This is a genomic window from Rhodococcus sp. LB1 (genome assembly GCF_001583455.1).
Classification (GTDB): Bacteria; Actinomycetota; Actinomycetes; order Mycobacteriales; family Mycobacteriaceae; genus Rhodococcus_F; species Rhodococcus_F opacus.
The window spans coordinates 1-57671 of sequence record NZ_LTCZ01000413.1; the positions used below are offsets into that span (position 1 = coordinate 1).

At 68.1% G+C, this 57671-nt stretch carries 52 protein-coding genes and 2 pseudogenes (1 of these 54 running past the window's edge); 27 read left to right on the forward strand and 27 right to left on the reverse strand.

Annotated elements, in window-relative coordinates; genetic code table 11:
- The 3 genes from AZG88_RS41535 to AZG88_RS41545 all read left to right on the forward strand — a co-directional run.
- Positions 1-432, forward strand: a 432-nt coding sequence (locus AZG88_RS41535) for an aldehyde dehydrogenase family protein (RefSeq protein ID WP_156517747.1), incomplete at its 5' end; no start/stop codon positions are given.
- 20 nt (positions 433-452) lie between these two features.
- Entirely contained in the window at positions 453-1841 is a 1389-nt protein-coding gene (locus tag AZG88_RS41540) for an aspartate aminotransferase family protein (RefSeq protein WP_061701012.1), read from the forward strand.
- Positions 1842-1970: 129 nt separating this feature from the next.
- On the forward strand, positions 1971-5252 hold the full coding sequence (locus AZG88_RS41545) for an NAD-glutamate dehydrogenase domain-containing protein (RefSeq protein WP_061701013.1): 3282 nt from the start codon (positions 1971-1973) through the stop codon (positions 5250-5252).
- Positions 5253-5319: 67 nt separating this feature from the next.
- Here AZG88_RS41545 and AZG88_RS41550 read toward each other — a convergent pair whose 3' ends face one another.
- Positions 5320-6813: an APC family permease gene (locus AZG88_RS41550; RefSeq protein ID WP_061701014.1), complete on the reverse strand. Its 1494-nt coding sequence runs from the start codon at positions 6811-6813 to the stop codon at positions 5320-5322.
- Between the two features lie 254 nt (positions 6814-7067).
- On the opposite strand from AZG88_RS41550, the gene AZG88_RS41555 reads away from it, so the two are divergent.
- Positions 7068-7529, forward strand: coding sequence for an Lrp/AsnC family transcriptional regulator (locus AZG88_RS41555; RefSeq protein ID WP_005244886.1), 462 nt, complete (start codon positions 7068-7070; stop codon positions 7527-7529).
- Between the two features lie 2 nt (positions 7530-7531).
- Here the strand turns inward: AZG88_RS41555 and AZG88_RS41560 are convergent.
- Positions 7532-7942, reverse strand: a pseudogene (locus AZG88_RS41560) (aldehyde dehydrogenase family protein); the annotation flags it as partial.
- On the opposite strand from AZG88_RS41560, the pseudogene AZG88_RS41565 reads away from it, so the two are divergent.
- The 6 genes and pseudogenes from AZG88_RS41565 to AZG88_RS41590 form a co-directional block, all read left to right on the forward strand.
- Positions 7943-8233: pseudogene (locus AZG88_RS41565) on the forward strand (aspartate aminotransferase family protein); the annotation flags it as partial. It lies immediately after the preceding pseudogene.
- Positions 8234-8521: 288 nt separating this feature from the next.
- A complete protein-coding gene (locus tag AZG88_RS41570) occupies positions 8522-9358 on the forward strand; it encodes a polysaccharide deacetylase family protein (protein WP_061701017.1) in 837 nt (278 codons plus the stop codon).
- Positions 9355-10860, forward strand: coding sequence for a C45 family autoproteolytic acyltransferase/hydolase (locus AZG88_RS41575; protein ID WP_061701018.1), 1506 nt, complete (start codon positions 9355-9357; stop codon positions 10858-10860). The genes AZG88_RS41570 and AZG88_RS41575 overlap by 4 nt, the downstream gene beginning before the upstream one ends.
- Positions 10857-11627: an SDR family NAD(P)-dependent oxidoreductase gene (locus tag AZG88_RS41580; protein ID WP_061701019.1), complete on the forward strand. Its 771-nt coding sequence runs from the start codon at positions 10857-10859 to the stop codon at positions 11625-11627. Before AZG88_RS41575 ends, AZG88_RS41580 begins: the two co-directional genes overlap by 4 nt.
- Positions 11628-11646: 19 nt before the next feature.
- A complete protein-coding gene (locus AZG88_RS41585; RefSeq protein WP_061701020.1) occupies positions 11647-12672 on the forward strand; it encodes an aromatic ring-hydroxylating oxygenase subunit alpha in 1026 nt (341 codons plus the stop codon).
- A complete protein-coding gene (locus tag AZG88_RS41590) occupies positions 12653-13606 on the forward strand; it encodes a PDR/VanB family oxidoreductase (RefSeq protein WP_061701021.1) in 954 nt (317 codons plus the stop codon). The genes AZG88_RS41585 and AZG88_RS41590 overlap by 20 nt, the downstream gene beginning before the upstream one ends.
- Positions 13607-13627: 21 nt before the next feature.
- Here the strand turns inward: AZG88_RS41590 and pxpB are convergent, their stop codons facing one another.
- Together pxpB and AZG88_RS41600 are read right to left on the reverse strand one after the other, a co-directional pair.
- Positions 13628-14248 (reverse strand): 5-oxoprolinase subunit PxpB, encoded by a 621-nt coding sequence (pxpB, locus tag AZG88_RS41595; protein WP_061701022.1) that lies wholly within the window; start codon positions 14246-14248, stop codon positions 13628-13630.
- Positions 14248-15006 carry a LamB/YcsF family protein gene (locus AZG88_RS41600; protein ID WP_005244877.1) on the reverse strand — a complete coding sequence of 253 codons (759 nt, stop codon included), beginning with the start codon at positions 15004-15006 and terminating at the stop codon, positions 14248-14250. Before AZG88_RS41600 ends, pxpB begins: the two co-directional genes overlap by 1 nt.
- Before the next feature lie 125 nt (positions 15007-15131).
- Here AZG88_RS41600 and AZG88_RS41605 point away from each other — a divergent pair, with 125 nt between their 5' ends.
- The 4 genes from AZG88_RS41605 (at position 15132) to AZG88_RS41620 (ending at position 18057) form a co-directional block, all read left to right on the forward strand.
- On the forward strand, positions 15132-16289 hold the full coding sequence (locus AZG88_RS41605) for a hypothetical protein (protein ID WP_061701048.1): 1158 nt from the start codon (positions 15132-15134) through the stop codon (positions 16287-16289).
- Complete coding sequence (locus AZG88_RS41610; RefSeq protein ID WP_005244875.1) at positions 16286-17047, forward strand: ESX secretion-associated protein EspG; 762 nt, start codon at positions 16286-16288, stop codon at positions 17045-17047. The genes AZG88_RS41605 and AZG88_RS41610 overlap by 4 nt, the downstream gene beginning before the upstream one ends.
- A gap of 63 nt (positions 17048-17110) precedes the next feature.
- Positions 17111-17524, forward strand: coding sequence for a hypothetical protein (locus tag AZG88_RS41615; RefSeq protein ID WP_061701023.1), 414 nt, complete (start codon positions 17111-17113; stop codon positions 17522-17524).
- A gap of 23 nt (positions 17525-17547) precedes the next feature.
- Positions 17548-18057, forward strand: a complete 510-nt coding sequence (locus AZG88_RS41620; RefSeq protein WP_231914382.1) for a DUF3558 family protein — start codon at positions 17548-17550, stop codon at positions 18055-18057.
- A gap of 7 nt (positions 18058-18064) precedes the next feature.
- Here AZG88_RS41620 and AZG88_RS41625 read toward each other — a convergent pair whose 3' ends face one another.
- From AZG88_RS41625 to AZG88_RS41635, 3 genes are read right to left on the reverse strand one after another with little or no spacing between them, the layout of a single operon-like run.
- The gene (locus AZG88_RS41625; RefSeq protein ID WP_005265172.1) at positions 18065-18958 is read right to left on the reverse strand and encodes a metal ABC transporter permease; all 894 of its coding nucleotides are present in this window, start codon (positions 18956-18958) and stop codon (positions 18065-18067) included.
- The gene (locus AZG88_RS41630; RefSeq protein WP_005244871.1) at positions 18955-19833 is read right to left on the reverse strand and encodes a metal ABC transporter ATP-binding protein; all 879 of its coding nucleotides are present in this window, start codon (positions 19831-19833) and stop codon (positions 18955-18957) included. The genes AZG88_RS41625 and AZG88_RS41630 overlap by 4 nt, the downstream gene beginning before the upstream one ends.
- A 13-nt stretch (positions 19834-19846) precedes the next feature.
- Positions 19847-20803, reverse strand: a complete 957-nt coding sequence (locus AZG88_RS41635; RefSeq protein WP_061701025.1) for a metal ABC transporter solute-binding protein, Zn/Mn family — start codon at positions 20801-20803, stop codon at positions 19847-19849.
- A gap of 138 nt (positions 20804-20941) precedes the next feature.
- On the opposite strand from AZG88_RS41635, the gene AZG88_RS41640 reads away from it, so the two are divergent.
- Positions 20942-22030, forward strand: coding sequence for a LacI family DNA-binding transcriptional regulator (locus AZG88_RS41640; protein ID WP_061043583.1), 1089 nt, complete (start codon positions 20942-20944; stop codon positions 22028-22030).
- A 19-nt stretch (positions 22031-22049) separates the two neighbouring features.
- Here AZG88_RS41640 and otsB read toward each other — a convergent pair whose 3' ends face one another.
- Both otsB and kstR read right to left on the reverse strand, forming a co-directional pair.
- On the reverse strand, positions 22050-24590 hold the full coding sequence (gene otsB / locus AZG88_RS41645; RefSeq protein WP_061701026.1) for a trehalose-phosphatase: 2541 nt from the start codon (positions 24588-24590) through the stop codon (positions 22050-22052).
- 68 nt (positions 24591-24658) lie between these two features.
- A complete protein-coding gene (kstR, locus tag AZG88_RS41650; RefSeq protein WP_005566090.1) occupies positions 24659-25297 on the reverse strand; it encodes a cholesterol catabolism transcriptional regulator KstR in 639 nt (212 codons plus the stop codon).
- A gap of 94 nt (positions 25298-25391) precedes the next feature.
- Between kstR and AZG88_RS41655 the strand changes: the two genes are divergently transcribed.
- From AZG88_RS41655 to AZG88_RS41680, 6 genes are all read left to right on the forward strand, one after another.
- On the forward strand, positions 25392-27557 hold the full coding sequence (locus AZG88_RS41655) for an acyl-CoA dehydrogenase (RefSeq protein ID WP_061701027.1): 2166 nt from the start codon (positions 25392-25394) through the stop codon (positions 27555-27557).
- An 82-nt stretch (positions 27558-27639) separates the two neighbouring features.
- Positions 27640-28680 carry an acyl-CoA dehydrogenase family protein gene (locus AZG88_RS41660; RefSeq protein ID WP_061701028.1) on the forward strand — a complete coding sequence of 347 codons (1041 nt, stop codon included), beginning with the start codon at positions 27640-27642 and terminating at the stop codon, positions 28678-28680.
- Positions 28665-29816 carry an acyl-CoA dehydrogenase family protein gene (locus tag AZG88_RS41665; RefSeq protein WP_061701029.1) on the forward strand — a complete coding sequence of 384 codons (1152 nt, stop codon included), beginning with the start codon at positions 28665-28667 and terminating at the stop codon, positions 29814-29816. The genes AZG88_RS41660 and AZG88_RS41665 overlap by 16 nt, the downstream gene beginning before the upstream one ends.
- A gap of 14 nt (positions 29817-29830) precedes the next feature.
- Entirely contained in the window at positions 29831-30841 is a 1011-nt protein-coding gene (locus AZG88_RS41670; RefSeq protein WP_061701030.1) for a bifunctional MaoC family dehydratase N-terminal/OB-fold nucleic acid binding domain-containing protein, read from the forward strand.
- Positions 30838-31260 (forward strand): MaoC family dehydratase, encoded by a 423-nt coding sequence (locus AZG88_RS41675; RefSeq protein ID WP_005265182.1) that lies wholly within the window; start codon positions 30838-30840, stop codon positions 31258-31260. Before AZG88_RS41670 ends, AZG88_RS41675 begins: the two co-directional genes overlap by 4 nt.
- Positions 31257-32426 (forward strand): lipid-transfer protein, encoded by a 1170-nt coding sequence (locus tag AZG88_RS41680; protein WP_061701031.1) that lies wholly within the window; start codon positions 31257-31259, stop codon positions 32424-32426. The genes AZG88_RS41675 and AZG88_RS41680 overlap by 4 nt, the downstream gene beginning before the upstream one ends.
- On the opposite strand, the gene AZG88_RS41685 is transcribed toward AZG88_RS41680, so the two are convergent.
- Together AZG88_RS41685 and AZG88_RS41690 are read right to left on the reverse strand one after the other, a co-directional pair.
- A complete protein-coding gene (locus AZG88_RS41685; protein ID WP_061701032.1) occupies positions 32398-33507 on the reverse strand; it encodes a flavin-containing monooxygenase in 1110 nt (369 codons plus the stop codon). The genes AZG88_RS41680 and AZG88_RS41685 overlap by 29 nt on opposite strands.
- Before the next feature lie 110 nt (positions 33508-33617).
- On the reverse strand, positions 33618-35258 hold the full coding sequence (locus AZG88_RS41690; RefSeq protein WP_061701033.1) for a helix-turn-helix transcriptional regulator: 1641 nt from the start codon (positions 35256-35258) through the stop codon (positions 33618-33620).
- Between the two features lie 151 nt (positions 35259-35409).
- On the opposite strand from AZG88_RS41690, the gene AZG88_RS41695 reads away from it, so the two are divergent.
- Both AZG88_RS41695 and AZG88_RS41700 read left to right on the forward strand, forming a co-directional pair.
- Positions 35410-36366, forward strand: a complete 957-nt coding sequence (locus AZG88_RS41695) for a daunorubicin resistance protein DrrA family ABC transporter ATP-binding protein (RefSeq protein WP_025431767.1) — start codon at positions 35410-35412, stop codon at positions 36364-36366.
- Positions 36363-37181, forward strand: coding sequence for an ABC transporter permease (locus AZG88_RS41700; protein WP_005244857.1), 819 nt, complete (start codon positions 36363-36365; stop codon positions 37179-37181). The genes AZG88_RS41695 and AZG88_RS41700 overlap by 4 nt, the downstream gene beginning before the upstream one ends.
- A 9-nt stretch (positions 37182-37190) precedes the next feature.
- Here AZG88_RS41700 and AZG88_RS41705 read toward each other — a convergent pair whose 3' ends face one another.
- The 3 genes from AZG88_RS41705 to AZG88_RS41715 all read right to left on the reverse strand — a co-directional run bounded on the left by AZG88_RS41705 (position 37191) and on the right by AZG88_RS41715 (position 39333).
- Positions 37191-37619, reverse strand: coding sequence for an ester cyclase (locus tag AZG88_RS41705; protein WP_025431768.1), 429 nt, complete (start codon positions 37617-37619; stop codon positions 37191-37193).
- A 104-nt stretch (positions 37620-37723) separates the two neighbouring features.
- Positions 37724-38305 (reverse strand): nucleotidyltransferase family protein, encoded by a 582-nt coding sequence (locus tag AZG88_RS41710; protein WP_005244855.1) that lies wholly within the window; start codon positions 38303-38305, stop codon positions 37724-37726.
- A 35-nt stretch (positions 38306-38340) separates the two neighbouring features.
- The gene (locus tag AZG88_RS41715; RefSeq protein WP_005244854.1) at positions 38341-39333 is read right to left on the reverse strand and encodes an isopenicillin N synthase family dioxygenase; all 993 of its coding nucleotides are present in this window, start codon (positions 39331-39333) and stop codon (positions 38341-38343) included.
- A gap of 244 nt (positions 39334-39577) precedes the next feature.
- Here AZG88_RS41715 and AZG88_RS41720 point away from each other — a divergent pair, with 244 nt between their 5' ends.
- Positions 39578-40522, forward strand: coding sequence for an alpha/beta fold hydrolase (locus AZG88_RS41720; protein WP_025431769.1), 945 nt, complete (start codon positions 39578-39580; stop codon positions 40520-40522).
- Here the strand turns inward: AZG88_RS41720 and AZG88_RS41725 are convergent.
- A complete protein-coding gene (locus tag AZG88_RS41725; RefSeq protein WP_005244852.1) occupies positions 40519-41418 on the reverse strand; it encodes a LysR family transcriptional regulator in 900 nt (299 codons plus the stop codon). The two genes, AZG88_RS41720 and AZG88_RS41725, sit on opposite strands and share 4 nt — an antisense overlap.
- Positions 41419-41572: 154 nt before the next feature.
- On the opposite strand from AZG88_RS41725, the gene AZG88_RS41730 reads away from it, so the two are divergent.
- A complete protein-coding gene (locus tag AZG88_RS41730) occupies positions 41573-42877 on the forward strand; it encodes an NAD(P)/FAD-dependent oxidoreductase (RefSeq protein WP_005244851.1) in 1305 nt (434 codons plus the stop codon).
- 9 nt (positions 42878-42886) lie between these two features.
- Complete coding sequence (locus tag AZG88_RS41735; RefSeq protein WP_061701034.1) at positions 42887-43351, forward strand: NUDIX domain-containing protein; 465 nt, start codon at positions 42887-42889, stop codon at positions 43349-43351.
- A 32-nt stretch (positions 43352-43383) separates the two neighbouring features.
- On the opposite strand, the gene AZG88_RS41740 is transcribed toward AZG88_RS41735, so the two are convergent.
- The 10 genes from AZG88_RS41740 to AZG88_RS41785 all read right to left on the reverse strand — a co-directional run bounded on the left by AZG88_RS41740 (position 43384) and on the right by AZG88_RS41785 (position 54705).
- Positions 43384-46095: a molybdopterin-dependent oxidoreductase gene (locus AZG88_RS41740; protein WP_061701035.1), complete on the reverse strand. Its 2712-nt coding sequence runs from the start codon at positions 46093-46095 to the stop codon at positions 43384-43386.
- Positions 46092-46901 (reverse strand): FAD binding domain-containing protein, encoded by an 810-nt coding sequence (locus tag AZG88_RS41745; protein WP_005244848.1) that lies wholly within the window; start codon positions 46899-46901, stop codon positions 46092-46094. Before AZG88_RS41745 ends, AZG88_RS41740 begins: the two co-directional genes overlap by 4 nt.
- 4 nt (positions 46902-46905) lie before the next feature.
- Entirely contained in the window at positions 46906-48273 is a 1368-nt protein-coding gene (locus AZG88_RS41750; protein ID WP_061701049.1) for an 8-oxoguanine deaminase, read from the reverse strand.
- Positions 48273-49184 carry a factor-independent urate hydroxylase gene (gene pucL, locus AZG88_RS41755; RefSeq protein WP_061701036.1) on the reverse strand — a complete coding sequence of 304 codons (912 nt, stop codon included), beginning with the start codon at positions 49182-49184 and terminating at the stop codon, positions 48273-48275. The genes AZG88_RS41750 and pucL overlap by 1 nt, the downstream gene beginning before the upstream one ends.
- Positions 49185-49187: 3 nt before the next feature.
- On the reverse strand, positions 49188-49517 hold the full coding sequence (uraH, locus tag AZG88_RS41760; protein WP_005244845.1) for a hydroxyisourate hydrolase: 330 nt from the start codon (positions 49515-49517) through the stop codon (positions 49188-49190).
- Positions 49517-50029, reverse strand: a complete 513-nt coding sequence (uraD, locus tag AZG88_RS41765) for a 2-oxo-4-hydroxy-4-carboxy-5-ureidoimidazoline decarboxylase (protein WP_005244844.1) — start codon at positions 50027-50029, stop codon at positions 49517-49519. The genes uraH and uraD overlap by 1 nt, the downstream gene beginning before the upstream one ends.
- A gap of 44 nt (positions 50030-50073) precedes the next feature.
- On the reverse strand, positions 50074-51393 hold the full coding sequence (locus AZG88_RS41770; RefSeq protein WP_061701037.1) for an amidohydrolase family protein: 1320 nt from the start codon (positions 51391-51393) through the stop codon (positions 50074-50076).
- A 120-nt stretch (positions 51394-51513) separates the two neighbouring features.
- On the reverse strand, positions 51514-52281 hold the full coding sequence (locus tag AZG88_RS41775) for an alpha/beta fold hydrolase (RefSeq protein ID WP_061701038.1): 768 nt from the start codon (positions 52279-52281) through the stop codon (positions 51514-51516).
- Positions 52278-53342, reverse strand: a complete 1065-nt coding sequence (locus AZG88_RS41780; protein ID WP_061701039.1) for an isopenicillin N synthase family dioxygenase — start codon at positions 53340-53342, stop codon at positions 52278-52280. Before AZG88_RS41780 ends, AZG88_RS41775 begins: the two co-directional genes overlap by 4 nt.
- Positions 53323-54705, reverse strand: a complete 1383-nt coding sequence (locus AZG88_RS41785; protein WP_061043599.1) for a uracil-xanthine permease family protein — start codon at positions 54703-54705, stop codon at positions 53323-53325. Before AZG88_RS41785 ends, AZG88_RS41780 begins: the two co-directional genes overlap by 20 nt.
- A gap of 141 nt (positions 54706-54846) precedes the next feature.
- Here AZG88_RS41785 and AZG88_RS41790 point away from each other — a divergent pair, with 141 nt between their 5' ends.
- Complete coding sequence (locus AZG88_RS41790; protein ID WP_025431772.1) at positions 54847-55410, forward strand: helix-turn-helix domain-containing protein; 564 nt, start codon at positions 54847-54849, stop codon at positions 55408-55410.
- Positions 55411-55413: 3 nt separating this feature from the next.
- On the opposite strand, the gene AZG88_RS41795 is transcribed toward AZG88_RS41790, so the two are convergent.
- Positions 55414-56142 carry an aspartate/glutamate racemase family protein gene (locus AZG88_RS41795; protein ID WP_005244838.1) on the reverse strand — a complete coding sequence of 243 codons (729 nt, stop codon included), beginning with the start codon at positions 56140-56142 and terminating at the stop codon, positions 55414-55416.
- A 12-nt stretch (positions 56143-56154) separates the two neighbouring features.
- Positions 56155-57671, reverse strand: the 3' portion of a protein-coding gene (locus tag AZG88_RS41800) for an NCS1 family nucleobase:cation symporter-1 (protein ID WP_061701040.1). Its footprint extends 22 nt past the window's final position; 1517 of the gene's 1539 nt are visible here — the last part of the coding sequence; its start codon lies off the right edge, out of view; it ends in the stop codon at positions 56155-56157.

Sequence of the window (57671 nt, forward strand, 5' to 3'; positions counted from 1 at the left end):
GCCACCATCGTCGTCGACGGGCGCACCGTGCAGGCGAATGGCGGTGCAGACGGGTTCTGGCTCGGACCGACCCTGATCGACCACGTCACCACCGACATGAGTGTGTACACCGACGAAATCTTCGGACCCATCCTCTCCGTGATCCGCGTCGACTCCTACGAGCAGGCGCTCGACCTCATCAACTCGGGCCCGTTCGGCAACGGCACCGCGATCTTCACCAACGACGGCGGNNNNATGGTCGGCATCAACGTCCCGATCCCCGTCCCCACCGCGTACTACAGCTTCGGTGGCTGGAAGAACTCGCTGTTCGGCGACACCCACGCCCACGGCACCGAAGGCGTCCACTTCTTCACCCGCGGCAAGGTCGTCACCACCCGCTGGCTCGACCCCAGCCACGGCGGCCTCAACCTCGGATTCCCCCAGAACAACTGAGCCGGAAAGGACCTACGGTCATGACGACGACAGTCACCCAGGAACTTTTGCCCACCGGCCAGTCTCTCGACGCGGCCCGTGTCGAAGGGGAGCGCGCGTACGCCCTCGACCGCGCGCACGTGTTCCACTCGTGGTCCGCGCAGGAGCAGATCACCCCGATGACGATCCTCGCGTCCGAGGGTTCGTACGTGTGGGACGGTGCCGGGAACCGCATGCTCGACTTCTCGTCCCAGCTCGTCAACACGAACATCGGGCACCAGCACCCCAAAGTCGTTGCCGCCATCCAGGACCAGGCCGCGAAGCTGTGCACCATCGCACCGCAGTACGTGAACGACGCCCGCTCCGAGGCCGCGCGGCTGATCGCCGAGCGGACCCCGGGTGACCTGAACAAGGTGTTCTTCACCAACGGCGGCGCCGACGCCAACGAGCACGCGGTGCGCATGGCTCGGCTGCACACCGGCCGCTACAAGGTGCTGTCGCGGTACCGCTCGTACCACGGCGGCACGGACACCGCGATCAACCTCACCGGCGATCCGCGCCGGTGGCCCAACGACTACGGCAACAGCGGAGTCGTCCACTTCCACGGACCGTTCCTGTACCGGTCGCAGTTCCACTCGGAGAACGAGCAGCAGGAGACCGAGCGCGCGCTCGAGCATCTCGACCAGTTGATCCGCCTCGAGGGGCCGACCTCGATCGCAGCGATCGTACTCGAATCGGTTCCCGGGACCGCGGGGATCATGGTGCCCCCGCCCGGTTACATGGCCGGTGTCCGCGAAATCTGTGACCGCTACGGCATCGTGTTCATCGCCGACGAGGTGATGTCCGGGTTCGGCCGGACCGGAAAATGGTTCGCGATCGACCATTTCGGTGTCGTTCCCGACCTGATCACGTTCGCGAAGGGGGTCAACTCCGGCTACGTCCCGCTCGGTGGTGTCGCGATCAGCGAGAAGATCGCGGCGACGTTCGCCAACCGGCCGTACCCCGGAGGGCTCACCTATTCGGGACATCCGCTCGCCACTGCAGCCGCCGTCGCGACGATCAACGCGATGGAGGACGAGGGGATCGTCGAGAACGCGGCCCGGATCGGCAGCGAGATCCTCGGTCCCGGACTGCGTGGCCTTGCCGACCGGCACCCGTCGATCGGTGAAGTCCGCGGACTCGGCGTGTTCTGGGCGATCGAACTCGTCGCCGACCGTGCCACGAAGGAACCGCTCGCTCCGTACGGCGCCTCCAGTCCGGCGATGAACGAGGTGATCGCGGCGTGCAAGGCAGGAGGATTGCTGCCGTTCGCCAATTTCAATCGCATTCACGCTGTGCCGCCGTGCACCGTCACCGAGGCCGAGGCCCGTGAGGGGCTCGCGATCCTCGACACGGTTCTCGACATCGCGGACGCGCACCGCAACTCCTGACACACCCCGTCTGCCGACACACCCGTGTCCCGACACTCGATCCGTCCCGCGGTCAATGGCGCCCGCGGGGCGGATCTTTCTCATTTCCCACGACAACACACGGCGCCCGGATCTCAACGGAGAGAATCTATGAGCTCGACCACGTCCACGCTCGCACTGTCCCTGCCGGAAGGCTATGTCGAAGAACAGGATCGGCCACCGGCTCCCGACGTCGCCATCCTCGACCGATTGAGTGCCGATGCATTCGACCTGCACGTCGACACCGTCGGACCGAACGAGAACCGGCAATTCCGGGTCACGCTCTACAGCGGAGGCTCGACCGTGTCGCTCGAGCGGGTGCTCCGACTTCTCGGGAGCCTCGACCTCGAGGTCGTCGACCAGCGGACGTCGGTGTTCCGCCGCGCCGACGGACTGGTGTGCCGGCTCTACGACTTCCGGGTGTCCGCGGGACCGCTCGTCACGTCCGCGGTGGCGTCGGGATCCGTCGAACCCGAGGCTGTCCTGGAGACCTTTCGTGCGATGTGGTCGCGTCGCGCGGAGGCGGATCGGTTCAACGTGCTGGTGCTCGCTGCCGGCCTGGACTGGCGGGAGGTCGTGCTCCTGCGCGCGTACGCCCGCTTTCTGCGGCAGAGTGCTCTGCCCTACGACCAGGGCCGGATCGAGGCGGTCCTGCTGTCGCGTCCCGAGTTCGCGTCGGCGCTCGTGGATCTGTTCCATGCGCATTTCGATCCATCCCGTCCCGGTGGCGGCACGTCCCGCGACGACGAGGTCGAACAGCGCGCGCGCCGAGTCGAATCGCTGCTCGCCGACGTGGAGGGCCTCGACGCCGACCGCATCCTGCGCGCCTACTCTGGCCTCGTCGCGGCGACGACCCGCACCAACTTCTATCGGGACGGAGCGCTCGGTCCGGCTCGTCCCCAGTTGTCGCTGAAGTTCCGCTCCGCCGAGATCGACGAGCTTCCGCGGCCGCGGCCGCTCTACGAGGTCTTCGTGTATTCACCGGACATGGAGGGCGTGCACCTGCGGTACGGACCCGTCGCGCGCGGCGGGCTCCGCTGGTCCGACCGCCTCGACGACTATCGCACCGAGATCCTCGGACTCGTCAAGGCGCAGGCAGTGAAGAACGCCGTCATCGTGCCCGCGGGCGCCAAGGGCGGATTCGTCGTGCGCAACCCGTCGTCCACCGGCCAGGACTGCTACCGCCAGTTCATCTCCGGGCTGCTCGACGTCACCGACAACCGTTCGGACACAGCCGAATCGATTCATCCCGACCGGGTCGTCTGCCGGGACGGCGACGACCCCTACCTCGTGGTGGCGGCGGACAAGGGCACTGCCACGTTCTCCGACGCCGCCAACGACGTGGCCCGGACGTACGACTTCTGGCTCGGTGACGCGTTCGCGTCCGGCGGTTCGGTCGGCTACGACCACAAGAAGATGGGCATCACCGCGAAGGGTGCATGGGTGAGCGTCACCCGGCATCTGGCCGAACTCGGTATCGATGTCGACCGTGACAGTTTCACGGTGACGGGGATCGGCGACATGAGCGGCGACGTCTTCGGGAACGCCATGCTGACGAGTACCGGCATCGGGCTGGTCGCCGCGTTCGACCACCGCCACATCTTCGTCGACCCCACTCCCGGCACGGAGCAGGCCTGGAAGGAACGCCGCCGGCTGTTCGAGCTGCCGCGATCGTCGTGGGCCGACTACGACCGGACCCTCATCAGTGCAGGCGGCGGCGTCTGGTCGCGTGAGAGCAAATCGATTCCGGTGAGCAGCCAGATGCGGACGGCGCTCGGTCTCGCTCCGTCGGTGACGACGTTGACGCCGCCGGAGATGATCCGCGCCATCCTCGCCGCCCCGGTGGATCTCCTGTTCAACGGCGGAGTCGGGACGTACGTCAAGGCCTCGTCGGAGTCGCACACGGATGCGGGTGACAAAGCGAACGACACCGTCCGGATCGATGCGGGCCGGCTGCGCGCGCGGGCCGTCGCCGAGGGCGGCAACCTGGGCATGACTGCACTCGCCCGCATCGAGTTCGCCCGGACCGGTGGGCTCGTCAATACGGATGCACTGGACAACTCGGCCGGAGTGGACTGCTCGGACCACGAGGTGAACATCAAGATCCTGCTCGACTCACTGCCCGTCGACCGGCGGCTGGACCCGGCCCGGCGCTCGGACCTGCTCGGGGCGCTCACCGGCGACGTGTCGGAACTCGTGCTCGCCAACAACCGTGCGCAGAACCGGGTGCTCGGCGACGCCCGGTCGAACGCCCACCGGATGGTGGACGTGCACTCGAGGATGGTGAACGACCTGGTCGACAAGCGCGGTCTGGACTGCGAGCTGGAGGCGCTTCCGAACCCCGACGGCTTCGCCGAATTGTCGGAGGCCGGGCAAGGACTGACCTCGCCGGAACTGGCGACCCTCCTCGCCCACGCCAAGCTGGATCTGAAAGCGGAACTCGAGGATACGGACGTCTTCTCCGACGGGTACTTCTCCGAACGGCTCGGCGCGTACTTCCCGGCCGCGCTACGCACCGTCCTCGCCGTCGACTCGCACCCCCTCCGCCAGGAGATCCTCGCCACCGAGATCGTGAACGACATCTTCGCCCGCGGAGGACTCACCTACGCGTACCGGCTGCGTGAGGAGACGGGGGCCGGGCCCGCGGATGTGGTGCGCGCGTTCGCCATCACGTCGGAAGTGTTCGGGCTTGCGCAACTCTGGTCCGACATCGCCGCGGCGAAACTACCACCGGCGACGGAGTACGAACTGGTCGTCGAGGCCCGCCGGCTGCTCGACCGGGCGTCGCGGTGGTTCCTCGCCAACCGTCGTCAGCCGCTGGCGGTGGACGCCGAGATCGACAATTTCCGGGGCGAAGTCCACACGCATTCCGGCGACGTCGGCGGATGGCTCTGCGGCGCGGAGGTGCTGGCGATGGAGGACACGCGTCGCTCCTACGACGAGGCGGGCGTCGAGACGTCCATCGCCCGGCGTATCGCGGACGGTCTCTACCGGTTCAGCCTGCTCGACATCGTGGACGTCGCCCGCGAACTGGAGCACGACGTCGCCGAGGTTGCGCCGCTCTACTTCGCCCTCTCCGATCACCTCGGCGTGGATCGATGGCTGATCAAGGTGTCGGCGCTTCCGCGGGGTGAACGGTGGCACACCCTCGCCCGGGTGGCGCTGCGGGACGACCTGTACCGCTCCGTCCGGCTCCTGACCCGGGACGTACTGTCGTCGGGGGAGCCCGGCGATGCGCCGGACTCCCGGATTCTGCTGTGGGAGAATGCGAACCGGGCGAGGATCGAGCGTGCACGCCGGACGTTGGCGGAGATCGACGCCGCGTCCACCCACGATCTCGCGTCACTGTCGGTAGCGGCGCGTCACGTGCGATCGATGGCGGATCTGCACTGACACAACGCGCTTCGCGCCTGTGAGTACTTATTAACGTCGGGCGGTTAACAAGTACTCACAGGCGAAGCTATAGGGTGTGTGCAGGATCGGTGGTGGGTGCGTCGTCCTCGTCGTCGGGTACGAAGTCGGCCTCGACGGCGGAGGCTGGTTCCTTCCAGATCCAGGGCTGGCCGTCCTGGACGACGCGCCGGTAGGCGTACAGCACGATCGACAGCGACAGGACGACCACGCCGACGATCAGTTCCTTCGTGCTGCCGTATCCCGTAATGGAGGCGCTGAGCGCGCCGACGACGACCATGATCGTGTCGACGACGACCAGGAGGCCGGCGATGTACACCCACTGCTTGCCGAGCTTGATCGGGCGATGGGCGTTCGGTTCGTCGCGGCGCAGGTTGAGGAAGCCGGTCAGCGACAGGATGTGGCAGATGAGGTAGCCGACGATGCCGGCGACGATGACGGCGAGGGCCTCGCCGACGAACAGGATCAGGATGACGTTGACGAGCAGGTCCAGCGACATGGCACGCCCCGGGACCTTGAAACGGTTGAGCTCACCGAGTTGCTTGATGGTGAGGCCCTCCCGGGCGCTGCCGTGGAGTACGCGTCCGCCGTCGGCGGTGGTCATGACCATCAGGAGGACGAGGCCGGCGATGAGGCAGATCGCCATCACGATGTCGCCACCGGGGAAGAGGCTTTCGAACACGGTCAGGTAGAAGGAGACGGGGTTTTCGGCGACCTCCGCCTGGTGGACGAGTCCGCCGACGCCGAACGGGACGAGGATGTAGACGGCGATGACGAAGAAACCGGCCAGTCGCAATGCAATTCGGCTGTCACGGATGGTGTCGCGGAATTCGGGCACGAACGAGGCGACGGCCTCGATGCCGTACACCGACCAGGCGAGGACGAACATCCAGGCGATCGCGGTGCGCCAGCCCGCTTCACCGCTGGCGGCGATGTCCCAGTGCAGATTGCTCATCGACCAGTTGTCGGACAGGAGGGGAGCGGCCGCGAAGACGACGATCGGGACGAGGACGAGCGCGCCGGTCGCGTACATCAGCCACATCGCGGGTCGCATGCCCAGGACGTTCAGGCCCCAGCCCATGACCAGGACACCGAGCGCGATGACGTGGGGGAGTCCGATGGTGGCCAGGCCCGTGGAGAATGTCCACGTCTGCTCGGGGAACCACTCGGCCTGGACCAGCTTGCCGATCTGCAGACCGTAGATGGCGAGTGAACTGGACCAGGAGAACCAGTAGCCGTACGTCGCGAGCGGACCGACGAGGGTCGACCGGGTCCGCCAGCCCTGGTGGGCGTACATCGAGATGCCGCCGACCTTGTCGACGAACATGCTGGCCATCTCGGAGTAGATGAAGTTCTGCAGGCACGCCAGGACCGCGACGGCGCCGAGGAGGACGAGCGTCGTCCACGCGCCGATCAGGCCGATTGCGTACCCCATGCCGACGAAGAGTGCGGCGGGGATCGAGAGGCTGATGGTGAAGCCGTCCCACCACCGCAGGTTCTTCTCATAGGTGTGGTCGTCGGCGAAGGAATCGTGCAGGCTCACGGGATTCTCCAGTTCTGGGCCTTGTCGGCGCAGTGTGTGTATTCAGAATGCGGCCCTCGGCGACTCGAGTCGAGTGGGGGTGGAGGCCGACGGACCGCCGCAAGTATGTGATTCAAGACACTAACACTGCGCAATGCGTCGCACAAGATGAAATTGCCCCCGCAATGCGTATCAAGTAACCGTTTGCATTCATGAAATGCAGCCTTTTGGGCCCGCAACGCCACTGATCTCGTCGTTCTGGATAGAGTCGGTCCATGTCTCAGCACACTCTGGACGAACTGGACCGCGCGATCCTGCGGCAACTCGAAGACGATGGGCGGCGAGCGTTTCGGGAAATCGCCCGAAACCTGGGGTCCTCCGAGGCGACGGTACGGGCGCGCGTGAAGCGTCTGCAGGATCTGAACATCCTGCGCATCGTCGCGTTCGCCGATCCCGAACGGCTGGGCGACTCGCAACTGGCGCTCGTGTTCCTGACCGTCGACCCGGCCCGGCACCAGCAGGTCGTGGACACACTGACCGAGATGCCGGAGATAACGTACGTCTCGACACTGCTGGGGCGCAGCGACATCTGCGTCGAGGTCGGCAGCGCCAACAATGCCGAACTGTGGGCTTTCCTGAATCAGCACGTCAGCATCATCGAGGGCGTGCGCACCACGGAGACCATCTCGATTCTCAAAGTGCACAAGCTGCGGTACGGCACGCCCTCGAAGGAGTAGCCCTACCGTCCGGCGCTGAACACCTTGCGGTGCCAGGCTTTCCGTGAAACCCCGGTGATGTCGCTCATGACGTGCTTGACGGTCAGGTACTCCTCGAACGAGTACGTCGACATGTCCTTGCCGAAGCCGGACGCGCCGACCCGGCCGTGCGGCATCTCGCTGATGATCGGGATGTGATCGTTGATCCACACACAGCCCGCGTCGATGTCCCGTGATGCGCGCTGGGCGCGGAACAGGTTCGTCGTCCAGGCCGACGCTGCGAGGCCGTAGTCGGTGTCGTTGGCGCGGCGGATCGCGTCGTCGTCGCCCGAGTGGCGACTCACGGTGAGCACCGGTCCGAACACCTCGTCGCGGTAGATCTCCGCGTCCTCGGCGACGTCGGCGATCAGGGTCGGGAGGTAGAAGGCTCCGGGCTCACCGACCTGCCGATGGTCGGCGACGTGCGCGGGGAGGGCTTCTTCTACGGCATCGAGCTGGTCAAGGACAAGACCACGAAGGAGTCGTTCACCGACGACGAGGCCGAACGGATCCTGCACGGGTTCCTCTCCACCGCCCTGTTCGGCGCCGGCCTGTACTGCCGGGCCGACGACCGCGGCGACCCGGTCATCCAACTCGCCCCGCCCCTGATCTGCGGACAGACCGAATTCGACGAAATCGAACACATCCTCCGCGGCGTCCTCACTGAAGCCTGGACCCTGTTGTAACGCAACCGGTCCCACGCAGGAAGGCGGCACTCGACTACGGCGTCGAGGTGCCGCCTTCGTGTTTCCGGTGCGTCGAACGCGCGCATCGGGAGTGAGACTGCGCAATGCGCAGCCGGATTGGCAATAGCGACGCAAACCAAAGCGTTTTCAGGGTTGTGTGGCGGTTTGCGCGCTGTTAATGTGGTCTGAAACACGCAAAGCGTTGAGTTGACCCCCACTGGATGCCGAAATGCGCAGCATCGAGTTCTCTCAGCCGCCGGGAGCGGCGCAATCGACGAGGAGCACGTCTTGACGATTCAGGAACTTCCCACTGCCGACTGGCCGGGCAGCAAGGCGGCCGCGGTGTCGTTGACATTCGACGTCGACGCGGAGGCCGGCTGGCTCGGCGAGGGCGACGAGTACGCACGCCGTCTGACGATCCTGTCCGAGGGTCGCTACGGCGTCACGCGTGGGGTGCCGCGCATCCTCGATCTGCTCCGCCGATACGACATCTCGGCGACGTTCTTCGTCCCGGGTCACACTGCGGAGCACCACCCCGCGATGGTGGAGAGCCTGCTCGACGCCGGGCACGAGATCGGTCACCACGGCCACCTGCACCTGCGCAGCGACAAGGTGAGCGAGCAGCAACAGATCGACGAGATCGACAAGGGCCTCGAGGCACTCGAGCGACTCGGCGTCCCGCGGCCTAAGGGATACCGCTCCACGTCCTGGGAACTCACCCCCGAGACGTTCGCTCTGCTCGTCGAACGCGGATTCCTCTACGACTCCAGCTGTATGGGCGACGACCGTCCCTATATCGAGTCCTGGGACGGCCGCGAGATCCTCGAACTGCCCGTGCACTGGTCGCTCGACGATTGGCCGCGCTTCGGCTGGAACATCGACGGTGGCGGCAACGTCGCCGACCCGGAAGAGTTGCGCCGCTGTTGGACAGACGAATTCGAGTCGGCCCGTGCCGAATGCAGACACACGAGCTTCACCATGCATCCCGAGGTCATCGGACGCCCCTACCGGCTCGCCCAGTTCGAGCACGTGGTGGCGCACATGGCCGAGTCCGGAGACGTGTGGTTCGCCCGCCTCGACGAGGTCGCCGAGTTGGTGGCGCCGCGGCTGCAGGTGGCGGCGTGACCCGCCGGTTCCGTTCCACGCAGACCCGACCGTGGGACCGCGGCTACGAGTTCGGCAGTGCCCATGCGGAACAGGTCGGCAGCTCCGTTGCCGCGTACCGGCAGTTGTTCGACTGCGCTGCCGGCTCGGCCGTCGACCTGAATCACTGGGGGACCCTCGCCCTCGAGCGGATCACGGCCGCCGCGCCCGCGCTCGCCGACGAGATTGCCGGTATCGCCGACGGCGCCGGTCTTCCGGTGACCGCGGTCGCGGCGATCAACGCGCGTACCGAGGTGCTGGCCGCGGTCGGCGGCGTCACGCCGAGCGAGTGCTCGACGGTCGTCCGGCTCCGGGACGGGGACGCACCGGTCTCCGTTCAGGCGTGGGACTGGTTCGCCGAACTCGCCGACCTCTGGTTCGTGTGGGAAATCCCGCACGAGAACGGTCATCTGACCACCACCGTCACCGAATACGGCATCGTCGGCAAGATGGGCGTCAACGACCGCGGCCTGGGCGTGCACTTCAACATCCTCCACCACACCGAGGACGGGAACGGGATCGGCGTCCCGGTGCACGTGCTGGCCCGCGCCGTGCTCGACGAGTCGCGCGACCTCAACCACGCACTCGTCCGGCTCGCCCAGGTGAAGGTCTCGGCGTCGACGTCGCTGACCCTCGTCGCGAGCTCGGGTGGTGAATCCGCCGCCGTGGGCGTCGAACTCAACCCTGGCGGGATCGGATACGTCCTGCCGGACCACGACGGCCTACTCGTCCACACCAACCATTTCCTCAGCAGCCCGGCGAACCTGCACGACAAGGAACTCCGCGACGGACCGGACACCGTGATCCGGTTCGACATGCTCCACCGTCGACTGTCCGGCAGGCCGGACGTCGATGCCCCCGCAGTCCTCGAGGCGATGACGTCGCATCTGCTCGGCGGCGGAGCGACGTGCTGCCACGTCGACCCCGCTCTGCCGGCGTCGGCACGCTTCGAAACCCTCGCCACCGTCTCGCTCGACGTCGAGAACGGTACCCTGACCGCCCATTCCGGTGGGCCCTGCACCATTCCCGCCGATTTCGCGGCACCGACCAAGGAGAACACCGTGCTGAAATTGAAGCGCATCGACAACATGGACATCCTCACGCGCGATGTCGACGCACTCGTGGAGTTCTACCACGGCGTCCTCGGGCTGCCCTTCCACCTCCCGTATGAGAAGGACGAGGAGTGGGCGGCGATCGACATGGACAACGTGACGCTCTACATCTTCAAATCCGAAGCGGGCGAACATGCTCCGCGCCGCACCGCGGTCAACCCCGACAACGCACCCGGCTACGACTCGATCGCGTTCGAGGTCGACAGCCTCGACGAGGCCGAGGCCGCGCTGGACGGACGCGTCGAATGGGTCGACGAGCGGATCCAGTGGAAGCACCCCAGCGGCACCTGGTACCAGTACCGTCCGTTCTTCGACCCCGACGGCAACATGCTGTACGTCACCGAGCCGCACATCGTGGGAGCGGGAGCATGAGTCTCGCCGCCATCCCCACCGTTCGGCTGGATGACCGCCTCGCGCTGATCACCGGGGCCGCGCGGGGCATGGGCGCGGCACACGCGCGGACCCTCGCGTCCCGCGGCGCCGACCTGATCATCGCCGATCTCGACGTCGCGGAACTGTCGGTGGTCGCCGAGGGGATCCGCGACAGCACCGGGCGCCGCGTCGAATGCCTCGAACTGGACGTCACCGCACGCGACGCCGGTGAGCGGGTCGTCGCCCTCGCGATCGACAACTTCGGCCGCCTCGACATCCTCGTCCACAACGCCGGCATCATGCACGACTGGAAGACCCTCGACGAGACACCCGTCGAGAACCTCCGGCCCTACCTCGACGTCAATGTCCTCGGGCCGTACGCCATCACCCGCGCCGCCGCGCCGCTCCTCGCCCGCAGCGAGGCCCCGCGCGTCATCTTCATCTCCTCGCAGTGGGGGCAGGTTCCCGACGGGCACTCCTACGGCTACATGGTGTCCAAGACCGCGCAACTCGGCCTGATGAAGGCGCTGTCCTCCGAACTCGTCTCGCAGAAGATCCTCGTCAACGCCGTCGCCCCGGGCGCGACCCACACCCGGATGGTTCCCGACGACGTCTATGCCGAAGAACTCGCCGCCGTCCCCCTCGGCCGTCTCGGCGATGCCCACGAAATCGCCGCGGCCGTCGCCTTCCTCGCCTCCGACGGAGCCGCATTCATCACCGGTCAGACCCTCGCGGTCAACGGTGGAGCCCTCGTCGTCGGCGCCTGAACTTCCCGAAAGGACCATCGTGACCACCTCGATCCCCACCCCCACCAAACGTGAACTGGCCGAAGCGTCGATGCGCCGCTCCTGGTTCCCCGTCGCGCGCCTCTGCGACCTCGACAAGCCCCAGACCGCAACGCTTCTCGGCGTCGGTCTGGTGATCTACCGCGACGGCGAGGGGCGGATCTCGGTGCAGTCGCGACGCTGCCCGCACCGCGGCGGCGACCTGTCGATGGGCGAAGTGCACCAGAGTTCGATCGGCTGCCCGTACCACGGCTGGGAGTTCTCCAGCACCGACGGCAGCTGCAGTCGCATCCCGTCCCTGGCCGATCAGGGCAAGATCCCACCGCGCGCCTCGATCGCCACCTACCCCGCGGTCGAGCGGTTCGGACACGTTTGGACGGTGCTCGAGGACCCGATCCGCGACATGTACGAGATCGAGGAGTGGCAGGACCTCGACCTCGAATGGCTTGCCGCCGACCCCATCGACTCGTCGGTCGGTGTCGGCGTGACGATCGAGAACTTCCGCGACGTCGCACACTTCCCCTTCGTTCACAAGGTGTCGATGGGCCCGACCCCGGAGGTCGTCGAACCGCTGGACGTCAACCGGGACGGACTCGACGTCTGGATGGACCGCCCGCTCGACGCCGGCTCCGGCGACTGGGCCAACGACGGCGACTGCATGATGCGGTACCGCTGCTCCGCACCGGGTCTCGCGTCCATCACCTACCACTACGAGAAGCTGGGACGCCGCGTCGTCGCCGGGTTCCCGTCACCCATCGACTACGAACACGTCAAGATCTTCTGGGGAGTCGCCAACGAGGTCGGCTACCGCGGCGCAGACCTGGAGGAATGCCTGCGCGTCGAGGAGATGGTGTATCTCGAGGACATCCCGATCGTCGAATTCATCGAACCCCGCGAGATCCCCTGGGATTCCGAGTTCCAGGAATTTTCCGTACCCGCCGACCTGTTCACCCTCAACTACCGGCGCTCGTTCACCGAGCTGATGAACCGCGTCAAGGACGGCAGTCGTGTCAACGAGTTCGTCTGATACGCAGACCCTTCCGCTCCGCGTCGTCGCCGCCCGCTGGGAGGCCGATTCGATCACCTCGTACGAGTTCGCCCGCTCCGACGGTGGAGAGCTTCCGGCCTGGGAACCGGGTGCTCACGTCGACGTGCACCTGCCTTCGGGGACGGTCCGGCAGTACTCGCTGTGCGGCGACCCGGCCGATTCGACCCGGTACCGCATTGCCGTCCTCGAACTGCCCGCAGGCCGGGGAGGCTCGGTGGAGGTTCATCGCGAGCTGCGGCCGGGTCGCCTCATCCAGATCGGTCGTCCCCGCTCCAACTTCGCGTTGGCCGAGGCCGACCGCTACGTGTTCGTCGCCGGCGGAATCGGCATCACCCCGATGCTGCCGATGATCCGGGAAGTGCAGCGGCGCCGCGGAACCTGGGAACTGGTGTACGGCGCGCGCACGGCCGATCACTTCGCGTTCCTGAACGAGCTGGATCCGTCCGCGGTGCAGCTGGTGCCCCAGGACACGAGCGGTCACCTCGACCTGGAGACCGTCGTGAGGTCCTCGTCGGGGGCGGCGGTCTACTGCTGCGGGCCCACACCGCTCATGGACGCGTTGGTGGAACGGATGTCGCAGGCGGGTCGCGCCGGCGAACTCCACCTCGAGCGGTTCGCGGCGTCGGCACCCGCGGCCCGGTCGACCGGCGAGTTCGAGGTCGAATTGGCCCGCAGCGAGAAGGTCGTCCCGGTGCGTCCCGACCAGACGGTGCTCGAGGCCGTTCGCGGCGCCGGCATCGATCATCCGTCCTCGTGCGAGATGGGCATCTGCGGGTCGTGCGAGGTGAAGGTTCTCGGCGGCGACGTCGACCATCGCGACGGCCTCCTCACCGAAAGCGAACGCGCGCAGTGCAACAGCATGATGATCTGCGTGTCCCGGGCCCGGGGAGCCCGTCTGGTCCTGGACCTGTGAGTACTTATTAACGTCGGGCGGTTAATAAGTACTCACGGGTGCGAAGCGCACGACGACGCCGGGGCGCAGCAGGGCGGGGGGAGTGCGTTCGGCATCCCAGATCGGTTCGTCGGTGGTGCCGATGAGTTGCCACCCGCCGGGCGAGCTGCGGGGATAGATTCCCGTGAACTCCCCGCCCAGAGCCACGGTCCCGGCGGGGACGGAGGTCCGAGGCGTCGAGCGACGCGGGACGTGCAGCTCGGGTGCGCCGCCGGTGAGGTAACCGAAACCCGGTGCGAAGCCGCAGAACGCCACCGTCCACGGTGTTCCGGTGTGTGCGGCGACGACGCCGTCGACACCGAGACCGGTCAGCTCGGCCACGTCCTCGAGGTCGGGACCGTCGTAGCGCACGTCTATCCGGATCTCGTCGGGGGCATCCTCGGCGACCGTCGCCTCCGATTCCGTGGTCCGCACCCACTTGGCGACGCGGTCACGGCTGGTCGCGCCGTGGTCGAACCGCACCAGGATGGTGCGCGCCGCCGGAATCACCTCGACGACCCCGGGTGGCCGGGACTTGTCGAGCGCACGAAAATGCGCGAGTACGGTGCCGAGATCCTCGAACTCGGCGAGGACCGCGCTTTCTCCGACGTCGAGGATGCGCATCACACGAACGGCTCCACCGTGATGCCCTCGGTGTCGAGCAACGACCGGATGGCGGTGGCCATCTCGACGGCTGCGGGCGTATCGCCGTGGACGCAGACTGATTCGGCGGTGACCGTGAGTACCGTGCCGTCGACCGCTTCGAGGGTGTGATCGGCGACGAGCCTGCGGACCCGTTCGGCCACCACCGCGGGATCGTGCAGGACGGACCCGTCCGTCGTGCGCGGCACCAGCGTTCCCTCGGGTGTGTACGCGCGGTCCGCGAACGCCTCGGTGACCGTCCGCAGTCCGGCCTTCTCGGCCTCCTCGAGGAACACGGAACCGGGCAGACCGAGGACGGGCAGCGTCTCGTCGTACGCGCGGACTGCCGCGACCACCGCGCGGGCCTGCTCGCGGTGGTGGACGATCGCGTTGTACAGCGCGCCGTGCGGTTTCACGTACGCCACCGCGGAGCCGGAAACCTGGGCGAGACCGTCGAGGGCGCCGATCTGATAGACGACGTCGGCCGTCAGGTCGCGTGGGACGATGTCGATGAACCGGCGTCCGAACCCGGCGAGGTCGTGGTAGCCCACCTGCGCGCCGATCCGGACTGTCAGCTCGGACGCCGCCGAACAGGTGGACAGCAGCGTCGCGGGATCGCCCGCATGAAACCCGCACGCCACGTTGGCGCTGGTCACGAGCTTCAGCATCGCCAGGTCGTCGCCGAGGGTCCAGGCGCCGTAGCTCTCGCCGAGGTCGCTGTTCAGATCGATTGCCGGCACATATTCGATACTAGGGTTCCGAGTGCCGTCTTGTAGATTCTCTCGCGGGGGCGGAACCGGTGAGGGTCCTGCTGCGTCAGAACAATTGACCGTGCGTGGTGGACTGCGCCATCGGAGGGGGAAACGTGACCGACCCGGCATACATCAAGGATCCCGAGAACTTTCACTCGGATCAGTGGGATCACGCGAGGATCGCGAGCGCCGTCGCCGGCATGAATGTCGAGCACGTCAGCGGCATCGCACGAGCCTGGACCGAACTGGGGACGACGACCCACGACGCGATCGTCGAGTTCAGCGACGCGATCAAGAAGACGATCGGCGACAGCTGGCACGGTGCAGCCGCGTCGGCGGCCTACGGCGAGACCGAGCGGTACTCGACCTCCGCGCCGCAGGCGCAGGCACAGCTTCACGGAGTCGCGGACGCGCTGACGCCGCTGGCGGAGACGGTCGCGTCGCTCCGGTCGCAGGTTCCCGAAACCATCGGCACCGGACTGTGGGACAAGTTGACGCCCTGGGACACGGACACCGAAGACGAGTACTACCGGCGCGAGGGCGAAGCGCGCGAGAAAATGGCCACGATCTACAACCCCGGACTCGCGACCTCGGACGGCAACGTCCCGTCGTTCACGAAACCGGAGAGCATCGTCGACGTTCCTGCGGGTCCGGCCGGGCCCGGTGTCGACTCCGCGAGCGGCACCCCGGGTTCGAGCGATCGGCTCGGTGGACCGAGCGCCGGGCAGCCGAATTCCGGCGACGCTCCCGTCAGCGACCCGTCCGGCGAGCCTGGTGTGGACGGCGCACCCGCTGCGGACGGCACGCAGCAGAATGCAGCAACCGCGCCGTCGGCTGCCGCCACACCGGCGACGACGGCCCCGGCCTCGGTGACGGGGGATCAGGCGCAGAGCCGGTCGGGCATGCCTCCCAGCGCCGATTCGTCCGCTGGTGCCGGCTCGCGATCCGCAGGTGTGGGTGTGGGTTCCGGTGGCGGCGGACTGGGAGATGGCGGACTCGGCGGTGGCGTCGGCGCCGGGAACCGGCCGGGGGCCGTGGCCCGGCCCGGCACCGCACCCGGGGTCGCGGGGGTCAACGCCGGAGGTCGCGCGGGTGCCGGAATGCGGGGTACCGGCCCGATGGGTGGGGGAATGATGGGCGGCGGAGGAGCCGCCAAGGGTGGCGGCGAGGACAAGGAACACAAGACACCCGACTACCTGATCACCCTCGACAACGGTAACGAGTTGATCGGCACACTGCCCCTCGTCTCGCCGCCGGTGATCGGCGCATGAACATGCGCAATTGGCGGCTGCGTCCAGAACTGTTCGACGCGCTGTGGGCCGGTACCGGGCAGGACCGCATCCCGTACCCGTTCCGAATCGTGAGCGCGCACCCCGGGCTCAATGCGTATGTCGCCGAGCAGAACCGGATACGCGAAGCGTTCGCGGGAGCCGAACACGACGATGTGAGGTCGGCGTTGGGCGTGCTCGCCGAGCCCGAGGTGTATGTCGAGATCTCCGGTTCGACCGCCGACGAGACCCCGATCCGCATCATCGGTGCGCAACACCGGCAATGGGTGGTGATCGCTTCGCAACTCCCCGGCCGGGCACCGCGGATCGGTGGCGACGTCGTGATCGGCGCCGGTGCGGCCGGGCGACTGGGCACCCAACTGATCGGGCTGATCCCGCAGAACGCCGCAGGCCGACGCCGGTTCCAGCGGCGCGACGAACAGGACACCCACTTCTCTCGGGGAATCCTGCAGGAGGTCAATCGGGTGGCCCCCGCCCCGCGACTCGAATCCGCCGTGCAGAAGGGATACGCGGGACGCGGGAAGATCCGGGTCTTCCGTGGTCCTCGCTACGGCAGCGGCAGGGACGTCGGCGTCATGCAATGGATCGACATCGCCGGCGACGGACGCTACGTGATCGGACCGCACGATCCCGCCGCCGCGCACCCCGCAGGCCCCGAACAGCTCGTATCGTCGCTCGACACCCTGATCAGGGTCGGTACGACTCCTCGAGCAGGTTCGGTCGGTGCCCGCGGTTGGTAGATTGCCACGCGCCGGCGATTGCACAGGTGGGGACACAGCAGGACACACAGAGGGGACACCGACATGGCGGGGCCAGAAGCACCGGAAGCCGGATGGAAGGCTTTCACCGAGAACGTCGTCGGGGGAGGCAGGCTCGAACTCGACCCCGCCGGCATAGAGCAGTGCATCAAGCTGTGCCAGGAGCATGCGGATCGCATGAAACTTCTCGGAGGCAGAGCGCGCCGAGAACTTCGCGCCACGGATCTTGGGCTGGGGGAACAGGACATCGAGTCGGCCAGGCAACTTGCACGAAAGTTTGATGAGAAGGCGATCGGCGGAGATGGCATCGAGTTCGGCAACAGTGCGGTGGGCTTGTTTCTGGCTCACGAAACCTACGCATCGGACATGAAGTCGATGTTCGAGGCTGTATTGGCGAGCTACAAAGAGCAGGACGCTGCAACCGCCGCGCGATTGGGATCCGTTGGAGTGCAACTGTGAGGCGTTACTCATATCGCGCGATGATGGGGGCGCTGAGCCTGCTGTCAGTGGTCGGGGTCGGCGCGTGCTCGCAGCCGGTCGATGGGAAGCCCGCTGGAGAACCTGCTATCGAGATTTCTTACCAGCCATGCGACGCCCTCTCGCCGGAAGCGCTTGCCGCGGCGAGGATCGATGCGGCCCCGCCTGACCGGATGCCGGATCGAAATGACCCGCCGAATCATGCGTGCGGATTCTTGTCTCGAGACCCTTATTACGTAGCTGTCGTATCCGCGATCGGCGCATCCATCAGCGGCATCGCGAGCGACGACCGCTTCAACATCCTGAGTGAGACCGAGATCGGCGGGCGGCGTGCTCTGGTGTCGGATTTCCGCGGCGGTAGTGCGTGCACGGTGTCGGTGGCGATCGAGCCGGGGATTCTCGAGTTCATGATCGGGTACAGCGAGTTGGAGGATTTCACAACAGTCGACGCGGCGTGCGATCAGGCGACGAAGGTGGCGACGACGTTGGCGCCCTATTTCCCCGACCACCTGTAGTGGCGGCTCAGTGCGTGTGTGCGTGGGTGGGGGTGATTCGTCCCGCGTTCTTGCGTCGTGAGGAGCCGCTGAGCCGGCACACGAGGTAGATGACGAACGAGATCGTGGTGACGAAGCTCGATACGGGCACTCCGGGTGCGAGGGACAGCAGGATGCCGCCGACGGCGGCGAGTTCGGCGAACACGATCGACAGGATCGTGGCCTTCAGTGGGCTGGCGGTGACGTAGGCGGCGGCCGCGGCGGGGGTGATGAGCAGCGCCATCACCAGCAGCGCCCCGACGATCTGGACGCCGAGGGCGGCTGTGATGCCGACGAGCACGGCGAACACGATCGACAGCGCACGGACGGGGACGCCGCGGGCCTCGGCGACGTCGGGGTCGGTGCTCGCGAAGAGGAGGGGGCGGTAGATGAGGCCGAGGACCCCGATGACCAGCACGGCGCAGAGCAGCAGCAGTTGGAGGCCGCTGTCTCCGGGCGCCACGATCTGGCCGATCAGCAGTGAGAAACTGGTGCCGGTGCGCCCTTGGTACGACCAGATGAACAGCACCGACAGACCGAGTCCGAACGCCATGATCACGCCGATCACGGAGTCGCGGTCGCGGGCCTTCGCGCCGAGCAGCCCGAACAGGACCGCCGCGACCACCGACCCGGCGATGGCGCCGGCCCCGACGCTGACTCCGATGAGCAGGGCCGCCGACGCGCCGGTCAGCGACAGCTCGCTCGTGCCGTGCACGGCGAACGACATCTGCCTGCTCACGATCAGCGGGCCGATGGCTCCTGCCAGCAGGCCGAGGATGGCGCCGGCGATCAATGCCTGCTGGACGAAGTCGTACTGCAGGAGGTCGACGGTGGCCGAGACGTCGAACATGCGCGACATCGCGTCGGTGAATTTGTTGCTCATGCGTGTCCCTCGTCCGTGTGGTGCACACCCTCACCGGGGCGGAGCCCGCCCGCGCTGCCGAGCGCGTCGATGGCGTCGCCGGTGCCGATCACGACGAGGCGGCCGCGTACGTGCAGCACCTCGACGTCGGTGCGGTACAGCTCGGACAGCACTTCCGACGTCATGACCTCTTCGGGTTTGCCGATGCGGAACTGTCCGTCGACGAGGTAGAGCACGCGGTCGACGAGGGGGAGGATCGGGTTGATCTCGTGGGTGACGAACAGCACCGCGGTGTCGTGGGTGCGGCGCCGCCGGTCGATGAGTCCCGACACGAGATTCTGGTTGGCCAGGTCGAGGCTGAGCAGCGGTTCGTCGCACAGCAGGATCTGCGGGTTGCCGACGAGGGCCTGCGCGATACGCAGTCGTTGCTGCTCACCGCCGGACATGGAACCGATCGGTGCGTCCGCGTAGTTCTGGGCGCCGACTTCGGCGATGGCGGCGTCGACGATCGCCCGGCGCCGGCCTCGCCGGAGGATGCCGGTTCCCCACTGGTGGCCGTCGACGCCGAGCCCGACGAGGTCGCGGCCCCGCAGCGGCAGCCCGTCGTCGAGCGACTTCTGCTGAGGGATGTACCCGACGTGCGAATTGCCCTTCCGCGCCGGGGATCCGGCGATGCGCGCGGTACCGGAGCTGAGGGCGAGCTGGCCGAGCAGCACCTTCAGCAGCGACGTCTTGCCCGACCCGTTGGGTCCGAGGACGGCGACGAATTCGCCGGGTTCCACGGTGAGGTCGAGGTCCTGCCAGAGTGTGCGTTCGCCGAAGGACAGTCGCGCCCCCGTCAATTCCAGTGCGGGGACGCGACCGTTGCCGGCGTTCTTCGAAGTGGGTTCTGTCACAAGCCGATCAGTTCTATTGCAGAGCCGCAGCAAGCGACTCGGCGGTGTTGGTCTGCCACTGAATGTAGTCCAGGCCTTCGGGCAGGGTTTCGGTCACCTCGACGACGGGGATGCCCGCCGACTCGGCCGTGGCCCGCACGTCCTGGGTGACCCGGTCCTGCGTCTGCACGTTGTAGACGAGGGCCTGCACCTGCTTGTCGGTGAGCAGCTGTCGTGTCGCGGCGATGGCGGCGGGTGCGGGGTCGTTGCCGTTCTCGATGGCGCTCGTGAAGTCGGGCGGGGTGACGTCCTTCAGGCCCGCGGACTGCAGCAGGTAGTAGGCGATCGGTTCGGTCTGGGCGACGGGTGCGTCCTTGTGCGCTGCCGCGATGCCGTCGGTGATCGCGGAGATCTGCTCGAGCTGACCGTGGAAGGTGGCGGCGTTGGCCTTGTAGGCGTCGGCGTTGTCGGGGTCGAGTTGGCCGAGCTTGTCCGCGATGGACTGCGCGGTGGCGTCGACGGTGTCGACGTCGAACCAGACGTGTTCGTTCACGTCGCCGTGGTCGTGGCCCTCGTGCGAGTCGCCACCGTCCGAGTGCTCGTCCTCGCCCGCGTGCGCGCCGCCCTCGAGGAGGTCGAACGCGTTGACCGTGAGCTGGTCGCTGTTGCCGGTGCCGATGATGTCGTCGACGAAGTGGTCGTACCCGCCGCCGTTGTAGACGATCAGGGAGGCGTCGGTGAGCGTGGCGGCGTCGGTGGGGCTCGCCTCGAACGAGTGCGGGTCGGACGACGGTTCGGTGATGATCGAGGTGACGTCCACCTTGTCGCCGGCGACGGCCTGCGCGACGCTGCCCCACACGTTCGTCGACGCGACGACGGTCAGCGTGCCGTCGCCGGTCGTGTCGGAGCCGCACGCGGTGAGGGTGAGGGCCGCGGCGAACGACAGCCCGACGGCCGCCGTGGCGGCACGAAAACCTGAGGAAGCGCGCACAGAAAACTCCTGACCGAAGACGAACGCTAAACGCTATTGGAAACCGTTACCGTTGCACTTTAGCGGATAGGTCCTGGTAGTGCACTTTCGGTGCAGCCCCGACGCGCCCGAACGCGGGCCAGGTACTAACGTCCCCCTATGCCCAGGTCTCGACAGCCTCGTCGCCAAGCCACGCTGGCGTCGCTCGCGGCCGAGCTCAACATTTCGCGCACGACGGTGTCGAACGCCTACAACCGGCCGGATCAACTCTCCGCGGAACTCCGCGACCGGGTGCTGCAGGCGGCCAAGCGCCGCGGCTATCCCGGCCCGGACCCGGTGGCCCGCTCCCTGCGCACCCGCAAGGCCGGTGCCGTGGGACTGCTGCTCACCGAGGCCCTCAGCTACTCCTTCCGCGACCCCGCCGCGATGAGCTTTCTGTCCGGACTGGCCGAGTCGTGCGAGGCGGCCGGGCAGGGTCTGCTGCTGATTCCGGCGGGCCCGGGTCGGGAGGAGGCGGACGCCGCCGCGGTCGTGCAGCAGGCGGGCGTCGACGGGTTCGTCGTGTACTCGGTGGCGGACGACGACCCGTATCTCGCGGCGGTGTGCGAGCGTCACTTGCCGATGGTCGTGTGCGATCAGCCGCGGGAGATCCCGGGGGCGTCGCTCGTCGGCATCGACGACCGCGGCGCGATGCGGGGCCTCGCGGACTATCTGATCGGGCTCGGCCACCGCGACATCGGCGTGCTGAGCATGAGGCTGGGGCGTGACCGCTCGGATGGGGTCGCCGACGCCGAGCGTTTGCGGTCACCGAACTTCCACGTCCAGCGCGAACGCATCGAGGGAGTGCGCGACGCCATGTCCGACGCCGGCCTGGACCCTCGGACGCTGACCGTCGTCGAGCGGTTCGAGCACACCGGGAAGTCGGGGCACGCCGCTGCCGCGCAGGCACTGGGCGTGAATCCGCGGATCACCGCGCTCGTGTGCACCACCGACGTCCTTGCGCTCGGCGCGCTGGACTGGGCGCGCTGGCAGGGCATCGACGTGCCCGGCCGGCTGTCGATCACCGGATTCGACGGAGTCGACGACGCACTGCGCGAGGGCCTGACCACCGTGCGGCAACCCCAGGAGGAGAAGGGGCGCCGGGCAGGCGCCCTGCTCATGTCCCCGTCGCACTCCGGCGTCGCGACCGTCGAGATGCTCGAAACCGAACTGCTGCGGGGTTCGACGGCCGGGCCCGCCAAGCGTTGACCCGGCCATCCCATACGCGCTAGGCCAGGAGCTGAGCGCAGCGCAGCAGTCCCAGGTGGCTGTACGCCTGGGGGTGGTTACCCAGCGACCGCTCGGCGACGGGGTCGTACTCCTCGCTGAGCAGTCCGGTCGGTCCGGCGGCGTCGACGAGTTGCGCGAACAACGCCTCCGCTTGCGACCGCTGACCGATCAGCAGGTACGCCTCGACCAGCCACGCCGCGCAGAGGTGGAACCCGCCCTCGGTGCCGGGCAGTCCGTCGTCATGGTGGTACCGGTACACGGTCGAACCGCTGCGCAGTTCCGCCTCGGTGGCCGTGACGGTGGCCGCGAACTTCTCGTCCGACGGGTCGATCAGCCCGGACAGCCCGATGTACAGGGTGGCGGCGTCGAGGTCGGTGCCGTCGTAGGCGGCGGTGTACGAGCGGACCTCGTCCTTCCAGCCCTTCTCGCGCACCTCCTCGGCGATCTTGTCGCGCAACGGCGTCCAGCCGGGCTCGATGTCGCGGCCGAAGTGCTCGGCCAGCGCCACCGCACGGTCGACAGTGACCCAGCCCATCACCTTCGAGTACACGTGGTGACGCGGGTTGTCGCGGATCTCCCAGATGCCGTGGTCGGGTTCGAACCAGCGACGTTCGACGGCCTCGACCATGGCGCAGACCAGTTCCCAGTCGCGGTCGTTGAGCGGCACCAGGGCGCCCTGCTTCTCGCGGGCGTGGGACAGGTCGTGGATGAGTTCGACGATGGGCCCGAACACGTCGAGTTGCACCTGCTGGTTGGCCGCGTTGCCGATGCGGACCGGCCGCGAGCCCGCGTAGCCGGGCAGCGAGTCGATGACGGCCTCGGGCGGCAGACCGCCACCGTGCAGCGTGTAGAGGGGGTGCAGGCGTTCGGGGCCAGGCAGCGTCTCGAGGACGTCGTGCACCCAGTCGAGGTAGCCCTCGGCCTCGCTGAGGGACCCGAGACTGACGAGCGCGGACGCGGTGAGCGCCGCGTCACGCAGCCAGCAGTAGCGGTAGTCCCAGTTGCGGACGCCGCCGATCTCCTCGGGCAGCGAGGTGGTGGCCGCCGCCATGATCGCTCCGGAGTCGACGTGCACCAGGCCGCGGAGGGTGAGCGCGGAGCGCTTCATCAGGTCGGGTTTGAGCGTGGGCAGGGTGAGGCTCTTCGTCCAGTCCGACCAGTACGATTCCGCCAGTGCGCGGCGCTCCTGCTCGGGCGTCTCCGACGGTCCGAGTTCTTCGGTGCCGCACCGCAATTCCAGGACGACGTCGCCGCCGGACGGGTCGACGACGGCGTGCGCGGTCTGCTGGTTGCCGTCGGACGTGACGTTCCACTGCACGCCGGGGGAGCGCAGCACGATCGGCTCGTTGGTGCCGTGCACCCGCAGCCCCTCGGATACTGCCTCGAGGATGACCTGGCCCTGCCCGAACTCGGGCCGCGGTGCGAACGTCACGACGGCGGCGGCCTGCCCGCTGATCACCCGGGTCAGGTCGGTGCGGCCCTGGCGGACGTCGTGCGGCAGGTAGTCGGTGACGGACAGGCTGGCCCACCGTGTCTGCACGGTCATGGTGCTGTCGATGTACCGCTGGCTCAGCGGCAGCGCGCTGCGGTGCGGGCCGACGCTGAAGTGGCCGGCTTCCGGTCCGCCGAGCAGGTGCGCGAACACGGACGCCGAGTCGGGTTCGGGATGACACAGCCAGGTGAGAGTCGCGTCGGGGGTGACGAGGGCGACGGTCCGCGGGCTGGCGAGCATGGTGAGGCGCTCGATCGGCGGCGCGTGTGCCCCGGACAGCCAGGTGCGGCGCTCCTCGAGCAGGAACGCGAGGGCCGCGGCCACGTCTTCGGTGGTCGACACCCGGAATTCGGCGAGACTCTCGCCGGGGCCCACCTTCACGCCGAGGTCGGGGCCCTGGAGACGGGCGAAAGCCTTCTCGTCGGTGACGTCGTCGCCGACGAAGACGGCTGCCGTCGCACCGTCCTGGTGGCGGATCAGGTCGAGCGCATGACCCTTGTCGGTCGCGACGACGGCCAGTTCGATGACGGACTTGCCCTCGGTGATCTGCACACCCACGCGCTGTCCGGCGTCGGCGCGCACGGCGGCCAGGGCCAGGGCGCCTTCCTCCGCGTCGGCGTTGCGGACGTGGAGGGCGACGCTCGCCGGCTTCGCTTCCACCGACGTGCCGGCGTGCAGGGCGGCGATCCGGGTGAGTTCCTCGGTGATCTCACCGAGAAGTTTCTTGGCGTCGGCGTCGATCGCATGGATGAACCCGATGTCGAATTCCGAGCCGTGGCTGCCGACCAGTTGAACCTCGGCGGGCAGCCGCGACAGCGCGGCGAGGTCCTTGAGTGCCCGGCCCGAGATCACGGCCGCCGTCGTTCCGGCGAGGCTGGCCAGGGCGCGGAGAGCGCGCACCGATTCGGCGTGGGGGAACGCCTTCTCGGGGTCGGAGACGATGGGGGCCATCGTGCCGTCGTAATCGGAAGCGACGAGCAGACGAGGGGTCCGCGCAACCCGCGAGAGGGCACGACGAAGTTCGATGGGCAGATCATGGGCGCTCACATGTTCAAATCTAGGGGATGTGACGGCTGTGAGCGCGTTGTCGGCCGGGGCTGTGCCCCGATCGCGTCCTATTCGGGTCTGCGGCTTCCGTCACCGAGCAGCAGTTCGACGGTGAGTTCGAGGCGATTCGCGACATCGGTCGCGGACGAGCGGCGGGTGAGCCAGGCCACCAGGTTCGACAGCCACACGTCGGAGATGACGCGGGCGACGGCCAACTGGTCTTCGGTGGGCTCGGTGTCCGTCATCGCGCGGGCGAACAGACGGTCCATCAGCTTGCCCACCTGATCGACCTCGGCGGCGGCGGACGCGTCGGCGAACATGAAGGCGCGCGTCATGGCCTCGGTCAGCAGTGGATCGCGCTGCATGGCCCGGGTGATCTGGCTGAGGATCAGCTGCATCCGCTCGAGCGGGTTCCGGCCCGGCGGGTTCTTTCCCCGCGAGTCGATCCGCTCGAACTCGCGGGCGAGCGCCGACACCAGCAGGTGCACCTTGGACGGGAAGTAGCGGTACAGCGTCCCTACGGCGACGTCGGCGCGTTCGGCGACGGCCCGCATCTGCACGGCTTCGTATCCGCCCTTGGAGGCCAGGGCCAGGGTCGCGTCGAGGATCCGCTTGCGCCGTTCCTTCTGCGCGTTGGAACTGAGATCGTCCTCGCCCAGCGTCGCCGCAGCGACCGTCGTGGACCGTGATCGAGAGCTGGTCGTCATTACCTGTTTTCCTTCGCGCCTTGACTCATGGCCAGGTGTCATATTAGAACACGTTCTAGACGAATGTGTCATTCAGGAGAGGCGGATACCCGTTGTGACAATCGCCACCACCGAGGAACAGAGGGCTGCAGCGGGTTCGATCCAGGCTTGGGCGCGGTCCACGGACCCGCTGGTCACAGTACGGCAAGGACCAGCAGATTCGTGGCGTACGTCGTGGCCGTCCTTCGCCTCGCTCGGAATTTTCTCGGTCGCCGTGCCCGACGAGGTCGGTGGGTCGGGAGCGGAGATCGTCGATCTCGCCGCGATGCTCGAACAGGCCGCGACTGAACTCGTCCCGGGTCCTGTTCTCTCGACCGCTCTCGCCGCGCTCGTCGTCGGCCGCAGCTCCGGCGCCGCCGCGAAACGGTGGTCCGAGGACCTCGCCGACGGCGCGATGCCGTGCTCGGTGGCTCTCGGCAGCAACTCCCCGGTGAACGCGACCCTCGCGGCCGACGGCGGGCTGACGCTCACCGGCGATGCGGGCTTCGCGATCGGCGGTGACACGGGGGTGTCCGTGCTGCTGCCTGCCGACGCGGGCGACGGCGTCGTGTGGTGTCTGGTCGACGGCGAATCCGACGGCCTGGACATCACGGTCGCCGACACGATCGACAAGAGCCGCCCGCTCGCGCGGGTGCGGTGCGATCGTGTGGCGATCGCGGCCGACCGGGTGCTCGCGGGGGTGCCGGACGGGCTCGTGCCCGACCTCGCCGCGACACTCGCCGCGGCGGAGGCGTCCGGGATCGCGGCCTGGTGTCTGCGAACGGCGGTGGAGTACGCCAAGATTCGCGAGCAGTTCGGCAAACCGATCGGATCGTTCCAGGCGATCAAGCATCTGTGCGCGGAGATGCTGTGCCGCGTCGAACAGTCCGGCGCGGCGGCGTGGGATGCGGCCGTGGCGGCGGAGGACGCGTGGGGCGCGGGCGGCGGCGAGCTTCCGGTCGCGGCCGCGGTCGCGGCGTCGCTCACGCTCGACGCCGCCGTCGAGACCGCCAAGGACTGCATCCAGGTGCTCGGTGGGATCGGCTTCACCTGGGAGCACGACGCGCACTTCTACTTGCGCCGGGCGACGTCGCTGCGACAGCTGCTCGGCGGCTCCGCCCGCTGGCGGGCGCGGGTCACGGAACTGACGCGGGCCGGTGCTCGCAGGCACCTGTCGATCGACCTGTCCGGGCTCGACGACGAGCGGGCGCAGATCCGCGCCGAGATCGCCGAGCTGGTGGCGCGCCCGGAGTCGGAGCGGCGCGCGGCCCTCGCGGAATCGGGCTACCTGGCCCCGCACTGGCCCGCGCCCTATGGGCGGGGTGCGCGCGCCGCGGAGCAGATCCTGATCGAGGAGGAACTGGCGGCCGCCGGGGTCGGCAGGCCCGACCTCGTGATCGGCTGGTGGGCCGTGCCGACCCTCCTCGAGCACGGCAGTGCCGAGCAGATCGAGCGTTTCGCGACCCCGACGCTGCGCGGCGAGATCATCTGGTGCCAGCTGTTCAGCGAACCCGGCGCCGGCTCCGACCTCGCGGCGCTGCGGACGTCCGCGGAGAAGGTGGACGGCGGGTGGCGGCTGAACGGTCAGAAGGTGTGGACGTCGAGGGCGCAGGAAGCGGACTGGGCGATCTGCCTGGCCCGCACCGACCGGGACGCGCCCAAGCACAAGGGCATCAGCTACTTCCTCGTCGACATGACGAGCCTCGGCATCACCATCTCGCCGCTGCGCGAGATCACCGGCGACGCCCTGTTCAACGAGGTGTATCTCGAGGACGTGTTCGTGCCGGACGAGCTGGTGGTCGGGAATCTCGGCGACGGCTGGAAACTGGCCCGCACCACGCTGGCGAACGAGCGGGTGGCGATGGGCGGAGGCTCCTCGCTCGGTGAGGCGACGGAGGAACTGCTCGCGCTCGCGGGGGGCGGCGACCCGGTGATCGACGACAAGCTCGGGCATCTCATCGGTAATGCGCTCGTCGGCTCGCAGCTCGAACTGCGCACCACCCTCCGGCAGCTGGACGGTCAGGACCCGGGACCCGAATCGAGTGTCCGCAAGTTGGTCGGTGTCCGCCAGCGGCAGGCGGTCGCGGAATTCGCGATGGAACTCGGTGGCGTGGACGGCTGGGTGGAGGGTCCGCTGGCGCGGGAATTCCTCAACACGCGCTGCCTGTCCATCGCGGGCGGAACGACGCAGATCCTGCTGACGGTCGCGGCCGAGCGGATTCTCGGGCTACCGCGGGGCTGAGCCGCGTCGCGATGGTCTTTCGCGGGGTCCGGGATGGTGATACAACTAGAACACGTTCTAAATTGAAAGTGGGATTGTCAGCGTGGACTTCACTCGAGACGAAACCCAGGAGGCCGTGGCTCAGGTCGCGGCCGGACTGCTGGCCCGCGACCTCGACGGCGACGCCCTCTGGGCCGCGTTCGCCGACGCCGACCTGCTGACCCTCGCACTGCCGGAGCGTCTCGGCGGTGAAGGGCTCTCGGTCACCGACGTCGGTGCGCTGCTCACCGAGGTCGGGCGGAAGGCGGCGCAGGTCCCGGCCCTCGCAACGCTCGGATTCGGTGTGCTGCCCATCGTCGCACTGGGCGACGACGCACAACAGGACGCACTGCTCACCGGTCTCGCCGACGGCCGCACGTTCACCGCGGCGCTCGCCGAACCCGGGGCGCAGTTCCCGGCACGGCCCTCGGTGACCGCGGTCGCGGACGGGGACGGCTACTCCGTGACCGGGCGCGTGCTCGCGGTCCCGTTCGCCGAGCGGGCGCACCGGATCCTCGTGCCCACGGACACCGGGGTGGTGCTGGTGGACCCGGGCGCGGACGGCGTCACGCTCACGCCGACACCCTCGGCGTCGGGGAGCCCCGAATTCGCGATCACGTTCGACGGCGCGCGGGGCGAACTGCTCGCGGCCGGCGACGACGCGGTGCAGACGCTGTACCGCATCGCCCTGGCGTCGATCGGGGCGGTCGCGGACGGACTGCTTTCGGGCGCAACGGTTCTGGCAGGAGAGCACCTCGCGACCCGCCACCAGTTCGGCAAGCCGCTCGCCACGTTCCAGGCCGTGTCGCAGCAGATCGCCGACGTCTACGTCACGTCCCGCACCCTCCACGTGTCGGCGCTCGCGGCGTCGTGGCGGGTGTCCGAAGGCCTGGACGCCCAGGACGATCTGGACGTGATGGCGTACTGGATCGCCGCCGAAGTGCCTGCCGCCATGCAGGTTCTGCACCACCTCCACGGCGGGATCGGCGTCGACGTCACCTACCCGCTGCACCGCTACTACTCGACCGCCAAAGACCTGGCCCGCCTCGTGGGCGGCGCCTCGTACCGACTCGACCTCGTGGGGGCCCGGTGTTCATCGATCTGACCGACGAGCAGCGTGAGCTGCAAGCGGAACTGAGGCGCTACTTCTCCGGGCTGATCTCGCCGGCCGAGGCCGAGGTGATGCGCACGGAGCGCCATGGCAGCACCTACCGCGAGGTCATCCGCCGGATGGGCAAGGACGGCTGGCTCGGGGTGGGCTGGCCGGTGGAGTTCGGAGGCCGCGGTTTCGGCGAGATCGAGCAGCAGATCTTCGTCAACGAGGCGACCCGCGCCGATGTGCCGCTGCCCGCGGTCACGTTGCAGACGGTGGGTCCGACGCTGCAGAAGTACGGGACCGAGGAGCAGAAGCGCAAATTCCTTCCCGCGATCCTGGCCGGCGAGGTGCACTTCGCGATCGGCTACACCGAACCGGAAGCGGGCACCGACCTCGCGGCGCTGCGGACCACGGCCGTGCGCGTGGGTGACGAGTACGTCGTCAACGGGCAGAAGATCTTCACCACCGGCGGTCACGACGCCGACTACCTGTGGCTCGCCGTCCGCACGGGCTCGGCGGATTCGCGTCACCGCGGCATCTCCATCCTCATCATGGACACCAAGGACCCTGGCTACAGCTGGACGCCGATCATCACGTGCGACGGTGCGCATCACGTCAACGCCACCTACTACTCCGACGTCCGGGTTCCCGCGGACATGCTGGTCGGTGAAGAGAATCAGGGCTGGCGACTGATCACCACCCAGCTCAACCACGAACGCGTCATGCTCGGACCGGCAGGCCGGGTGGGAGGTCTCTACGACCGCATCCGCAACTGGGCCGTCGCGCACGAACTGCTCGACGAGCCGGACGTGCGGCGCGCGCTCGGCGAGATCCACGCGACGTTCCGCCTCAACGAACTACTCAACTGGCAGGTGGCGTCGAGTGAGGCGGACGCCGTCGACATCGCCGACGCGTCCGCGACGAAAGTGTTCGCCACCGAACGTATTCAGCGCATCGGCCGGCTCGTCGAGGAGATCGTCGGACGCTACGGCGATCCGTCCGAGCCGGAAACCGCCGACCTCATGAAGTGGCTCGACATGCAGGTGAAGCGCAACCTCGTCATCACGTTCGGTGGCGGTGTCAACGAGGTGATGCGCGAGCTGATCGCGACAGCCGGTCTGAAACTTCCCCGAGTCCCGCGATAGGAGCGCCGCGCGAAATGAGTTCCGAACAGATTCTCGCTGCCGCGGAAGAGGTCCGGTCGGCGGGCCCGAGCGTTCCCCGCCCCGGGCGGGACCCGATCAACCTGCCGATGATCCGCAACTGGGTGGAGGCGATCGGCGACCGGAATCCGATCTACGTCGACGAGGCGGCGGCGCGGGCAGCGGGACACGACGCCATCGTGGCCCCGCCCGCGATGGCGCAGGTGTGGACGATGCAGGGACTGAACGCGGTTCGGCAACCCGACGACCCGCTCGGGCGGATGACGACGATCCTCGACGAGGCCGGGTTCACGTCCGTCGTCGCCACCAACTGCGATCAGATCTACCACCGCTACCTGAAGGTCGGCGAGGAGGTCACCATCACCACGACCCTCGAGGACCTCGTGGGTCCGAAGAAGACGGGCCTCGGTGAGGGGTGGTTCTTCACCACCCGCAGCCTGTGGCGGGTCGCGAACGGCGACGGCACCGGCGAGGTCGTGGCCGAGATGCTGTTCCGCATCCTGAAGTTCGCCCCGAAACCCGCTGAACCGGTGGCGCCTTCGGCGAACGGTCAGGGCGCGTCCTTAGACGACCTCGACCCCGCCAAGTTGATGCGGCCCAGCGCCTCGCAGGACACCCAGTTCTTCTGGGACGGGGTTGCCGCGCACGAGTTGCGGATCCAGCAGCGGGAGGACGGATCGCTGCAGCACCCGCCGGTGCCCGCGCTGTGGAAGGACAAGGCGGAGACGACGGACTACGTCGTCGCGTCGGGTCGCGGCACGGTGTTCAGCTACGTGGTCCACCACGCGCCGAAGGTCCCGGGACGCTCGCTGCCGTTCGTGGTGGCGCTGGTCGAACTGGAGGAAGGCGTCCGGATGCTCGGTGAGCTGCGCGGTGTCGACCCTGCCGAGGTGAGGGTCGGGATGCCGGTGGAGGCGATCTACCTCGACTTCCCGGGTGACCAAGAGACGGGCGGCACGCCGTGGACCCTGTACGCGTGGCAGCGCGGAGCGAAGGAGCAGTCATGACGTCCACACTCGATGTCGCGGTGGGAACGACGCTTCCGGAATTGACCGTGACCGGCGACCCGACGTTCGTCGTCTCGGCCGCGCTCGCGACGCGCGACTTCCAGGACGTCCACCACGACCGCGACCTGGCGCAGCAACGCGGGTCGAAGGACATCTTCGTCAACATCCTCACCGACACGGGACTGGTGCAGCGGTTCGTCACCGACTGGGCGGGACCGAACGCGGTGATCAAGTCGATCGCGTTGCGCCTCGGGGTTCCGTGGTACGCCTACGACACCCTCACGCTGAGCGGCACGGTGGCGTCGGTGGACGACGGCGTCGTCACTCTGGACGTCGTCGGGAAGAACGGTCTCGGCGACCACATCACGTCGAAGGTGACCCTCGTCCTGGACGGACGCACGAACGGAGCGGGTGCATGAGCGGGTTGTCGGGCAAGGCTGTCATCGCCGGGATCGGCGCCACCGACTTCTCGAAGAACTCGGGCCGGAGCGAATTGCGGCTGGCGGCAGAGGCGGTCACTGCGGCGCTCGACGACGCCGGGCTGACCCCCGCGGACGTCGGCGGCCTGACGTCCTTCACGATGGACACCAACACCGAAGCGGCCGTGGCCCGTTCGGTCGGCATTCCGGACCTGAAGTTCTTCAGCCGCATCCACTACGGCGGGGGCGCGGCGTGCGCGACCGTGCAGCAGGCGGCGATGGCCGTGGCCACCGGTGTGGCCGACGTGGTGGTGGCGTACCGGGCGTTCAACGAGCGGTCGGGAATGCGGTTCGGGCAGGTGAACTCCGGTCTGGTGCAGCAGGTGAACTCGTCGGGTACCGACAACGCGTTCTCCTACCCGCACGGCCTGTCGACGCCGGCGGCGTTCGTCGCGATGGTCGCCCAGCGCTACATGCACGAATACGGCGCTACGAGCGAGGATTTCGGACGGGTCGCGGTCACCGACCGCAAGCACGCCGCCACCAATCCGAACGCCTTCTTCTACGGCAAGCCGATCACCCTCGAGGACCACCAGAACTCCCGATTCATCGCCGAGCCCCTGCACCTGCTCGACTGCTGCCAGGAGTCCGACGGCGGCATCGCGATCGTGGTCACGTCACCGGAGCGGGCGAAGGATCTGAAGCAGAAACCGGCCGTGATCGCCGCGGCGGCTCAGGGGAGCGGCAGCGACCAGTACATCATGACCAGCTACTACCGTCCGGAGCTCGCGGGACTGCCCGAGATGGAGCTGGTCGGCAGGCAGCTGTGGGATCAGGCCGGGCTCGGACCGCAGGACATGGATCTGGCCGTCCTCTACGACCACTTCACACCATACGTATTGATGCAGCTCGAAGAACTCGGCTTCTGCGGCCGCGGCGAGGCCAAGGACTTCATCGCCGACGGTGCCATCGACCTCGACGGCAGTCTGCCGCTCAACACCCACGGAGGCCAGCTCGGCGAGGCCTACATCCACGGGATGAACGGCATCGCCGAGGGTGTGCGTCAGATCCGCGGCACGTCCGTGAACCAGGTCTCCGGCGTGCAGAACGTCCTCGTCACCGCCGGGACCGGTGTGCCTACGTCAGGGTTGGTGCTGACGGCCTGAGTCCGGCCCGAGTCTGTCGTCGCGCAATGTGTTTCGCGACATACCCGGCATCCCTGCCCACCCCGCCGGTGAGCATCGAGGCGAACGCCTGCAGGAACGGCAGCCCCACGAAATACAGTCCCGGATGGTCCGGCGAGACTCCGCGGGACTGCTCGGGCCACCCGTCCGATCCGGTGACGGGGATCTGGATCCACGACGTGTCCTTGCGGAACCCGGTGCACCAGATGACGTTGCGGACGTCGAGTGCGGTGCCGTCGTCGAGGACCGGTCTGCCGTCGTGGACGCCGGTGACCTTCGCGGGGAAGTGCTCCACACCGGCGGCGGCGAGGTCGGCCCGTTTGACCCGCAGCAGCGGTCCGCCACCCGAACGGACGTGGACGCGCATCTTCCGGCCGATGGGTGTGCGTTCCGTCAGAACGTGATTGGCCATGAACCACATGATGGGGATCGCGACGTGGGCGGCACGCCCCTCGAGGTCGAACGGCACCTCACCGCGGACCGGTCCGGAGATCGTGGTGCGATGCGAATGGGAGACTTCCAGCGCGATGTCCGCGCCGGAGTGGCTGCACCCGACCACCAGCACCGGCCCGTCCTGCAGTTGGGACGGATTGCGGTAGTCGCTCGAATGCAGTTGCCGGATCCGGGGGTCGAGACGCTCGGCGAGATCCGGGAGGACCGGGGACTGCCACGTTCCGGAGGCGACGACGACGTTGTCTGCCTCGAATCGGTCCGTCCCGGCCGTGACGACGTATCGGTCGCCGACACGGGACAGGCCGTCGACGGTGGTGCCGGTCCGGATCGGTAACGCGAATCGCTCCGCGTAGGCCTCGAAGTAGTTCGCGACCTCGTCCTTCCCGGGCCAGGACCAACCCCGGGCGGGAATTCCCCAGCCGGGCAGACCGTCGTATCGGGCGGGACTGTAGAGCCGGAGCGAGTCGAACCGTTCCCGCCACACGTCTCCGACGCGGTCGTGAGCGTCGAGGATCACGAATCGCTGCCCGCATCTTGTGAGGTGGTATCCGGTGGCGAGGCCGGCCTGTCCGGCGCCGATCACGATCGTGTCGAAGCGTTCTGTGGACATCGTCTGTCTTCTTCCCTCGGGTGATCGGTGGTCATGCTCAACGCTATGACCGGGGCCGATCTCGGCGCGTCGGGAGAATGGCGCAGATACGTACGACCGTATGGGTACTTTCATGCAGACGGCCCGACGAGGCGATGCTCGTAGGCATAGGCCGTGGCCGCGGACCGAGACGAGATCCCCAGCTTGACGAAGATGTTGCTCAGGTGCCGCGCAACCGTCTTCTCGCTGAGGAACAGTTCCGTCGCCACCGCCCGGTTGCTCTTGCCCGCCGCCACGAGGCGGAGCACACACACTTCACGCGGGGTCAGGGGAGTGCTGACCGCCGGGTCGGGGCGGAACTCTGCCCGCAGTCGCTCGAGATCCGGGACCGCGCCCAGTTGCCGGTAGGTGGCGGACGCGAGGTCGTGCTCCATCTGCGCGGTGTCGTCGTCACCCAGGTCGCGGCACACCAGCGCGACCGACTCCCGGACCCGCGCGCACTCGTAGGGCGCGCCGATGTCCTGCCAGCGCCGCCACGCGTCGCGCAGAACGGTCAGTGCGTCGCTGCCCCGTCCCTCGGCGTGCAGCACCGATCCCGACGCCTGAGCGGACAGTGCGCACAGGTAGGGGATCGCGAACCGTGTTGCGATCGAGTCGAGTTCGTCGGTGGCGGTGCGAGCCGCCGAGACGTCGCCGGCGGCGAGCTGGATGTCCACGCAGGCGGGCAGCAGCCGTGCGCGTTCCACGGCGCCGGTGGACTCGTCCACCGCACAGCGGATCGAGGCGACCGCGCTGCCGACCCGCCCCTGCGCCATCCGCAGCAGCGCGAGTCCCGGTTGCGGTCGCCTGCCCCAACGGTTCGCCTCCAGGAACAACTTCTCGGCCTGGGCGACCTCGCCGCGCAGGCGGTGGAGGTCGGCCATCACGTAGGCGGCGGACCCGGCGGCGGCGTGCGAGGCGAGCCGCTCGTGTGCCCGCCGCGCCGAGTCCATCGCCGTGGGCCACTCGCCCTGCAGTTGCAGGATCTCGGCGCGGTGGACGAGACACTGACCGCGGTAGGGGACGAGGTCGGGTTGCGAAGAGCACCACTCCTCCAGCGCCACAGTCCATTCCCTGGACCGGCGGAGATCGCACATGTTCTGGCACTGCTCGATCACGGCGCAGTACACGATCCCCGCCACCACCGGGGACACCTCGTCGGACGTCACCCCGACCATCGCCTCGTCGAACGCGGACACCGCGTCGGCAACGTCCCCCAGCAGGACGAGCGAATGGCCGGTGCCCAGCACCCCGAGCGTCGTCAGATCCGGGTCGGCGAACCGGGTGCCCGCCTCCGTGATCGCACGGAAGATGTCGTATGCGGCCTTGCCGTCACCGGCGTCGATCCGTTGCAGTCCCTGCGGCACCAGCAGGTAGCCGCGCTCGGCGCAATCGACGCCCGCGGTGTCCAGCAGTCGCTGCGCCTTGCCCAGCCAGCCGCCGCCGCGCGCCTGCTCGCCCCGCATGATCAGGACGAACGAGAGCCAGAACGCGGACCGCGCGGAGCGCACCGGTCGACCCACGCGGGCCCACTCGTGCACCGCCCGTTCCCACCATTCGGTGCTGGCGTCGTCCTCACCGAGCAGGTAGGCGGCAGTGGCGACCAGTTCGAGGTCGTCACCGGACAGCGGGGTCTGCCGGTCGGCGCCCGACAGTCGTGCGTAGGTGTCGCGCCAGTCTCGTCGTTCGAAGGCCGCACGGCCCGTCCGGAGTTCCGACGTCGCGTCGGACATCACTGTCTCCTGCCGAAGATCTGCGCGCTGACCTGCTCGGATTTTCAGACTACCGCCGCACCGGGCCTGCCGGGAACGTCGAATATTCCTCGCAACCTGTCGGTGCCTCGAGTCACACTGGGGGCCACACGCCAACGGATGGGAACTTCTGATGGTCGATGCGATAACAGCAGAGGGTCTGGTCAAGAAGTACGGCAAGGTCACAGCGCTGGACGGGGTCGACCTCGCGGTCCCGTCGGGAACGGTGATGGCGCTGCTCGGCCCGAACGGCGCCGGCAAGACGACGGCGGTGCGGGTCTTCACCACGCTTCTCGTCCCGGACGCAGGCCGGGCGGAGGTGGCCGGTCTCGACGTCGTCCACGATGCGCGGGTGCTCCGATCCCGGATCGGCGCGTCGGGGCAGTATGCGGCGGTCGACGAGTACCTCACCGGTTTCGAGAACCTCGAGATGGTCGGGCGGCTCTACCACCTCGGGGGCAAACGCAGTAAGGCACGCGCCCGTGAACTGCTCGAACAGTTCGACCTGGTCGAGGCGGGAGATCGTCCCGTCAAGGGCTACTCGGGTGGCATGCGCCGGCGTCTCGACCTCGCGGGAGCGCTCGTGGCCGAGCCGGAAGTGTTGTTCCTGGACGAACCGACCACCGGGCTCGACCCCCGCGCCCGGCTGGCTCTGTGGGACGTCATCGACAATCTCGTCGCCAGGGGCACCACGCTTCTCCTGACCACCCAGTACATGGAAGAGGCCGAGCGCCTCGCCGACCAGATCGCGGTGATCGACCACGGTTCGGTCATCGCCCGCGGAACCGCCGACGAATTGAAGGACCGCGTGGGCGGTGAGCGCATCGAGCTGAGCGTCCGGGAGGGCATCGAACTCTCCGTCGTGCGCGACGAACTGGCCCCACTCGCCGCAGGCGACATTCTGGTGGAAGAAAACGTCCGCCGGGTGACGGTGCCGGTGACCGGCGGTGCGGACGCCCTCGTCGAGGCGCTGGGCCGCCTCTCCAACAGAGGAGTGAAGGTGTTCGACGTCGGCCTGCGCAGACCGACCCTGGACGACGTCTTCCTCACCCTGACCGGACACGAAGCCGAAGAGGAGCACGTCTCATGAGCGCCCCACAGACGGCGTCCGTGCACACCGCACTCGCGGACGGGCTCACGATCGCCAAGCGCAACATGATCAAGATCAAGCGCGTCCCCGACCTCATCGTGTTCACCACGTTGTCGCCGATCATGTTCGTGCTGCTGTTCGCGTACGTGTTCGGTAGTGCCATCCAGGTTCCCGGGATGTCCTACCGGGAGTTCCTGATCGCCGGGATCTTCACGCAGACAGTCATCTTCGGGGCCACGTGGACGGGTCTCGGGATGGTCGAGGACCTGCAGAAGGGGATCATCGACCGATTCCGGTCGCTGCCGATGGCCCCCTCCGCCGTGCTCCTCGGCCGCACCTCCACCGACGTCCTGATCAACATCGTCAGCCTCGTCGTGATGTCGCTGACCGGCCTGATCATCGGGTGGCGCATCCACTCGAGCCTCGGCGAAGCGCTGCTCGGCTACCTGCTCCTGCTGCTCTTCGCCTACGCGCTGTCGTGGGTGATGGCGGTGGTCGGTTTGTGGATCCGAACACCGGAAGTGTTCAACAACGCCAGCTTCATCGTCATCTTCCCGCTCTCGTTCATCGCGAACACGTTCGTCGAGACCACCAACCTGCCCGGTCCGCTGAAGGTGATCGCGGAATGGAATCCGGTGTCCGCGGTGACGCAGGCCGTGCGGGAACTGTTCGGAAACACCAACCCGGCCATGACCGTTCCCGACGCGTGGCCGTTGCAGCACCCGATCATCGCCTCCCTGGCATGGTCGGCGGTGCTGCTGGTGATCTTCGTGCCGTTCGCGATCCGGCGGTACAAGAAGGCGGTCAGCCGCTGAAGGTTGGCGTCAATTCGCCGCGGCGGGGATCACCCCCAACTGCTGGAGCATGGCGAGGACGTCCTTGTCCGACCACTTCTCCGCGATCCGCCCGTTCTCGATGCGGTGGATGACGGTGGCGGTCATCTCCATGTGGTTCCCCGTCGCGGGAATTCCGGGAAGATCACCCGTCTGCGTTCCGGTGCACAGCAGCCGGGTGACCACCTTGTCGCCCTCGGCCACCTGATCGTCGATCCGGTGTGTCCCCGGTGTGGCATCCCAGAACAACCGGAACTCCTGCTTCAGTCCCTCACGCCCTGGTGCGTCGAGACCGGGAAACGGCGCCGGTGAATGGTCGAGGTAGTTCTCGTCGACGAGTTCATCCAGTGCGTCGATGTTGCCTGCGTCGATCTCGGTGTAGAAACGCCGGATCAATTCCTTGTTCGTTTCCAGTGACATGACTCCATTGTCTGCCGGTCGCGGCGCGGCGTACACCCTTGCCGGCCGGACCAACGGGACGCCCGTTGCGTCAGATCGAACGAGCGTTCCGTTCGTCCAAGGGGTTAGCGGAGTTCGCGCGGCGAATCGACGTCGCGGCCCGACCCCAGGTCGGAGCAGTCGACGGCCTCGGCGCCGTGTGTCCCGAGATATTTCCGTGCGCCGGAGTCTCCGGTGAGACTGCGCCGCAGCGGAAGCCAGTGGGCGCGGCCGATCAGCACGGGGTGGCCCGGGCGTCCGGAATAGTGGGCCTGACGGAGCGCCGAGCGGGCGTCGCCGGGCGGCGCCGACGCCACCCGACGGACGGCGTCGACACCGAGGTCGGGGAGATCGACGAGGGTGATGACGACGGCATCGACGTCGTCGAACGTCGCCGCGACCTCCAGCCCCCGGCGCAGGGAGGCCGACAGCCCCGACTGCCAGTCCTCCGCGATCCCGACGGTGACGGGGACGCCGCCCGGCAGTAGGTCCTCGGCTTCGTCTGCGCGGGCCCCGAGCACCACGACGGTGGGCGCGCATCCGGCGTCCGACAGCACTCGCACGCCGCGCGCGAGCCACGGTTCTCCGTCCGCGCCGACGACGAGTGCCTTGGGCATGCCCATGCGCGAACCGGCCCCGGCGGCGAGCAGCACGCCCCCGATCGTCATCGTGGTCTCACCGGTCTGCGCAGCATGCGTTCAACTTACTTTTCCCTGGCGAAGTTCGCGTTGACACGCTGGTAGAGGTAGTCCTCGGCGGTGATGTCGGGGTACTTGCCCGCCGGTCCGGAGATGACGACGTCGCGGTTGGCCTGGGCGAAGAACGCGAGGCTGTAGCGGGCGCCGTGGTCGCCGTCCGGTCCGGGATTCTTGACGCGGTGGAAGTTGGACGGCAACCGGTCGTCGCTCCACCGCATCAGCATGTCGCCGATGTTGCAGGTGATCGCGTCCCCGGACGGCTCGATGGGCGTCCACTCCTGGCTGTCCATCTCCTTGCCCGGCAGCACCTGCAGACCGCCCTGGCCTTCTTGCTGGAACAGGAGGGTGAGGCAGTCGAAGTCGGTGTGGGCGCCGGCGCGCCACAGGCCGAGGTCGCTCCGAAGGTGCTCCGGGATGGCGAAGTAGTGCAGCATCCGCAGGGTGCTCTGGTAGCTGTCCACCGACGGGTCGTGGGCCTCGGCGAAGAAGCCGCGCTCGAACCCGAGCTTGTCGGCAAAGCACGACAGCAGTCGCATCGCCACGTCCCAGCACTGCGCCTCGAATCCGAGCATCGTGTCGCGGAAACCGGCCAGCTCCTCCTCGGTGGGCCACAGGTCGCCCATGTGCGGCCGGGTGATCTGGTACGACTCCTTCTCGTCCGGGACGCCGATGGACGGGCGCACCTGGGTTTTGCTCTCCCACCCGGAGTTGAAGCCCTTCTTCAGCGGGTACTGCGCCTTCACGGCCGAATCGAGGGCGAAGAACTGCTCGGACATCGCGAACGCCCTGCGCACGTCGGCGAGGTCGATGCCGTGGTTGTAGACCTGGAAGAAGCCGACGTCGACCGCCGCGTTCCACAGCTGTTCGGTGATGTCGGAGCGTCGAGCATCGAAGTCCGAGAGGTCGATTCGGCGGATCTCGCGATCGGTAGTCTCCGTCCCGAGCCCACCCATGCGGGATTCCTTGGCGAGTTCGTTCAGCGCGTGGCTGCCGGTCATCGTGTCTCTCCATCCTCGATTACATGCAATCTTCCGTGTTTGACCCACTATTGCTCGTAAACGTGACGAGTGACGACTTCGATGTGACGTGCGCGTTAAATGCATGAGCGGCACACAAGTAGAGTCGACGGGCGGGACAGTTCGGAAGCAATTACATGCAATCGATACTTCACGTCCCCGCCGGGGCGTGCACCGTAGACTGGCCGGTGGCCTCGATACGCCAACAGTCGGAACGGACGGACACATGGTGGATCCGAACAGAGTCGGCGAACCTGCCCGGCAGGAGTTCGCGCAGCAGTGGGGCGGCTCCGGCAGCGTCGTCGACATCGACGGTCCCGTCCACTGGGTCGAATACGGTGCCGACACCGGATCCCTTCCGGTGGTCATGGTTCACGGCCTCGGCGGCTCGCATCTCAACTGGGTCCGGATCGCACCGGTCCTCGCGGAGCGCACCCGGGTGCTCACCGTGGATCTCCCCGGATTCGGGCTCAGTCCGTCCGGGCATCGCCGGACGGGGGTCGGCGCCAACGCCGAGGTGCTGCATCGCTTCCTCCGTGACGTCGTCGGCGGTCCCGTGATCCTGATGGGCAACTCGATGGGCGGCATGATCTCGCTGTTCGAGGCGGCGGCGCACCCCGAGACGGTTTCGGCGCTGGTTCTCGTCGACCCCGCACTCCCTGTCGCGCAACGGATCCCGGACCCCCGGATCGCCGCGCAGTTCGCGATGTACTTCACGCCGTTCGTGGGGGAGCGGTTCCTGCAGTACTCGAGCAGGAAGTTGACGGACCGGCAGTTGGTCGAGCGGATGATCGACCTGTGCTTCGCCGAGCCGAGCCGGGCGTCGGAAGATTCCCTCGACGCCGCAGCGGCTCTCACGGGATACCGGCGCGGGCTGCCGTCCGAGGATGCTGCGTTCCTTCAGGCCAGCCGGTCGCTGATGCGGGTCCTGGCTCGACCGCGCCGATACCTCGACACCATGCGGTCGATCGCACAACCCGTTCTCCTGCTTCACGGCGACCGCGACCGACTGGTTCCGGTCGCGGCGGCCCGCAAGGTGGCGACGGCAAACCCGCGGTGGGACAGCGTGATTCTCGCGAACGTGGGGCACACCCCGCAGCTCGAGGTTCCCGACACGATGCTCGACCACGTGCACACGTGGGTCGACCGGCACGGACTGATCGACGCCTAGGCTTCGGCCGACCCGCCGGACCCGGCGATCGACTGCGCCAGCGCGCGGAACAGGTGGGTGAGTTCGGGTCTCGTCGCCGTTCCGCTCCGGACGACCCCGCACACCGGGATGCGCAGCCGGTCGTGCGCCTCGCGCAGGAAGCTCAGCCCTCGGCGGGGAGTCGCGTCGGCCGTGTCGGCATACAGCACCGTCCACGACCGCGGGGTCGTGAGGACGTCGAGGGTGGCCGTGTGGTCGCTGGGGATCGACGGTCCGAGCATGACCCGCTGACCGACCTGCCGGAACGCGTCCTCGACGACGGTGTGGATCAGGATCTGACTGCTGCGTGGCGGGAGCAGCAGGGGGTACGGCGCCAGTTCGCTCAGGTCGACGGTCGAGACCCCCGCCAGTGGGTGTTTGCTCGACGTCACGATCACCAGGTCCTCGAGCCCGAATTCCACCGTTTCGAGCCCGGGCCGGTCGACGCCGCCGCGAATGAGCGCGAGATCGGCGTCCCCCGACGCGACCGCGGTCATCCGGTCGGTGAAGTCCTTGATGACGAATTCGATGTCGAGCTGCGGGAAGTCTTCGCGGACAGTGGATATCGCCTCGAGGCTCTGGGTTGCGAAGCTCATGCTCGCGCTGATGCGGAGCCGGTTGCGGGGATCGAGTCCCACCGACAGCGCGCGGGCCTCGAGGCCCATCATCTCGGCTGCGATGGGCATCAGCCGTTCGCCTGCCGCGGTCAGCCGCGTGGCGCGCGTCGACCGCTCCAGGAGGGTGGTGCCCAACTCGTGTTCGAGCTTCGCGATCTGGTGGCTGATCGCCGACTGGGAGATGAAGCAGCGTTGCGCCGCGCGCGAGAAACTGCCCTCCTCGCCGACCGCGAGGAAGTAGCGAAGCTGTCGGAACTCCATGACCTGAGGTTACGTCCTTCCGTGAAGACTTATGAGCAATCGAGATAACACAATTTCGATTTCCCCAGCTTACTGGCGATTAACAATGGTCGATCCCTAATGTGGAGCTCATACGCGGCGCTAAGTAGACGCCAGAAGCAGTAGGAGGTTTTCGGTGGATCGCACACAGGTCGTCATCGTGGGATCGGGATTCGGCGCCCTCGCGGCGGCGAAGAAGCTCGGCAAGGCTGGCACGCCGTTCGTGCTGATTTCCGAGACCACCGAGCATCTGTTCCAGCCCCTTCTGTACCAGGTCGCCACCGGTGTCATCTCGCCCGGCGAGATCGCCCCGTCCATCCGCGCGATCCTCGCCAAATACCCCAGCGGTGACGTCCGGCTCGGCCGCGTCGTCGACGTCGACCCGGACAAGAAGCAGGTCGTCTACGAGGCCGGCGGGGTGAGCCACACGATCGGTTACGACAGCCTGATCGCCGCGACGGGCGCCCGGCAGGCCTACTTCGGCCACGACGAGTTCGCCGAGGTCACGTACGCGCTCAAGACCGTCGCCGACGCCGACCGGCTGCGCCGCCAGATCGTCCGCTGCTTCGAGGAGGCGCACACCACCTCCGACCCGGAGCGTCGCCGCGACCTGCTGCACTTCATCGTGATCGGTGCCGGTCCGACCGGTGTCGAACTGGCAGGTCAGATCAAGGAACTGGCGGGCCGCTACTTCGAGAAGTCGCTCCGCGACATCACGTCCGAAGACGTCACCGTCACCCTCGTCGAGGGTGCGAACGAGACGCTGCCGGTCTTCGGCGGCAAGCTCAGCAAGTACACGCAGGACTCGCTGGAGAAGGCGGGTGTCGAGGTGGTGCTCGGCACGATGGTCACCGACATCGACGAACACGGTGCCACGCTGTCGTCGCCGAGCACCGGTTTCGAGAAGCGCCTCACGGCGGACACGATCATCTGGTCGGCCGGCATCCAGGCCAACGACTTCGCCGCCGTGCTGGCGGACCGGACCGGCTGTGAGACCGGCCGGGGCGGGCGCCTGCTGGTCGACGAGGACCTCACGGTGGGCCGCTACGACGACGTCTTCGCGATCGGCGACATGGCGTCGCTGAACAACCTGCCCGCCCAGTCGCCGTTCGCGATGCAGGGTGGACGGCACGTCGCGGCCATCATCACCGGGAAACGCGCCCTCGGAACGCCGTTCACGTACCGCGACAAGGGCAGCATGGCGATCATCAACCGGTTCCGTGCGATCACCCGCGTCGGCAAGGTCGAGCTGACCGGTGTACTCGCCTGGTTCCTGTGGCTCGCCGTGCACCTCGTCTACCTGGTCGGATTCCGCAACCGGTACGTCGCGGTGATGTCGTGGTGCGGTTCGTTCCTCGGACACCGCCGCCCGCACTTCCACTACGCCCAGGAGATCGAACCCGCCGAACTGACCGAGCAGCGAGAGGGTGCCGCGGCCTGACATCGGTCGATGACCGTCACCAGCGCTGGAGTACTCCTGTATCGCACCGACGATGCGGGAGTGCTGCAGTTGTGGCTCGTGCACATGGGCGGCCCGTTCTGGGCGCGCAAGGACGAGGCCGCGTGGTCGATCCCCAAGGGAGAATACGCCGAGGGCGAGGATCCCTACGCGGCCGCACTGCGCGAGTTCGAGGAAGAGATCGGCGCGCCGCCGCCGGCCGTCGAGTACGAGTTACTCGGCGAATTCCGGCAGCCCTCACGCAAGCTGATCACCGTCTACGCGGCGGAGGTGAGCGAGGATGTCACGTTCGTCGAGAGCAACACGTTCGAGCTGGAGTGGCCGCCGCGGTCGGGGAAGTTTCAGCAGTTCCCCGAGGTCGACGACGCCCGCTGGTTCTCGGCGAGCGTCGCCGAGACGAAGCTGGTCAAGGGGCAGCGTCCGATCATTAGAGCCTTGCGCCTTCGGCGCCCGTGAGTACTTATTAACGTCCCGCGGTTAATAAGTACTCACGGGCGCGGGAGCGCACGCCAGACGGCGGCGGGGGTCATCGGGATACGACGAAGCCGGGCGCCGGTGGCGTCCGCGATCGCGTTGGCCAGGGCGGGGGCGACCGGGTTGTATGGGGACTCGCTCATCGACTTGGCGCCGTGCGGGCCCAGCTCGTCGTAGGTGTCCGCGAAATAGACCTCGGTGTCCGGCACGTCCACGAGCTGCGGGATGTGGTAATTCCGGAGCTGCGGGTTGAGCACTGTCCCGGCGCCGTCGAGCAGGATCTCCTCGTACAGCGCGCTGCCGATCGCCTGCGCGACACCGCCCTCGACCTGCCCGCGGCACTGCTGCGGGTTGAGGACCGTGCCGGCATCCGCCGCCTGGATGGACTGCAGGATCCGGACCTCCCCGGTGACGGTGTCGACCGCCACCCGGAACGCGTGCACGTTGAACACCACCGAGCGGGGGGTGCCGTCGTGCCTGCCCTCGGCGCGGATCGGTCCCTCGGGCACCAGCTTGTCGAGTTCGACGACCCGCCCGGCGACCTCGACCGCGTCGGGTGTCAGCGCGCAGTGTGCGTCCTCGGCGGCACCCGCGACGCGGCGGGCCACCTCGAACAGCTGCTCCCGCAATCGGGTTCCCGCAAAGTGCACCGCCTTCCCCGCGACCACAGTGCCTGCCGAACCGAACGCGCCGGTGTCGTGCCCGGCGACGTCGGTGTCGGATTGCAGCACGGTGATCCGGTCGGCGGTGGTGCCCAGCGCGGACGCGGCGAGCTGGGCGTGCACGGTGGTGGTGCCGTTGCCGAACTCCGCGGTACCCACCCGAAGTTCGTACCGGCCGCCCTCGACGAGGGTGCAGGACACGTCCGCGAAGTGCCCCCGCGGCGGGATGGTCGCGATCATGGACGCCGCCATGCCCTCACCGACCCGCCACTGCGGGCCGTCCGGCGGGCGCACGTCGTTGCCGCGGCGCAGTGCGGCCTCCGCAAGGTCGAGGCACTGGTCGAGTCCGTAGCTGCCGTACGTGAGGTCGCCGTGCTCCACCTCGAAGTCGACGAAGTCGTCGCCTGGGACGACCACGTTGCGGCGGCGCAGTTCGAACGGATCGATGGACAGCTGCGTCGCCAGCTGATCGAGCGCGGATTCCACCGCGAAGATGATCTGGCCGAGCCCGTAGCCGCGGAACGCTCCGGACGGCAGGTTGTTGGTGTAGACGGCCTGTGCGTCCACCCGCTTGTTCGGCGACCGGTACAGCGCAACGGATTCGCTGCAGCCGTGGAACATCACGCCGACCGAGTGGTTGCCGTAGGCGCCGGCGTCCGAGAGCACGTCGACGGCGAGCGCGGTCAGCTTTCCGTCGCCGTCGGCGCCGACCTTCACCGCGACCCGCATGGGATGCCGGCACGGGGCGATCGTGAACTGGTCGGAGCGGGTGAACTCGTACTGCACCGGTCTGCCGGTGCGCAGAACCGCGAGGGCGACGAGGTCCTCGACCAGCATCTCCTGCTTCGCACCGAATCCGCCACCGACGCGGGCGGTGAACACCCGGACCTGCGAGCGGTCCAGCGAGAACAGGTGGGCGAGTTCGTCGCGGACGAGGAAGGGCACCTGGGTGCTGCTGCGGAGGGTGAGCCGCCCGTCGGAGTCGAGCCAGCCGACGGCCGAGTGGGTTTCGAGATGCGCGTGCTGCACGCGTTGCGTCTGCCACGTGCCCTCCACGACGGCACCCGTGTCCCGCGCCGCCGCGAGTCCGCCCGCGAGGTCGCCGACTTCGCCGTGGACCTCGGCCACCAGGTTCCGGGACGGGTCCGCGATCCGGGAATCGGCGCCCTTGTCACCGTGCAGCAGGGGGGCACCGGGGCGGCGTGCCAGGTCGGGATCGAAGACCGGTTCCAGCACTTCGTATTCCACGTCGATCAGTTCCACTGCGCGCCGGGCGATGTCGACGGAATCCGCGACGACGGCCGCGACGCGCTGCCCCCGGAACCGGAGGATCGTGTCGAACACGTAGGTGTCGTCGGGGTCGTCGGTGCGGAACTCGTGGCGGGCCGTGGAGAAGGCGACGTCGGGACTGTCGCGGTGGGTGAGCACCGCGTGGACGCCGGGCAGCCTCTCCGCGGCGGACGTGCCGAGTCGGGTGATGCGGGCGTGCGCGTGCGGGCTGCCGAGGATCTGGATGTGCGTCAGGCCCTCGACGGCCAGGTCGAGGGTGTAGGGTTCGGCGCCGCACACCACCCGGGTGGCGGCAGGCGCGCGAATGGAGCGGCCGAACGACTCACCGGCACTGTCCGATTCGGTGGTGCACACGGCACCGACGGCGTCGCGAATGGCGCGATAGCCGGTGCAGCGGCACAGATTCCCCTTCAGTGAGCGCGGGAGGTCGGCGCGTTGACCGGAGTCGAGCGCGGACGCGGTCACGACAATTCCGGGTGTGCAGAACCCGCACTGGAAGCCGGCCGCATCGACGAACTGCTGCTGCACGGGGTGGAGTCGATCGGGACTGCCGAGCCCGGCCGCGGTGGTCACCTCACGGTTCTCGGCGCGATGCGCCGGCACCACACACGAGTGCACCGGAGCGCCGTCGAGCAGCACGGAACAGGCGCCGCAATCGCCGGCGTCGCAACCCTTCTTGACCGCGAACCGCTGCTGCTCCCGCAGGAAGGTGCGCAGGCACTGACCGGGTCGTGGGTCGGCATCCACCGACTGCCCGTCGACCGTCAATTTCATTCCAGCTCCCTCCTGATCTCCTCGGCGAGGACTCCCGTGACGTGCCGACGCCAGTCCGCGGCGCCGTGCGCGTCGGTCAGGTAGTCGTCGGGGGAGATCCGTTCCGACAGAGACCCGCTCAACACGTCGGGGCCGGGAACGGCGGGGAAGCGGAGGACGAACGGGCGGACGGTCGACGCGGTGACGGTCAGCGCGAAACCGTCCGCGTCGGCACGCCCGGCCAGCAGGGCGCCGGACCGTCCGAGCGGCGAGTACGCGATCTTGCGCAGCGACGTGCGGCCCCGCAATGCGGTGGCGGGAAGGTGGATGCTGCGGATCAGGTCACCGGTTCCGAGCACCGTGCGACCGGCATCGGTGACGAATCGGTCGACCGGGACTCGGCGTTCACCCCCGTCGGCGGTCCAGACCAGGAGTTCGGCGTCGAGGGCGCAGCACAGCGTGATCATGGCCCCGGCCGGGAGCGCCAGCGCGAGGTTGCCGCCGACGGTCGCGGTGTGCCAGATCTTCCACGACGCGACGAGGGACTCGGCGCACGGCCGGAACAGGCTCGTCGCCGTCCACTCGGCGGGAAGCGGTGCGTTGCAGAGATTCTCGATGGTGCACGTCGCGGCGAGCTCGAGTCCGTCGTCGTGGACGGTGATCGCAGGCCAGTCGAGGGTGGTCAGGTCCACCAGCCGGGTGACCGTCGGCTGCGGTTCCGAGTACAGCCAGGTGCCGCCCGCCAGGAACGCCGCTCCGGGTTCCGGGGCGGGCAGGTCGTCACGGCTGCGTGGGGCCGAGAGTTCCGTCACGAACGACAGATCCATCGACTCACCCCGCCTTGCGCACCAGGGCCCGGTGGGCCTGCTCGACCTCCGCGGCGACGTTCTCCTCGTTCACGGTGATCACTCTCCCACGCTCGACAACCGCTCGCCCGTTCACCAGAAGTAACTCCAGCGGCGGTGTGACTCCGAGCACCAGCGCGGCCACCGGATCGGTGATGCCGGAATGTGCGAGGGTGTCGACCCGCCACAGTGCGAGGTCGGCCAGTTTGCCGGGCTCGAGGGAGCCCAGTTCGTCCTCCCTGCCCAGGACCCGGGCCCCGCCGCGCGTGGCGAGTTCGAGGGCGGTGCGCACCGTCATCTCGCCCGGGCCGCCGCGGGCCCGCGCGAACAGCACGGCGTGCCGGGCCTCCTCGAGCATGTTGCACGCCTCGTTGCTGGCGGCGCCGTCGACGCCGAGCCCCAGCGGAACCCCCGCCGCGTGGAGGTCCTTGGCGCGGGCGATCCCGGCGCCGAGGCGCGCATTGGACGTGGGGCAGTGGGCTGCGCCGGTGCCGGTGCCTGCCATCGCGGCGATCGCGACGTCGTCCAGGTGGACGGCATGCGCGTACCAGACGTCGGGGCCCACCCAGCCGAGTTGCTCCATGTACTGCACCGGGGTGCAGCCGAACCGCTCGTGGCAGAAGTCCTGCTCGTCAAGGGTTTCCGCGAGATGGGTGTGAAGCCGCACGCCAGCGGAACGGGCGAGGGCCGCGGCCTCGGTCAGGAGGTCGCCGGTGACGGAGAACGGGGAGCAGGGCGCCACCGCGATCCTCAGCATCGAGTCGGGAGCCGGGTCGTGCCAGCGGTCGATGACGTCCTGGGTGCCCTTCAGGACGTCCTCGAGACGCTCCACCACCGAATCCGGTGGCAGTCCGCCCTGACTGTGGCCGAGGTCCATCGACCCTCGGCTGGGGTGGAACCGGAGCCCGACGGTCTGCGCGGCCTCGACCTCGGCTCCGAAGACGTCGCCGCCGTCGCGCGGCACGACGTAGTGGTGGTCCGTCGTGGTCGTGCATCCGTGCTTCGCCAGCCAGGCGAGACCGCCGGTGGCCGCGGTCCGGACGGCGTCGGCGTCGATGCCCGCCCAGATCGGGTACAGGGTGGTCAGCCAGCCGAACAGGGTGTCGTCGGCGGCGAGCCCGCGGGTGATCCACTGGTACAGGTGATGGTGAGTGTTCACCAGCCCGGGGGTGAGCAGGCAACCCCGTCCGTCGACCACCCGAGCGCCGTCGATCACCGGCGCGGGACCGGCACCGACGTCGACGATGCGGTTGCCCCGCACGACGACGTAACCGTCCGGATACTCGGTGCCGGCCGTGTCGACGGTGGCGACGTGCGCACCGGAGACGACGACGGTGGCCGGGCCGGCGGACATCAGCTGAGCCAGCCTGCGTACGCCGACCACGCGGGTCCGGCGTCCGGGGCGTCGGACCGCTGCACCGTCGCCTGGATCAGGCCGTACGGGCGGTCGGCGGCGTGGAAGACCTCGTTGTCGTTCGCTACCCCGAAGCGGGCGAGGTCGTGGGCGAAGTGGTGCTTGTTGGGCGCGGACAGGCGCACTTCCGCGAGCACGGGGTAACGCTCGAGGATGGCCTTGCCGATCTCGTACAGCGTCTGCTGCAGGGCGAGCGAGTGGACGGTCGCGAACGTCGCGACGATCTGCTCCTTGATGCCGACGTAGACACCGTTCCAGTCGACGTCGGTGGTGACGAACCGCCATTGCACGACAAGCGAAGTCGCCATCACCCGGTCGTGGGTCTCCTCGAGGATCGTGTACTCGTCCTTCAGGAATCCGAAGAACTCACTGCCCGTGGACTTGAGGATCACCAGATCCTTCAGCCCGCCGACGACCCACGTGCCGTCGGCGTCGACGGTGATCGCCGCGGTGCGCACCTCCTCACCCTTGCGCACCCAGGTGTGGTCGTGCTCCGCTCCGTCGACCACCGCGCGCTGCCAGGCGTACTCCTCGATCTCGATGCGGGCGCCCTCGACCGGGGCCACGTCGTCCACGAAATGTCGTGCCAGCGTCAGCCCGTACTCCTCGATGGAGTCGAGGCCCTTCTCCTTCGCGTAGGAGTACGCCGTCTGCTTCTGGGTGTCGGTGGGCAGCACCGAACTCTGGTCGCCGGCGAGATGCGCCGCCGAGAAATCGCCGCGCAGGCAGGTCGACACGCTCACGTCCCGGATCTCGTGCCGGGGGGTGTCGCGGTAGATCCGCACGATGCGGTTCTCGGCTTTGCCGTACTGGTTGTCGCCCAGGACGATGGCGCCGGTGAGGTCGGTCATTCTTCAGCTCCCGCGGTAGGTGGAATAGGCGAAGGGGGACAACAGCAACGGGACGTGGTAACCGCGCTGCGGGTCGTCGAGGACGAACGTGACGCACACCTCCGGGTAGAACGTCTCCTGGCCGCGGGCGGCGAAGTACTCGCCGGTGTCGAAGGCCAGCGAATAGGTGGCCGCGATGAGACCCTCCGGCGCGATTTCGGCGATGCGGCCGTCCGAATCCGTCGCCGCGCTCGCGATGACGTCGCCTTCAGGTGACAGCAGGCGGACGTGCATCCCGGCCGCGGGTGTGCCGTCGGTGGCGTCGAGCACGTGGGTGCTGAGGATCTTGGACATCAGTGTGCCGTGTCTCCGATCTCGCCGAGAAGGCGTTCGAGGCGTATCCGGTTGATGGCGGCCAGTTCGGTTCGCAGGATCTTGCGCTCCGTGGCGCCGTCGTTGCCGAGGCGGTCGCGCAGCACGTCCAGCAGTTCGTGCGCCGACCGACCGGACGCGCACACCAGGTAGACGTGCCCGAACTTCTGCTCGTACTCCTCGTTACCGGCCCGCAGGCGCGCGCGGACGTCGTCGTCGGCGGCGGCGACCGCCGACTGTTCGCGAGCGGACGACGGGTTGTCCGCCCGGTCGCCGATCCTCGGGTGGCCGGCCAGGGCCGCGTCGATCTCGGACTCCGTCAGGTCGCCGAGCACGTTCTCGGCGGCGGTGTACAGCGCGTCGGCGGACGGAAACGGACGGCCGGCGGCCATCCGCTGCGCCCACACCGTCGACGAGCAGCACTGCACGAGCAGATCGACGGCCCGTGCGTCGCTCAGTGCGTTGAACGAAATCAGGCCGGGCGGTTCGGTCATGAGGGCTCCTCGCTCGTGCGCCTTTTCGGTACCTCTGGCTACCACTATGGCGCACCGGTGGCGGTCAATTCGGCGATAAGCCCTGCTTCGTCGACCCTGGTGCTGTGTCCGTCCCGGATCAGCACTTCGCCGTCGACCAGCACGGTGTCGACGATCTGCCGGCTCCCGGTGGTCAACAGCGTCGCGCCCGGGTCGCGGACCGGCAGGCAACCGAAGTCGCGCTCGAAGCGGATCAGGGTCAGGTCGGCTGCGCCGCCGACGGCCACACCGTTCGGGCGGGACGCGAAACCGGCATTCTCGTTCGCGCCGTTCGTCGCGAGGTCCATCATGGCGTCGAATCCGAACAGGTCGGCCGTCTTGCGATGCGCCCGCTGCACGTAGGCGCCCATGCGCAGCGTTTCGAGCATGTCCTGGGTGTCGTTGCTGGCGGCGCCGTCGACGCCGAGCCCGACCGCGATGCCTGCCTCGAGCATCTCCGGGACGGGGGCGACGCCGCTGCCGAGACGCATGTTGCTCATCGGGTTGTACGAGACGGCCACACCGCGGCGGGCCAGCACCGCGCGCCCGTGGGCGTCGAGTTCGCAGCAGTGCACGGCGAGCAACCGGTCCCACAGGAACCCGTTCGTGTCGAGGTAGTCGACCGCGCCCGCGCCGCCGTGTTCGCGGCACATCACGTCGTCGGTGGGGGTCTCCAGTAGGTGGATCGACACGGTCATGTCGCGTTCGCCCGCGAACTGCCGCACTGCCGCCATCCCCTCCGGCGTCAGCGACCGGGGGTTGGGGACGGCCAGACCGACCGTGACGCGTGTGCCGTCGGCCTGCTTGACCAGCTGGTCGGTGTGCTCGAGCACGCCGGGCAGCGGCTGCAGGAGGCGCGGGTCGACGCCCCATTTGCGCGTTGTGTCCGCGCGGTCCGCCACTCCGCGGCCGAGGAGCGCCCGCACGCCGGTGTCTTCCAGGGCACGCAGCACCGCGTCGTGCACGTCCGGAGACGGATGCGGCCACATGTGCTCGACCAGCGCCGTGGTTCCGCTGCGCAGGGCGTCGAGGCTCGCGGCGACCGCGGCCAGGTAGGCCCGCTCCGGGGTGATGACCGCGGATTCCTCACCCACGGTCAGCAGCCAGCTGAGCAGCGGCTGTCCCTCGCCGATGCCGCGCATCAACGACTGCTGCAGGTGGGTGTGGGTGTTGACGAATCCGGGGATCAGATATGCCCCCGCACCGTCGACCGCTGTGGCCCCCGACGGTGCCGGAGCGGTCGGGCGGATCTCGGTGATCAGACCGTCGGCGATCAGGACGTCGCGGTGCGGCAGCCAGCTGCCGTTCGAGTAGACGGTGACATCGGAAATCAGATCGGCATGCATCCGCATCCTCCATGGGTTCTCGGGAGTGCGGCTGGTTCGCGCCCGCCGGACACGGGTTCGCACATTGCTCGTTTCAGCCATGGGCAATGTGCTCCGAAATATAGCGGGATCGTGTTTCCATCAGATTTCCTGTGCAGAAACAGGTCTCGCGACAACCGAGGAGCAGAAGTCGACGAGTGCCGTGACCAGGGCCTTGCGCGCCGACAGTTGCGGGGCGTGATCGCTGTCCAGCGTCACCACCCGCGCGCCCGGCACCCGGGCCTGCATCGCACGCTGCGTCACGAGCGGCACCGAACGGTCGAGCGTCGCCTCCACGTACAGGCGGGGGACGGTGCCGAACCGCTCCGGCGTCCACGTCGGGGCCATCAGCCGCGCAGTTTCCAGCTGCGGTCGCAGCTTTCGCGCCGCTGCGATCGCGTCACCTGCCGTGGACTCGTGGAAGAACACCGCGGCCGCGGCCTCCGGGGGCACGACGGTCCCGGACCCGTCGGGGGTGGACTGCAGCCAGGCCGAGATCCCGACCGGTTCCGGCAGGCGCAGGTCTGCGCAGAGGTCGCCGAAGTTGCTTCCCGAGGGCAGCATCATTCCGGCGACATACACCACACCCGCGATCCGGTGCGGAATGCGTTCGGCCACCTGGGTGGCCACGATGCCGCCTCCGGAGTGTCCGACCACGAACACGGGCCCGCCCAGCGAAACGATGTGCGCCACGACGACATCCGCCACGTCGTCCAGATCGGTTCGCGCACCGTCCGCCCAGCTTCCCACGCCGGGAAGGTCGAGCGGATGAGGCTCGTACCCGCTGGCGCGCAACGGCTCCAGAAGTGTGTCCCACACCCAGCTGCCCGCCCACGCGCCGTGAACCAATACGACGTGCCCACGGGTCACCGGGCGGCCGCCCGGCCCGCCGCGGCGAGGACCCGCTCGGCCTCGCGCCCCGCGGCCGTGTTCTTCTTGCCGTGACGCGAACCCGCCAGCTTCGCCTTGATGTGCTCACGGACCGTCACCGGTGCGTATCCGTCGTCGGAGTTCGCGCACAGTCCCGGCAGGGTCGCGATCACCGCGTCGACGTTGCCGTCGTGGAAGAACGCCGCCGATCGCCGGCGCTTGATCGTTCCGTCGACGACGGGCGGAGTCACCCGGTGCAGCGTCGACATCCACCGGTCGTTCGTGAGCCGGGCGGTGAGATCGCCCAGGTTGACGAGCAGCGCGCCCTCCGCGGGGCTCACATCGTGCCAGCGCTCGTCGCGTCCGAGCACCTGCAGGCCTGCCACGCGATCGGCCCACAGCACGGTGACGAGTCCGAAGTCGGTGTGCTCACCCATACCGGTCAGCTCGCCGTCCAGGGTGACGCTGCCCTCCGGCAGCGCGTAGTCGTTCATGCGGAGGACGTCGATGGAATGGTCGGTCAGGGCGGTGAAGAAGCCCGGATCGAGCTCGAGGGCGTCGGCGAAGATCCGCGTCAGGGTGCGGGCGACGCGCTCGCCGTGCGCGTAGTAGGCCTGCACGGAGTGCGTGAAGGAGGGCACCTCGGGCCACACGTTCAGTCCGTAGTCGTCCTCGGACAGGTCCAGGTCCGGGAACGACCGGGCCTCCGTTCCGACGTTGTAGGCCTCGAAGAAGTCGTTCATCCGGGTGGCCGATTCGACGCCCAGGCTCAGGCTGAGTGATTCGCTCTTCGGCGGACTGTACCCGCGGTTGGCGCCCTCCACGCGATACGTCTTCTTCGTCTCCAGGGGCAGCGCGAAGAAGTCGTCGACGGCGCCGGCGAGTCCCTCGACCACCGGTTCGGGGATGCCGTGACCGAGGATCTGGATGAATCCGACGGTGGCGCAGGCCGAGTCGATCTCGCGCGCCACCCGGGCGCGTTCCGTGTCGGACCCGCCGGTCACGTACGGGGAGATGTCGATGACGGGGACGTCGAACGGCTCAGGCACGGGCGGCAACATGCGGCTCCTCGGAGGTCGGGGGAACGGGGTCGGCTGCGATGACGGGTGCGGAGGCGGCGCGGGCGGCAGCGCCGATCCGAGTGTGGTTGAACAGCAGGTTCAAGGAGAACGCGGAGATGGCGGCGAGTGTGATGCCGCTGCCGAGCAGGATCTGGGCGGACGAGTTGAAGTGCTCGAACATGCCCTCGGCGAACTCGGGGAGCAGGCCGATGCCCACCGACACCGCGACGATGGTGGTGTTGATCCGGTCGCTGAGATCCACCTTGCGGAGCGTGTTCATCCCCACCACCGCGACCGTCGAGAACAGGATGATGCCGACCCCGCCGACGACCGGCGCGGGCAGAGCGGCGACGACGGTGCCCATCTTCGGGATCAGTCCGAGGACGATCAGGATCGCACCGCTGGTGGCCGTCACGTACCGGCTGTGGACGCGGGTGGTGGCGACGGCTCCGACGTTCTGCGTGAAGATCGTGTCGACGAACGCATTGAAGATGCCGCCGAGTACGCCGGACAGCGCATCGCCGACGAGGCCACGGGCCACGTCGCCCTTGGTGAGGGGCTTTCCGGTGATCTCGCCGAGCGCAAGCATGCTCGCCGTCGACTCCGCGAACACCACTGCCATCACGATGCTCATGGCCACCACCGCCGTGATCGGGAACTCCGGCGCCCCGAAGTGGAACGGAGCGGTGATGCCGAACCAGGGGCTGCCGGAGACGCCGCCCAGGTCGATCAAGCCCATCGGAATCGCGACGAGCGTGCCGATCACGAGGGCGAGGAGCACGCCGAGCTGGGTCCAGATCCCGCGGCCGAGGCAGAGGAAGGCGATCGCGACGAGCACGACGACACCGGCGAGCATGATGTTGCCGGGATCCGCGAAACCGTCTGCCGTCGGATCGTTTCCGACGATGAGGCCGGCGGCGACGCCGATCAGGGAGATGCCGACGACGGTGAGGACGACCCCGGTGACCAGCGGTGGGAAGAACCGGATCAGCCGCGCGAAGGGTACGGCGAGGGCGAGTCCGACGAGGCCGCCTGCGAGCATCGAACCGTACACCGCCTGCAGCCCGTACTCCTTGGCGATGAGGATCATCGGAGTCAGCCCGGCGAACGTGGCGCCGCAGACGATCGGCAGCCGTGCGCCGGCCAGCTTGCCCACCCCGAGGCTCTGGATGATCGTGATGATGCCGGCGATCAGAAGGTCGGCGCTGATCAGCAACGCGACGGTGGACTTGTCGAGTCCTACTGCGGCACCGAAGACCAGCGGGACGGTGATGCAGCCGGTGTACATGATGAGCACGTGCTGCAGACCGAAGGCCGCTTGCCGCACCAAGGGCAGGCGCTGGTCGACTGCGTGGAAGGACATGGGTCGATCTCCGTCCGAGTGAAGGGAGCGTTCGAGTTCACGTTCTATTGAGCACGTCAATCTTTACTAAGCAGGGTCAATTTCGTTTCGTCCGTGTTATCAGTCGCGGTTTCCGCGAAACACGGTGCTAGCGTTCGCTTCATGGACGAGGATCAACGCACGCTGGCCGTCGCTATCGGCACGGCGATCAGGTCGGCCCGGCGTGATGCGGGACTGACCCTGCGCGACGTGGCGGCCGAAACGGGACTGTCGCAGCCGTTCCTGAGTCAGGCGGAGAACGGCCACTCGGTGCCGAGCGTCATGAATCTGCACCGGGTGGCCCAGGTGCTGGGAACCACGGCGCACGCCCTGCTCGAACAGGGCGCGCGCACGCCGACGAGTCTGGTGCGCAGCCGGGAGGGCAGGCGCTTCGCGCTGTCGGACGGCGCCGTGCTGCGGTTCTGCTCCACGGGCGTGCGCGCGATGGAACCGAACGAGGTGACGGCGCAACCGGGTTCGCAGGCCGGCGAACACACCGAACACGCCGGCGAGGAGTTCATCTACGTCATCGACGGCAGCATCCGCGTGGAGGTCGGCGTCGAGGAGAGTTACGTGCTCGACCGGGGAGACACGCTGTACTACCCGGCCACCGTGCCGCACCGGTGGTTCAACGACGCCGGGGAACCGGCACGGTTCCTCATCACGAGCACCCCGCCGTCCTTCTGACCGTCAGCGGCCGAAACCCTCGAGCAGTCCGGTGTACTTCTTGGGCAGGGGCGCCGCGAATTCTCCGCGCGCACCGGTCCGGAGACCGAGCGTCACGAGGGACTGCACCATGAGGGTGGCCGCCGCCACGCCGTCGACCACGGGCACCCCGAGTTCCGCCGAGATGACGGCACACAGGTCGGCCATGCCCGCGCAGCCCAGCACGATCGCGTCCGAACCGTCCTCGTCGAGGGCGGCCCGGCACGCCTCGGTGATCACCTTCACCGCATCCGGGTCGCGGTCGAGGTCGAGGACGGCGATCTCGCACGCGTGCACCCCGAGGCAGAAGCGTTGCATGCCATACCGTTCGGCCAGTTCCCACGCTCGGCCCCGGGTGCGCCCCAGCGTCGTGACGACGCTGAACCCGCGGCCGAGGAAGCTCGCGGTGTGCATGGCCGCCTCCGCGATTCCGAGTACGGGACCGGACGCCAGTTCGCGGGCCGCGTCGAGGCCCGGGTCGCCGAAACAGGCGATCACGTAACCGTCCACCCCCGCCTCCTCGCCGCGGGCGATCTCCTCGAGAAGCCCGGGGACGCTGAGTGCTTCGTCGTAGTGACTCTCGATCGACGCGGGACCCATCTTCGGGCTCACCGCCTCGACGAGCGTCCCGGGGCCCGCGACGGAGCGGGCGCAGTCGCCGATCTTGTCGGTCATCGACTGTGTGGTGTTGGGATTGACGATCTTGATGAGCACGATGTTTCGAACCTACGCTTCGATCGGGGTCGCGCGATGCGCACGACGGGCGCCGGCGGACAACAGGAGATAGCAGGTGAATCCGACGCCCATGCCCAGGAACCACGAGTACTGGGCAGCGCCCGCCATGCCCCATACGTCGAGTCCGAACGGCTGAGCCTTGAGGATCACGGGAATCATCGCGACCAGGGCGCCGACGACGGTGGAGGTGATCGCCGCCGGGTTGTAACCCTTCTTGTACCAGTATGTTCCGCCCTCGGACATGGTGAACATGTCGTCCAGGATCACTCGCTGCCTGCGCACCAGGTAGTAGTCCGCGATGAGGATTCCGAACAGCGGTCCGATGAACGCCCCCAGCGTCTCGAGCGTGTAGTGGATCACCTCGGGATTGTTGTACAGGTTCCACGGTGTGATCAGGACGGATCCGACGGCGGCGATCATCCCGCCCGTACGCCAGCTGATGCGCTGCGGGCTGACGTGCGAGAAGTCGAATGCCGGGGAGACGAAGTTGGCGACGATGTTGATACCGATGGTGGCGACGATGAAGGTGAGGAGGCCGAGGACGACGGCGAACAGGTTGTCCATCTGCGCGACCGTCTCGACGGGATCGGTGATCAGGCGGCCGTACACGGGCAGGGTCGCGGAGGCGGTGACGACGGTGAGGATCGAGAAGAACAGGAAATTCACCGGGAGGCCGAGGAAGTTGCCGCGTTTGACCGCGCCGAACGTCTTGCCGTACCGGGAGAAGTCGCCGAAATTGAGCATCGGGCCCGAGAAGTACGACACGACAAGTGCGATCGCGCCCAGCACCACGGGCACAGCAGACCAGCCGGTGTAGTTCACCTCGCCGAGGTTCAGGCTGATGTTCGACCATCCGGCCTCGCTGATCAGGTAGATCGCGAGCATCAGCATCACCACGTAGACCGCGGGGCCGCAGAAGTCGATGAACTTGCGGATGCTCTCCATGCCGCGCCAGAAGACCAGCGCCTGCAGCACCCACATCGTCATGAACCCGGCCCAGCCGAGCGCCGACAGTCCGAGGAACCCGTGCTCGTGCACGTCCGCCCAGGGCGCCAGACCCGGCCAGATCTTCAGGCCGAGGATCACGAACGCGTGCGACGCCAGGTACGTCTGGATTCCGTACCAGGCCACCGCGATGAGGCCGCGGATGATGGCCGGGACGTTGGCGCCGAGAACGCCGAAGGCGCTGCGGCACATGACCGGGTAGGGGACGCCGGTGACCTGGCTGGGTTTGGCCACCAGGTTCGCGAACACGTTGACGATCGCGATACCGACCACCAGGGCGACGAGAACCTGCCAGCTGGTCAGGCCGAGCGCGAACAGGCTGCCCGCGGTGACGTAGCCGCCGACGCTGTGCACGTCGGACATCCAGAACGCGAAGATGTTGTACGACGACCACGACTGCGTCTTCAGTGGCGCGAGATCGTCGTTGGTGAGTCTCGGGTGATAGCCGGGCTTGATCAGCCCGGCGCCGGCCAGGTGTGCACCGGGGACTGTTTCCCCCTCGT

Excerpts from the sequence above, each read along its gene's own strand:
- AZG88_RS41540 (WP_061701012.1), top strand. The coding sequence starts at position 453 with ATGACGACGACAGTCACCCAGGAACTTTTGCCCACCGGCCAGTCTCTC.
- AZG88_RS41545 (WP_061701013.1), top strand. The coding sequence starts at position 1,971 with ATGAGCTCGACCACGTCCACGCTCGCACTGTCCCTGCCGGAAGGCTAT.
- AZG88_RS41555 (WP_005244886.1), top strand. The coding sequence starts at position 7,068 with ATGTCTCAGCACACTCTGGACGAACTGGACCGCGCGATCCTGCGGCAA.
- AZG88_RS41580 (WP_061701019.1), top strand. The coding sequence starts at position 10,857 with ATGAGTCTCGCCGCCATCCCCACCGTTCGGCTGGATGACCGCCTCGCG.
- pxpB (WP_061701022.1), bottom strand. The coding sequence starts at position 14,248 with ATGCGCATCCTCGACGTCGGAGAAAGCGCGGTCCTCGCCGAGTTCGAG.
- AZG88_RS41610 (WP_005244875.1), top strand. The coding sequence starts at position 16,286 with ATGAACATGCGCAATTGGCGGCTGCGTCCAGAACTGTTCGACGCGCTG.
- AZG88_RS41615 (WP_061701023.1), top strand. The coding sequence starts at position 17,111 with ATGGCGGGGCCAGAAGCACCGGAAGCCGGATGGAAGGCTTTCACCGAG.
- AZG88_RS41620 (WP_231914382.1), top strand. The coding sequence starts at position 17,548 with ATGGGGGCGCTGAGCCTGCTGTCAGTGGTCGGGGTCGGCGCGTGCTCG.
- AZG88_RS41625 (WP_005265172.1), bottom strand. The coding sequence starts at position 18,958 with ATGAGCAACAAATTCACCGACGCGATGTCGCGCATGTTCGACGTCTCG.
- AZG88_RS41640 (WP_061043583.1), top strand. The coding sequence starts at position 20,942 with ATGCCCAGGTCTCGACAGCCTCGTCGCCAAGCCACGCTGGCGTCGCTC.
- kstR (WP_005566090.1), bottom strand. The coding sequence starts at position 25,297 with ATGACGACCAGCTCTCGATCACGGTCCACGACGGTCGCTGCGGCGACG.
- AZG88_RS41670 (WP_061701030.1), top strand. The coding sequence starts at position 29,831 with ATGAGTTCCGAACAGATTCTCGCTGCCGCGGAAGAGGTCCGGTCGGCG.
- AZG88_RS41675 (WP_005265182.1), top strand. The coding sequence starts at position 30,838 with ATGACGTCCACACTCGATGTCGCGGTGGGAACGACGCTTCCGGAATTG.
- AZG88_RS41680 (WP_061701031.1), top strand. The coding sequence starts at position 31,257 with ATGAGCGGGTTGTCGGGCAAGGCTGTCATCGCCGGGATCGGCGCCACC.
- AZG88_RS41685 (WP_061701032.1), bottom strand. The coding sequence starts at position 33,507 with ATGTCCACAGAACGCTTCGACACGATCGTGATCGGCGCCGGACAGGCC.
- AZG88_RS41690 (WP_061701033.1), bottom strand. The coding sequence starts at position 35,258 with ATGTCCGACGCGACGTCGGAACTCCGGACGGGCCGTGCGGCCTTCGAA.
- AZG88_RS41695 (WP_025431767.1), top strand. The coding sequence starts at position 35,410 with ATGGTCGATGCGATAACAGCAGAGGGTCTGGTCAAGAAGTACGGCAAG.
- AZG88_RS41700 (WP_005244857.1), top strand. The coding sequence starts at position 36,363 with ATGAGCGCCCCACAGACGGCGTCCGTGCACACCGCACTCGCGGACGGG.
- AZG88_RS41705 (WP_025431768.1), bottom strand. The coding sequence starts at position 37,619 with ATGTCACTGGAAACGAACAAGGAATTGATCCGGCGTTTCTACACCGAG.
- AZG88_RS41710 (WP_005244855.1), bottom strand. The coding sequence starts at position 38,305 with ATGACGATCGGGGGCGTGCTGCTCGCCGCCGGGGCCGGTTCGCGCATG.
- AZG88_RS41715 (WP_005244854.1), bottom strand. The coding sequence starts at position 39,333 with ATGACCGGCAGCCACGCGCTGAACGAACTCGCCAAGGAATCCCGCATG.
- AZG88_RS41720 (WP_025431769.1), top strand. The coding sequence starts at position 39,578 with ATGGTGGATCCGAACAGAGTCGGCGAACCTGCCCGGCAGGAGTTCGCG.
- AZG88_RS41725 (WP_005244852.1), bottom strand. The coding sequence starts at position 41,418 with ATGGAGTTCCGACAGCTTCGCTACTTCCTCGCGGTCGGCGAGGAGGGC.
- AZG88_RS41735 (WP_061701034.1), top strand. The coding sequence starts at position 42,887 with ATGACCGTCACCAGCGCTGGAGTACTCCTGTATCGCACCGACGATGCG.
- AZG88_RS41740 (WP_061701035.1), bottom strand. The coding sequence starts at position 46,095 with ATGAAATTGACGGTCGACGGGCAGTCGGTGGATGCCGACCCACGACCC.
- AZG88_RS41745 (WP_005244848.1), bottom strand. The coding sequence starts at position 46,901 with ATGGATCTGTCGTTCGTGACGGAACTCTCGGCCCCACGCAGCCGTGAC.
- AZG88_RS41750 (WP_061701049.1), bottom strand. The coding sequence starts at position 48,273 with ATGTCCGCCGGCCCGGCCACCGTCGTCGTCTCCGGTGCGCACGTCGCC.
- pucL (WP_061701036.1), bottom strand. The coding sequence starts at position 49,184 with ATGACCGACCTCACCGGCGCCATCGTCCTGGGCGACAACCAGTACGGC.
- uraH (WP_005244845.1), bottom strand. The coding sequence starts at position 49,517 with ATGTCCAAGATCCTCAGCACCCACGTGCTCGACGCCACCGACGGCACA.
- uraD (WP_005244844.1), bottom strand. The coding sequence starts at position 50,029 with ATGACCGAACCGCCCGGCCTGATTTCGTTCAACGCACTGAGCGACGCA.
- AZG88_RS41770 (WP_061701037.1), bottom strand. The coding sequence starts at position 51,393 with ATGCATGCCGATCTGATTTCCGATGTCACCGTCTACTCGAACGGCAGC.
- AZG88_RS41780 (WP_061701039.1), bottom strand. The coding sequence starts at position 53,342 with ATGTTGCCGCCCGTGCCTGAGCCGTTCGACGTCCCCGTCATCGACATC.
- AZG88_RS41785 (WP_061043599.1), bottom strand. The coding sequence starts at position 54,705 with ATGTCCTTCCACGCAGTCGACCAGCGCCTGCCCTTGGTGCGGCAAGCG.
- AZG88_RS41790 (WP_025431772.1), top strand. The coding sequence starts at position 54,847 with ATGGACGAGGATCAACGCACGCTGGCCGTCGCTATCGGCACGGCGATC.